Below are 55081 nucleotides of genomic sequence, written 5' to 3'. Positions count from 1 at the left end.
TCTAGCACCAAGACGAAAAACCTCTTTCATTGTTTGTGTGAGAACTCCAATGATACCTGATTTTTACGTCTTGGTGTTTTTATTTTGTCATTTTTCTAAAGTGGCTAACTTGATTATAAAATTCGCCAATATTTATGAATGTTTAAATGTATTGAGGTTTTGTTTTGGATATTATCGTTAAGTAGTTTAATTTATATTAGATGATTTCTGCTTGCTCTTTAAGTGGAAGAACAAGATAGTAGAAAGATTAAACAAAACAAATATTATTAGAAAAATAATGGTTTCCGATGAAATGTTATTTCCAATTGAAACAGTACTCCGAAATGCATTTACGGAAATTGTCATAGGTAAATAGGGATGAATTGTTTTAAAAAAGCTGTTAGATAATTCGATGGGATATGTACCAGCAGATCCACCGAGTTGAATAATCATGAATAGTAACATTAACCAAGCTCCGGTCATTCCAAACAACAAATTAAAGAATGTAACTATGCTTAAAAATGTTATACCGGTTAGTAATACGAATCCATATGTCTTAAGTAATTGTATTGGTTCGAGTCCACAGAAGTATACAAGTAGGCCATACATAATGGAAGCTGCAATTATGATAAAACCGTACAAGAATGGCATTTTAGCTGCCCACCAGATTAATCCGTTCTTTGGTTTATTACGAGGAGTATATGTGTCATAGATGATATTTAAAGTAATACAGCCAACAAACAATGCTACTGACATCAAGTAGGGTGCCATACCAGTACCGTTGTTCTTTACATGGGTTGAATCATGGTGAACTAATTTTATCGGATCAATCACATGCAAATTTGTAGATAATGGTTGAACTGATTGTCCAATGGCTTTTAATTGTTCTGGATTTGTTGCTGAAGCTAGTGCCTGCTTTAAAACTGCTCCAGAAGCATTAGTTTTCTTAACCAAACCATTCAAATATAGTTTAGAAATCCTATTATTTAATTGTGTTTGGATTTTTTCCATTGCAGTAGTGCTCATTTTCATGGCAACGAAACTATGCCCGGCACTAGTGTAATAATCTAATTTGATTTGTTTTGAATTAGGTTCGGATAATTTGGAAGCTTGAGTGGAAAAGGTTTTGGGTATTTGGATAATCATATAAACCTTTCCCATATTCAAATCACTGTGAGCTTTAGATTTAGAAAGAAATTCAAAGTGTAATGATTTATCCTTTTTCAGCGATTTAGTAATCTGTTTGCCAAGGTCATATTTGACACCATTACTAGTAACAGACTCGTCTTCGTTTACAACGGCCACTGGTAAATTCTTCGTTTCTTGATAGGGGTTCCAAAGTGATGATAAAAATATTACGGCATAGAAGGCTGGAATCAATAGAATTCCTAGTAAAATTCTAATTAGTGAACGGTCATGCTTAAAAATATATTTTAATTCTGATGTGAGCATATTAAACACCTCGGTTAATAATTATTATGAATGAACCGTTCGTTCATTTTTGGATCGAGGTAAGAATATATCCAGCTAAATAAATGTGCAAATAAAAAACACTCACTAAATTTTATATTCTTCAGTAAGTGCGTCAATAATGGTTTTTGCCATGATATCCATATCGTATTTATTCTTAGTATTTTCAAAAGAATCATATTTTTTATGTGTCGACCACCAAAAAGTTAAATCAACAATCATCATTGCATCATAGTTGGAATTTTTGGTTGCACGTAAATTTGTATTTTTTTCAATATAGACTGCAATATTTTTATACAAAGTTCTGCGGTATTTTTCATAAAGTTCTATTAGATGGAAATCAATTGTAGGATTCTTTTCGAGTATTAAAAAATAACGACCGTATATATTGAATATATCAAATAAATCCCAAATTAATGATTCTAAAGAGTAAGAACCATCAGTTATAAGCAGTTTTGAATCAAGTTGTTTTGTATATGTTTCGTAAGTAGACTTTGTTTGTTTAATTAGAGTGTTTGATGAAATTTCATGTAATGGGAAATTATGGGTAGAGGTTAAGTTGTACTTATCAAGATTGACCAAAAATATGAAATCGAGAAGTGCTTTTTTACTATCAAAAAGATCGTATAGAGACCCAACTGAAATACCAGTTAGTTTGGCAATATCTTTCATTTTAGTTTCGTTATAACCTAAGTTAATAAAAAGCGTACAGGAACTTTCAAATATACTATTTAATTTGTCATCAGTTTTCATTTAGATTACCTCGTTATTAATATTGCTTATGTTTAGAATAACATTTTAAAAATTTAAATTAATGATACGAGTTGTAACTGGTAATAATTATATTTCACGTGTTAGCATATGCGCAGATTTACATTATTTTCCGGAAGGTGATCTTTTGGGATATGAAGAGTTCGAAAAAAACAGTATCAATGAAATTAAGAGTGCACAATGGACGGCGTTCTCAAACGTTTGCTTTTATTTAACTATTTCAGCTACCAAATTAATAGTTGGCAACTTGACTCATTCTACAGCTTTAAAAGCTGATGGATACAATGGAGCAACTGATACGTTGGGATATCTAATTATTATTTTAGGACTAATGTTTGCCAGACGTCCAGTTGATCAATTTCATAAGTTTGGCTATGCGAAGTCTGAGACCTTGGCTACGTTGATGACCTCAGTGCTTATTTCGGAAACTGGAATGTGGGTCATATATAAAGGGATTAGCGCATTACTTAGTGGAAATGATACGAAACCTGATTTTATGGCTACTTTTGTTGGAATCGGTATAGGTATGTTAACTTTTGTTGTTTTTCTGATTAATCGTTATATTGCTAAGAAAATAAATAGTCAACCTTTATTGGCATCATCGCATGATCAAAGGCTGGATGCAATAACTAGTATTACGACTGGATGTGTGATTATAATATCCAGTTTTACTTTTGCTTGGGTAGATAAAATGAATGCAATTATTATTGGAATATTTATGATGCGGACGGCGTATAAAATATTTGATAATAGTGCATTTAGATTGATTGATGGTTTTGATAAAGATAAATTGAACGATTTTGCTACAGAGATATATAAATTTAAAAAAATTAAAAACATTCAGGAAATTCAAGGTCGTGAATACGAGAACGATATCTATCTTTCAGTTGTGGTACAGGTCAGTCGTAAAATGACAGTTGATGAGATTATGAATCTTAGGAACAGAATTGAAAATGACTTGCGTAAGAACTGGGGAATATTTGATCTTGATATGCAGTTTGTTACAAAGTGATGAGATTGTAAATATTAGTTCGAATAAACTTGAGTAAATGTGCAATTGTGATAATTATGTCTTTCATTAATAAAGAAATAACGTTATGACAAATAAAAATCATTGTACCTTATGGATAGATAATTATTTGATTTTCTACGTATAACCTGTTTTGGCTTGAAATAATATGATTAATATTTAATACAAAAAAGCTCGTAATTTTAAGCGATACAAATATGTTAAAGTTGTTTTTAAACGAATAAGGAGAGAATAATGAAACGGATTGCAGTGTATTGCGGAGCATCAATTGGAAATGATGATATTTACAAAGAGTCATCTGTTAAATTAGCCGATTGGCTTGTAGAAAACAATCTTGGCTTGGTATACGGCGGAGGTGGAGTCGGATTGATGGGTGCCCTAGCACAAGAGGTTATTTCTAAAAATGGTGAGGTATATGGAATCATGCCACAAGAATTAGTTGATCGTGGAGCAGCATTCGCAGGATTAACTGACTTGAAGATAGTAGAGAATATGTCGATTCGTAAGCAGCAAATGTTAGAACTTTCCGATGGATGTATTGCGTTACCTGGTGGTCCTGGTACTTTGGAAGAAATAATCGAAGCATTTTCTTGGGCACGGCTAGGTGACAATGATAATCCATGTGTTCTGTACAATGTCGATGGGTATTTTGATCCATTGAAGTTAATGTTCGACAGTATGACAGATAAAGGTTTCTTGACGAAAGCTGACAGAGAAAAGTTGTTCTTCTCTGATTCGTTGGATGATATTTATCAATTTATGGGCAGCTACGTTCCACCTATGATTCGTAAGTATTCTAAGTAGTTCAGGGATTTTTGTTTTTAGTATTTTTAGAATTATTTATTTCGGAGTTTCTTTTAAATTCAAGAAGTGAAAAATTAATAGGCCAACACCTTGTCGCTTAGCGATAAAAAGGTATTGGCCTATTTCTATGAATATATTGGGTGATTCTAAGTTATAGCTGATATTCATGAAGTTCTTATGACCTGAAAAGAAATTTTAACATTTGCTTATGTTTGTGCTGCTTTCCGTTGATTCGAATAATATAGCCACGACCCTAAAGACAATAATTCTAATAAAGAAGAGAATAGAAAAATACTTTTATATCCAAATCCAATTGCAATCCAAGCTGCCAACATTGGTCCTAAAAAATTTCCAAGTGCATGCGCTGATTGATTATAACTGAAAATCCGTCCAAAAATAGATTTCGGTACATTTCGTACTGTTAAAATTTGTATTGAGGGAATCAAAGCTGCATCAGATATTCACAAAATAAATCTGAAAATAATCAATTGCCAAATGTTTTGTACTAAACTAGTTAAAACTAAACAAATGATGGCTGAGGTTAAAAAAATAATCATGCTTTTTAGAGCGCCTAATCGATCAATCAGTGATCCAACGATTCCCGCAAACAAAATTGTCGCAAAGCCTGGAGTAGCTGCAATGAATCCAATCATAATTACCGTGTTCTGACTATTGGAATCAAGTTCTCTAACTAGCAAACTCAACATTGGTGTAATTGCATTGGTTGTTGCTTTAACAGCTAATATTGATCCAAATATTGCAACAAAGAATGGCCAGCCAATTTTTTTCATCAATGGTAAGGCTGGTTGTAATTCTTGTCTTGTAATCGGGGTGAATTCCTCTTTAACACCTAACCATGTTGTTAAAAATACAACTGCCATCAAAAAACTAGCCACAAAAAAAGCTCCACGGTAACCAAACCAAGTTGCTAGAAGTCCTCCAATCAATGGACCAATTAGAGATCCGGAAATACTACCAGTAACTAGCTTACTCATCACGTGTCCCTGAATCTTTTTTGGTGCTGAAACAGACATCAAAGCATTAGCATTATTGATATAACCTGAGAAGGCTCCTTGAAGAATACGAAAGAATAGTAAAAACCAAACGTTAGGTGACAATCCCACCATAAAAATAGTAATTGTCATTACTCCAGATGCACGCAAACACATCAATTTGCGTCCTTTAAGATCAGCCAAACGCCCCCATAGTGGAGAAACGATTGCTTTACTCAAATATGTCAGTGAAAAGGCTGCTGCGCCTAATAAATTTAACTCAACTTTATTAAAATTACCTAGCGTGTCAATAAATAGCACAATAAAAGGCAATGTCATTGCATTACCCATATCAGTTATAAAATTGCCAAACCATAAAATCCAAAAGTTTTTTTTCCAATTTTCCTGCATAATAATCCTCTGACATATTTAATTTATCCCTAGCTATTAATAATAGCCGAGCAATATAAATTTCTTGTAAATTTAATGTAAAAATACTTATAATTCAGGTAAATTTGAATTACATTCTTATTTTTGAAATAATTAATTATGTTTTTTTAATAATCATTTAGTTTTTAGTATCATGAGTTCTAAAAAAAGGGTAATGGACCACGGACGTTATGCTAATAAGCAGCCCCCTAACTAATGTGTTTTAAAAGATAAAGCCAATACACAATGTAAAGGATTCTTTACGCAAAATTAACGTAAAACTAGGGCTAATAGGCGACAATAAAAGAGCTTTTGTTTTAAAATATGAATAGCAACTAAGTATAGCTTTACGAAAAGCGAGGTAGTTACTATGTTAACTGTTATTGATCGTGCAACTGAGTTATTGAAAGATAAGTCCGTTACAACTGAAGAGATTCATCAGGCTACAGGAATCAGTGTAAAGTTACTGACCGAGGCTAGAACGGCTAAGGATGTAACTGGTTTTGTCAATAACTTGAAATATTCGGAAGTTATCGCTTTAACAGATTTGTTCAACGATATGCAGATTGATTATTTAAATAAAAATCAGGACAATGATTTTTATAAATTTGTGATTAGAATCGGTGAGTGGTTCGACGAATCAATTGGTATTCAGGAAGAGTATTTTGATTCGGAAGAAGGTTTGGATGACGATTTGATGGTTGCTACTGCGGTTCAAACTTTGAATGATATTTCGACAAAAGATAAGTCAATTATGTTGGATCTTTATTTTAGTTATACGCGGGATGAACAGAACATGTTGTGATTTAAGGCATAGATGGTCAAATCCTTTAGTAATTTGAATAAGAAATTAATAATCAAACAAATAGAGTCAGTAATCTTTTTTTAGATTGCTGGCTCTTTTGATGTTTATCGAAGAAAAACACTAATTGCTTTTAATATTCTTATGACGTTTAGGGCTGACCCAAGTCCCGGAACCATGTCCCATAATTGTTCTAACGGCAGGGATAAACGTTGTCACAACTGAAAAGGCATTAACCTGCCAATAGACTAGGGAGTAAAACGGCATAAATATGAGATATTTAAACTTTTTACCCTCTTCATCTACCAACAGAGCTGCCCCCAGTTGGATAATTCCGGCCAACATTTCAAACGTGATGAAGACAAATGACATGGCGAATAGGAAAATCACTTGCCTGAAATCGCCTGTAAATAAGAAACTAAGCACTGATCCGATAAATAAAATTAAACTGATAAAGTAGAAGAACGACCAAGTAATACTGAATGTTTGGTCAATTATAAAGGCAATTTGTCTAGTATATCTAAAGGGATGTAAGACGATTTTCCAAAAATTTGTTAACCAAACTTCAGTACCACCCTTTGCCCAGCGTTTTCTTTGATTATATAGACTCTTTAAGTTGTCCGGTACATTCATGTAGAAAAGAATATTTGGGGCAAATACAGTCGACCAACCGCTAGTTTGGTGATCCCAAGCGATACTGATATCTTCAGTTGCCCGGTCTTGCCTGAATAAGCCAACGTCAATCAAGGCATCACGACGATACATGGTATTAGCACCACTGTATGCATACATATTACCGAAAACTCCGACTTGACTACGTTTGATAATACCGACGATACTAGAAAACTCGACAGTTTGTGATTTGGAAATGATGGTATCACGGTTTTGCACGTCCATATTGGCAGTAACAGCAGCAATATTTTGTCCATCAGAAGTATTGAAGTAGTTCATGTATTTCCAAATTGCATCCGGTTCTGGTAATGAATCGGCATCGTTGCTCAAAATAAATTCACCTTTGGTAAAGGCGATACCAATGTTGAAGGCATGGGCTTTACCTTGATTCTTTTCGATTCGAATGACTTTCAAATTGGAATAATGTGTCATCAATTCATGAAGAATCGTTGGGGTATTGTCAGTTGAACCATCGTCAACTACGAGCACCTCGTAATTGGAGTAATTCAGTTCAGTCATTAAATAATTTATAGTGTCGGCAATCATGACTTCCTCGTTGTGCGCTGGAATCATAATTGTGACGAAAGGTTCCATATTCTTGTTGATATGTTTGTACTTGGTAATTCTGTGAGCGTATAGGAATTGATAACAAATCGTCCCAATTAACCAGCAGAATGATCCCAAAATTGGATACGCAATTAGCATCAAGAGAAAAAAGTTAACTACAGCATCGAAGGTGGAAATACCAGTTTTAATCATAGTTTGGCATCCTCGAATTTACTGTAGATTTTGTCGATTGTTTTAATTTCAAAGTTATTTTCAGGCGTAATGACGTAATATCTGATGTCATTTCGACGATAATAACGGTCTCCAAATTTTAATGTATAGAAATCCTTGATAGCTTCACGACGTGCGAATAACTTTTTCTCATTGTAAATAGCGTGTTTTTTGACGTGATACTTGGTGTAGTAATTATTGTAGATTGTAAATGAAACGGTGATAATTGCTAGGACGATAAAGGCGTTGGTCAAGAAATGACCGAAGAAATTGAATAAATCCTTTCCTTCTGGTGTGGACCAAGGTTGTCCTTTCAAATTATCACTGACGAAAACAGTCATGGATAGAGTCCAATAGATTGGAATAATCATGATTATCCATGATAAAACGGTAACTAATGTTTGTCTGATTTTTAATAGCCAATGACCTTGTTCAAAAAAAGCGTCATGGATGTAATTTTGCATAGAATCGATATTTCTTCTTGATCTCATTTTTATCACCCGTAACTTTATACTCTTATGGAGTATTAAGAGATATTAACTAAAGGTTGATGAGATGTGCCGTTTCCAGAGCTGAGAGTATTCATCTGCTGCCGCGGAACGGTCCGAGCCAGGACCTAGGTTGAAGCCTTTTCAAAGACCGAAAAGTCTCCAACACGCCCGGTGGTGTAATGGCCAAAGCCATAATGCCACTTTCGCTGCTGATGAATACTATCAGCTCTTTCAACTAATTTGACTTTTTATTTATTTATGGAACGTTATTTAAATAAATTACAATTTAGATTGTTATAGCAATGATTAAATTAAATTCTTATCTTTCAACCTTTAGATGTTAATTACGCATGGTGCTAGTTGAATAATTTTACATTCAATCACTAACGATCAACTAGTCGGAAGAGCTGGAAAATATTTGTGTGCCGAGGATCGAGACCGTACTTTGGCTCGAGCCGGTCCGCACAGCTAGTGAATATTTTCCAGCTCTGTAGACGGAATATATAGCTAAGCCCACACGTATTAATTTAATAATTTTTTCTAAAAATCTCGGGGCGATAAATTTATGTTTAAACTGAATGTCAAATGATTTTGTATGGATATGACAGCTTTTAAAATACACATATATTTATAATCAATATTTAACTATTTCTTTTTAAAAGTGTTAGAAACGTTGATATAGCGCCCTTTGATTGCCACTAATAGTAAACATTTAGTTACCGTTTGCAAGAAAAATGAATCGAAACAAAATGGGCTAGAATTAGTTTAAAACAAAAAAATACTTGCAATCCAAAATCGGATTACAAGTATTTTCTGGTTTAAATTTAAATATTAATTACTTTGTTTTTTAGCAGGTTTCCAAACACCGTAGATAACACCTGAAATTACGGCACCAATGACAACAGCTAATAAGTAAAGCAATGGTTTGTTAGCAAGTGGTGTAACGAAGATACCACCGTGAGGAGCAGGAACGTTAACACCCCAGAATTGTGTCAAACCACCACCGATTGCAGAACCGATAACACATGATACGATAACGTGTAATGGATCTCCGGCAGCGAAAGGAATAGCACCTTCAGTAATGAATGACAAACCTAAGATATAGTTTGAAAGACCAGCTTGTCTTTCTTGTTCAGTGAACTTATCTTTCCAGAAAGTTGTAGCAATGGCAATAGCTAGAGGAGGAATCATACCACCAACCATAACGGCAGCCATCAAAGCACCATCATGTGTAGCTGTAAATGTACCAATAGCGAATGTGTAAGCAGCCTTGTTGAAAGGACCACCCATATCGATTGACATCATACCACCGAGCAATGTGCCTAAGATAACAGCATTACCAGTACCCATTGATTCTAGGAAGTGAGTAATTGCAGCATTAACAACAGCGAAGATTGGATCAATACCGAAGTACATAATTGCACCAGTCAATAGTAAACCTAGGACTGGGTAAATCAAGATAGTCTTTAGACCATCCAAAGTGTGTGGCAAGTTTTTGAGCCATTTCTTAAGTAAGACGATAACCCATCCGGCAATGAAACCGGCAAGTAGACCACCGATAAATCCGGCAGGACTCTTAGAACTGACAACTGAAGCTGTAGCTTGAGATGCCATGTAACCACCAACGAAACCAGGTAATAGGGCAGGACGATCACCAATTGAAACGGCGATGTATGCGGCTAAAACAGGAATCAAGAAACTGAAAGCATAGTTACCAACGTTATTGAAGAATAAGAACCATTGTGAATGTGCACCAACAGAGTTTTCCAACAAGAAGGAGATAGCCATCAAGATACCACCACCAACAACGAATGGAAGCATGTTAGAAATACCATTCATTAAATCAGCGTAAATTCTTGACCAAAGTGACTTCTTTTCTTCTGTATCAGCTTCATCAGCGACAGCGCCACCTTCAGCATGGAAGACTGGAGCTTTTTGTTCAGCAGCTAAGTTGATCAATTCTTCGGCTTTGTTGATACCATCACTTACGGGACGGTTAACTAAATGTTTGCCATCGAATCTTGGCATATCAACTTTTTTATCAGCGGCAATGATAACACCATCAGCACGACTGATTTCACTAGCAGTAAGCTTGTGTTTAACACCTTCAGAACCGTTAGTTTCAACTTTGATGTCGATACCCATCTTTTCGGCTTGTTCCTTCAAAGCGGCTTCAGCCATGTATGTGTGGGCAATACCAGTAGGACAAGCAGTAACAGCAACAACGTAAGGTTTGTGTTCGCCACTTTGGTCAGCTTTTTCTGCTTCGGCTTCTTTAGCTTTTTGTTTAGCTTCGTCAGCCTTGTCTTTGGCTTCTTTAGCTTGCATGGCATCATCGAATAATGTTTGAACTTCGTCAACTGTCTTAGCAGCTTTCAAGTTCTTAACAAGTTCTGGATTAATTAATAATGATGATAATGCAGCTAATGCTTGCAAGTGAAGGTTATCGGCACCATCTGGAGCAGCAATCATAAAGAATAGGTAGGCTGGTTGGCCGTCTAATGATTGATAATCGATACCCTTGGCACTTTTAGCAAATAGTACGGTAGCACGCTTAACGGCTTTGTCACGAGCATGTGGCATGGCAATTCCATCACCAATACCAGTACTTGTTTGTGCTTCACGTTTTAAAATATCTGCTTTATATAAATCTTTGTCGTCGATTACACCAACTTGATAGTACTTGTCTACCATTTCTTCAATGGCATCCTCTTTAGTAGTAGCTTTCAAGTCCATGATCATGGCGTCTTTTAATAGCAATTGTTTCAAGTCCATTTTAAAAGTCCCCCTCAATTAGAGCTCTGTAATAGAAATATCTTGATAAACTTCGTCAATCTTTGACTTTACGGCAATATCTTGACTGAATGTTGTAGCTGATCCACAAGCAGCACCCATATGGAAGCTTTCGATAGGATCTTTTGTCTCCATAAATGTTCCGGCAAAACCGGCAATCATTGAATCTCCAGCACCAACGGAATTGATAACAGTTCCCTTAGGGGCATTGGCTTTGTAAGCTGTGTCCTTAGTAACAAGTAGGGCACCATCGCCAGCCATTGAGACAAGTACGTGTTTAGCACCTTTATCCAACAACTTGCGAGCGTAAGTAACAATTTCTGCTTCACTGTTAAATTTAACGTTGAATAAGTCAGCTAATTCGTGGTGATTAGGTTTAACAACTAGTGGATGCAATGGCAATGTATCTAGTAAAGCTTGACCAGTTGTATCAATTACGAACTCAGCACCTTGTTTTTGAATCGTTTCAGCAATATCTAAATAGAATTTTGCGTCAAGATTTTTGCAAAGGCTTCCAGCCATAATGACGATATCACCCTCGCCGATACCATTAAGGTTGTTCATGAAAGCTTGTCTTTCATCGTCACTGATCATTGGACCAGCACCGTTGATTTCTGTTTCCTCATTTTGTTCAACGGCATTGATCTTAACGTTGATGCGAGTGTCTTCTTTAACCTTAGTAAAAGAAGTTTTTAGTTCATGTTGTGAAAGCAATTCTTCAAACATTGAACCGGTAGCACCACCGACAAATCCTAAAGCTGTTGAATCAATGTTCAAAGCTTTTAGAATTCTCGAAACGTTGATACCTTTACCACCAGGAAGTTTAACATCGCTTGATGTACGGTTAACTTCGCCAGTATTTAATTGCTTCAATTGCAAAACATAATCAATTGAAGGGTTGACTGTAATTGTATAAATCAACTAAATAGCCTCCGTTATCTTTGTATACTTGTTTAAAATGCTTGTTTCTTTTTCCGACAACTTGTTAGTAATCAATGGTACTTCAGCTAAAGTCGCAAAACGGCTAAAACTGACTTGAGAAAACTTAGAACTATCAGATAAGACATAAGCCTGTTTTGAATGAGCGATTGCCAGTCTCTTTATGGCTGCTTCTTCAGGATCTGGTGTTGTGTAACCAGCATCAACTGAAAAGCCGTTAGTTCCTAGAAATGCCCGATCAAAATGGTAATTCTCTAAAGTTTGGATGATATTTGCGCCAACCAAAGCTTTAGTAGATGACTTTAATCTCCCCCCAGGAAGAAATGTGTTCACGTTGTAATCGGCTAACATTGAAGCATTGTCGACACTGTTGGTGATAACTAACAGATCGTTATGTTCTATTAAGTAGGGAATCATGAATTGAATCGTTGTCCCTGAATCAAGGAAGATAACTTCATGATTTCTAACTAGACCCGCTGCGGTCTGACCAATCATTTTCTTTTCATTAATATGAACGGCAGCTTTTTGAGAAAGTGCTGGTTCTTCATGTAAAGAAATAACGTTTTGAGCACCACCGTGAATTCTTAGAAGTTTATGACAATTCGCTAAATCTTGGAGATCACGGCGCAAGGTGGATTCTGAAGCACCAGTTAATGGAATTAAGTCATGGAGTTTGACAATATTATGTAATTTTAATTGATCTAAAATAATTTGTTGCCTTTCTTCGGTAAGCACTTACATCACCTCACAAGTGATATAATACAACCATATTCATTCAAAATCAATCATAAAAACTCAAAAACAGTCAAAAATGTTCAAAAAATATTGGAACTTTTATAAAAGACTGGACAACGAATACTAGTTCAAAGTATTATGAAGTCTGTTTTTGTGCTAAAATTTAGAAATGATAATTATAGTTTAGAAAGGGGGATTTTAATGTTTGTAGATAACGTTAAAATCACCGTTAGATCCGGAAAGGGTGGCGACGGGGCTGTAGCCTTCCGTCACGAAAAATATACTCCACTCGGTGGACCTTCCGGCGGTGATGGTGGTCGCGGTGGCGATATCATCTTAAAGGCTAATGAAGGTATGAATACTTTAATGGACTTTAGATACAAGAGAATTTTTAAGGCTGAACCTGGTCAAAATGGTCAAATCAAGGGGATGTACGGACATAAAGCAGATCCCGTTTATATTAAAGTTCCAACTGGAACTTCAGTGTATGATGAAGAAACTGGTCGTTTAATTGGCGACTTGACTGAAAACAACCAAGAATTAGTAGTTGCCAAAGGTGGTAACGGTGGACGTGGAAACATTCATTTTGCTAATTCGAGAAATCAGGCTCCAGAAGTTGCCGAAAATGGTGTACCTGGAGAAGAGAAGTTCATCAAGCTTGAGTTGAAGTTGATTGCTGATGTCGGTTTGGTTGGTTTTCCATCTGTTGGTAAATCTACCTTATTATCAGTTGCTACTTCTGCTCGTCCAAAGATTGCGGCTTATCACTTTACGACATTGTCACCTAACCTGGGAATGGTTAGATTGGATGATGGACGTGATTTCGTTATTGCCGATTTACCTGGTTTGATTGAAGGTGCATCCAACGGTGTTGGTTTAGGTATTCAATTCCTACGCCACGTTGAACGTACACGAGTTATTTTGCATTTGGTCGACATGGATCCTAACAATGGTCGTGATCCGTACGAAGATTATTTGGCAATTAGAAAAGAATTAGGAAATTATGATGAGAACGTCTTGTCACGTCCTGAAGTAATCGTACCAACTAAGTTGGATATTCCTGGTTCCGAAGAACGACTAGCTGAATTCAAAGAGAAGTTGCCAGAAGATGCTGATATCTTTGCAATTTCAAGTGTTCAACATACTGGTGTGAAGGCATTGATGAATCACACAAGTGAAGTATTGTCTAAGGCAGAGCCAATTCACTTTGACGTTCAAACTGATGAAGACAAAGAATACAACTTTGAACCAGAAGAGAAAGCATTTACGATCGAAAAAGAAGCTGACCATGACTTTGTTGTTAAGGGTGCTAAGGTTGAACGACTTCTTCAAAGAACCAACTTGGATCACCAAGATGGAATTATGCTTTTTGCTAGAAAACTCAAGTCTATGGGTATTGAAGATGCACTGATCGATGCAGGTGCTGAGTCAGGTGATTCAGTAACAATTCTCGATTTCACTTTTGAATTTATTTAGGGGCAATAGATAAAATGAATAAATCACCGAAAAGAAGATTTATTACTGGATTTGATGGACTACGTACTTTAGGGGTTATTGGTGTTATCATGTATCACTTAAATCCCAACGTTTTTTCCGGCGGATATCTGGGGGTTCCAATTTTCTTCCTCATATCGGGTTACTTAATCACAGATCATTTTTTTAATACTGTTGATTATGGTGGTTCATTCTCGTTAAGTAATTTTTACATTAGAAGAGTTAAGCGATTGTATCCCGGAATGCTATTCGTATTATTAGCATCTGGTGCGTATATCGTGATGTTTTTAAAGGGGCTGTTATATCATTTAGATCAGATTTTCGTAACGAACGTCTTGAATGTTTATAATTGGTGGCAAATTTTTAACGGTCAATCATATTTTGAAAGATTTGCTAATAATGAATCACCATTTACACATTTATGGACTTTGTCTATTGAAGGTCAGTTCTATATTGTTTGGCCAATTTTGTTAATTTTATTTGCCAAATATGGCGTTAAAAAGAGTCGTATTTTTGGCTTTTCAATGATTCTTTCAATTGCTTCAGCAATCTGGATGGCTATTTTGTTCAAGCCGGGTGTTGATCCAAGTAGAATTTATTATGGTACAGATACAAGATTATTCTCAATTTTACTTGGTTGTGGTCTAGCTCTGATTTGGCCGGCTGAGAAATTGAAGAGTGGTTTGAAGAAGAATGACAAGTTGAAACTTAACTTAGTTGGTTTATTGTCATTCGCTTTGATGCTACTGATGATCTTTACAATTAAGGATTCAGATCCATTCTTGTATCGTGGTGGGATGTTTATCTTCTCAATCACGACATGTATCTTTATCGGTGTTGTTGCACATCCGGATTCAATCTGGAATGCTGTTTTATCAAACCGAGTTTTCCATTATGTTGGTACTAGAAGTTATGGGCTTTATTTATATCAATTTCCTGTAATGATTTTCTTCGAATCAAGATTCAAAAATGTTGCTGATCATCCAATCCTTTATCCTGTGATTGAGGTTATCTTGATCGTATTAGTAACTGAATTTTCATTCAGATTCGTTGAACAACCATTGGCTCATGCTAAATGGAGCGATGTAAAGAAATTCTTCCGTTCATCAACTGCTATTCAACGCGTTTTAGCATTAGTAATTGCTGTGATCTGTTTAACTGGCTCATACGGTGTTGTTAAGGCTGTTAGTGCACCAAAGCCTAACGTTAACCACAGTCAACTAGCTAATAAAATTACTAAGAATGAAAAGGCTACAAAGGCTAAGAAAGCTAAAGCAATTGCGAACTTGAAGAAAGCTAAGGACAAGCAAAAGAATGTGACTGGCAAGATGTCAGACGCTGATTATGCTCGTTACAAGAAGGCTGCCAAGAGTCACCCAATCAATACTGAATTTGAAAAGTATGGTTTGAGCCAAATTGACTTGCAACGTTTAAAGGATGTTCCTTTAACAGCTGTCGGTGATTCAGTTATGGCTGATGGTTCCGATAACTTCTTGAAGTTGTTCGATGACAAGAAAGTTATTATTGATGCTGCTGTCAGTCGTCAAATGGGTGCCAGTCTTGATCTTTTGCAAAACTACAAGAGTCAAGGTGTCTTAGCACCTAATGTTTTGATTGGTCTAGGTACTAACGGACCATTCAATATGGATCAAGTTGGTCAAATTATGCAATTAGTTGGTCCAAAGCGTCATGTTTACTGGATTAACGTGCATGTACCAACAAGACCTTGGGAAAAGACTGTTAATGGGGTCTTATCTCAAGCAACAGCTAAGTATAAGAACTTGACTGTAATTGACTGGAATGGATACTCACAAGGTCATACAGACTGGTTCTATGATGATAACGTACATCCAAATCCAGACGGATCAATGTACTATACTTCGTTTGTCACAAAAGAAATTTTGAAATCATTAGACAAAAAATAGATAGGATTTTTTTATGGAATTAGAATTTTTAGGAACTGGTGCCGGAGTGCCATCAAAAAGCCGCAACGTTTCGAGTACTGCATTGAAAATGCTCGATGAACGTAATGAAGTTTGGCTTTTTGACGTCGGTGAAGCGACACAGCATCAAATATTAAGAACAGCAATCAAGCCTCGTAAAATAACAAAAATCTTTATCTCTCATTTGCATGGTGATCATATTTTTGGTTTGCCAGGTTTATTAGCTAGTCGTGCCAATCAAGGTGGCGATTCTCCATTGGAGATTTATGGCCCAGTGGGTATCAAAGAATACGTTGAAACATCCTTGAAGGTGACTGGCAGTAGATTAGGTTATCAAATCAAATATATCGAATTGAAAAATGAAGGCGAAATTTTCAACGATAAGACTTTTAGCGTTTATGCTGGCAAATTGAAGCATCGGATTACTTGTTTTGGCTATCGGGTAGTTGAAAAGCCACGTGTTGGTGAGTTGTTAGTTGATAAGTTAGAAGAGTACCACATTCCTAATGGACCTATCTTTGGTCAATTGAAGGCTGGTAAAGTTGTGACATTGGACGACGGAACTGTTTTGGATGGGAAAGATTTCATCGGACCTGACAAACCAAGTAAAATCGTTACAGTTATTTCTGACACACGCTATACGCCGGAAATCGATAAATTGTCGAAGGATGCCGATGTCATCGTACATGAGTCGACATTTTCTAACGATGAAAAGAAATTAGCTTATAATTACTACCATTCAACGGCCACTCAGGCAGCTGAACTCGCTAAGAGAAGTCATGCCAAAGGTTTGATTTTGACACATATTTCTGCCAGATATACTGGTAGAGGTGCTTTGATCTTACAAAAAGAAGCTCAAAAAATCTTTAAGAATACTCGTGTTGCTAGCGATTTTGACATCTACGAGGTACCCTTTAACTAGGAAAAGAGGATGAATATGACTAATTTATTGAATCAAACAGTTGTTGTAACTGGTGCATCTTCAGGTATCGGTAAAGACGTTGCCATTAACGCTGCTAAATGTGGTGCTAACGTGATTTTGATTGCCAGAAATGAAGATAAGCTGTTGCAAGTTAAGAATGAATGTATTCGTGTCGGTGCTGAGAGTGCTCAACATGAGTATTTGTCAGTTGATATGAGCGATGCGGCCCAAATCAGTGCTGCAGTTGATAAAATTGCTGATATTACTGATGATATTGACGTTTTAGTCAATGCTGCCGGTTTCGGTGATTTTTCAAATTACTTAGATACTGACTTTGACAAAGTTGAAAAAATGTTCCGTGTGAATGTTTTGGGTCTAATGTTGATGACACGATTAGTTGCATCAGGTATGATTGAAAATGGTCGTGGACATATTATTAACATTGGTTCGATGGCTGGAAAGATCACAACTCCTAAGTCTGCTGCCTATGCAGCAACTAAAGCAGCTGTAATCGCATTTTCAGACGGTCTAAGACTAGAATTAAAACCTTTGGGTGTTTATGTTACAACGGTTAATCCTGGCCCTGTAGACACGAATTTCTTCAATGTCGCCGATCATTCAGGCAACTATCTTGATTCAGTAAAATATTTCGTTCTTGATCCTGATAAACTAGCTTGGGAGATTGTTAATACGTTTGGTCGTTCAAAGCGTGAAATCAATCGTCCTCGTTACATGGAATTGGCAGCTGTACTTTATAAGTTTGCTCCAAGTCTTGGGGATTATTTTGCCGCAACACTAGGCAATCGCAAATAGGGGAGGATTCACATGAAGGGTAAACAATCAAGATTCGTAATTGGCTTAGTTATTACGTTAATCGTCGTAATTTTTGCCGTTTTGAATGTTAATCCAGTGACGGTCAGCTTTGGCTTTACCAGAATTAAGTTGCCATTGATTATTTTGATCATCGTTACTTTGTTGTTAGGTGCCGTTATTACGATGCTTCTAGCAACAACAGGCAAGAAGAAAGATGATGACTTAAATCGTCACGCTAAGAAACAAATTTCCAAAGTTAAAGTTTCAAATGACAACCAAATTGCTGATGCATTAAAAGAAAATAATGTAAAAAAGCAAACAAAATAGTAAATTTGCTTGCTCAAACGTTTTTATGATAGTATTATATTAAACGTTAGATTTGATTGAGTTAATAAATAAAAGGAGTTTTTAAATATGGCTGTTCCAAAGAGAAAAACATCAAAACAAAGAAAGCGTTCAAGACGCGCACATCTTAAGTTAAGTACACCAAACATGCAATTCGACGTTGCTTCAGGTGAATATCGTTTAAGTCACCATGTTTCACCATCAGGTATGTACAAGGGTGAAAAAGTTATCGACGATAGCAAAGAAGCTTAATGAGAAAGTCAAGTTAAACTTGGCTTTTTTTTAATATATTAAATAGATGGAGTAACGATGATAATGAAGAAATTAAAATACATGTTATTGATGGTTATTCCGCTATTCTTTTTGTTACTAACTGGCTGTTCCAAGATGAACCTTTCGACAACCAAAAAAGAGTACAGCGCTGATGGACTAGTTGCTGTAGTTAAAGGTCAAGCTAATCATTATGACAAGTTAACTTATAGAGTTAACGGCAAGACTAAAAAGGTTTCAGTCGATGATGGTCATTTTGCTATTTCTGTACCCGTTTCAACTAAGGACCAAAATGTTCGCATTAAGGCAACAAATGGCGACAAGGTTGAAACTAAATTAGTCAAAGTGAAGAAAGCCAAGGCACTAGAGAGTTACCTGACTTTTGCTCAGACATATAACTATACGTTATTGTCAATGGGACAACCCGCAGATCAACTACAATTGATCACTAAAAATGGGATAATCACGCACAAGAAGAGTGACGGAACTGAATGGTATTACAACGTTCAGGACAATCAATTGATGGGTATCGCAACGAAGTTCACTTACAAGGATTTGAAATCAAAGACTGGTCAAAAGAATATGGCAACTGATTTGATGATTACATCGAAATTGCTTGGTGCCGACGGTAAGCAAGTTTTGAAAGACTTCGGTAAGCAAACAAAGAATGCCAGCAAGAATTCTACTAAGACTTCGATGAAACAAATTACTTCTAATGGTGTTAACTTCAACATCAATTTATCGATGAAGGAATTTTATCTTTATGTTACTAAGTATTAGTAGTTGCCGTCTCCAGAGATGAGAGTATTTCACCTGCTGTGCGACCGGTGCGAGCCAAGGTCTCGCGCCTCGATTTTGAGCTTTGCAAAAACCGCAAATCTCAAAATACGTCGGTGGTGTAATGGCTAAAGCCATAACGCCACTGCCACTGCTGGTGAATACTCTCATCTCTTCCGACTAGTAATTAATATTTAGTTAGATTCATTCAACTTGAAATTTAAATGTTAAAACAAAAAGAGCTTCAGCAATTTTTTAATTTTGCTGAAGCTCTTTATTTGTAATTAGATATTTCGATTAAGTTTTGATCAGGGTCACGAATATAGACGGATTCAATATCAGCTACGGTTAAAACTAGATGATCTAAAGATTTTATTTGCATAAGTTAACACTTCCATAAAAAAAACGCTTAAACTTAATTAAGCGTTCTTTTCTTTTTTAGTATCTTTTACGGAACTATCAAGGATCAATGGAATGACACTGAAAATGACCGCAAATACTATACTTATAATGATTGAGTACGTAGAGTTAAATTTTTGTTGGTTCAAAGCACCACCGATAAAGCCGGCAACTTGTCCCAGCATGATAGACCAGAAAATAACAGCAATATATCTCATTTCTTCCATCTCACTTTCTCAAGTAGTTTAGCACAAAAGGGAATTTTACCCAATAAAATTTCACTTGATTTTGATATAATTTTAAACAAAGGGGGCGACAAATTGCAAGCACAACTACAAGTGATGAGTAGTTTTAGTTTACTGCATAGTCCCGCAAAATTGACCGAGTTGATCGATCAAGCCAAAGCTCGGGGTTACCAGGCGATAGCTCTCACAGATATTAATAATCTCTATGGTTCATTGGATTTTTATAAATATGCTAAAAAAATTGGTATTAAACCAATTATCGGTTTAACAATTGAAGCGGCCGGAATTATTGATACCGAGAATACTTATCCTTTATTATTACTAGCGAAAAATGATTCTGGTTATCAGCACCTTATAAAAATTTCTTCTAAAGTTATGTCAGCAAATGAACCTGTTAATTTGACTGACTTAAAAGAATACTTGGCAGGTATCTTTGTTATCACTCCAGCAAGTGATGCCGAGGTGCTTAATGTTGATGTTGAAGCCTATACTAGGCAATTAAAACTTTTAACTGAAGAAGGTTCGCTTTATTTGGGTGTCAGCCTTTATTCAGGTCAAATCGATAATGTTAAAAATATTCGTTCAGTTGCTCGTTCGCAGAATTTACCAATGGCGGCATTAGGTGATGTCCGTTATGTCAATCAAGATGACCATTTGGCTTATCAGGTAGTCAATAACTTACGAACGGGTGAACGTTTTGAAAATTTGAATCAAGTTGTTGAAGAAGGGGACCATTATTTACGGACGGCAACTGAGTTTACTAATGATTTTTCAGAAGTTGATATGTCAGAGGCAATTGCCAATACGAGTGCGATTGCTGAACAATGTAATGTTGATATTGAGTTCAAGGCGACTGAATTGCCAAAATTCAAAACTCCTGATGGAACTAGTTCGCAACAATTTCTTCATGGACTTTCAACCAAAGGCTTGAAGAAACGCCTAGATAACCAAATTCCTAATGAATATCAACAACGTTTGGATTATGAACTGAGCGTTATTGAAAAAATGGGCTTCTCAGACTACTTTTTGATAGTTTGGGATGTTATCAAGCATGCACATGAAATTGGCATTAAAACGGGTCCTGGGCGTGGTTCTGCGTCAGGTTCACTGGTGTCATATTGTTTGGGTATTACACAGGTCGATCCAATCAAATATGATTTGCTATTTGAACGATTTTTGAATCCACAGCGTGCCAATATGCCGGATATTGATTTGGATTTGCCAGATGATCGACGTGATGAAATGGTTATGTACATGCATGATCAGTACGGTTCAGACCACATGGCGCAAATCATTACCTTCGGAACGTTGGCTGCTAAGATGGCTTTACGTGATATTGCACGGACATTTAGTCAGACTCAATTTCAAATTTCTCAGTGGTCGAATGCTATTCCTAGAAAACTTAATATTTCTTTGAAAGATTCTTTTGACGAGTCGAGTACTTTACGTAATTTAGTTGAGAACTCGCGTGAGAATCAATTGATTTTTAAAGTGGCTCAACGAATTGAAGGGATTCCACGGCATTATTCAACCCACGCGGCCGGAATTGTTCTCAGTAAAAAGCCAATGACCGATATTGTCGCCGTGCAATTAGAAGATGACGGCATCAATCTGACACAACAGACAAAGTATAACGTTGAAAATGTTGGACTTTTGAAAATGGATTTTCTGGGGTTGAAAAACCTAACTATTTTGGACCGAGCAATTCAGGCCATCTCTAAACGTTATGGCAAAGAATTTATTCCGGAAAGAATTCCTTTGAATGATCAAAAAACGCTACAGTTGTTCCAAAGAGGAGCTACTGATGGGGTATTCCAATTTGAATCTGAGGGGATTCGGAGTGTTTTAAGGCGTTTAGTACCAACGAGTTTTGACGATATTGTCGCAACTAATGCCTTGTATCGTCCCGGTCCAATGGAAAACATTTCAACGTTTATTGACAGAAAACATGGTCGAGAGCCTGTAACGTACCCTGACAAGTCACTGGAACGGATCTTAAAGCCAACTTATGGGGTTCTAGTGTATCAGGAGCAAGTTATGCAGGCGTCGTCTGAAATGGCTAATTTCTCGCTTGCTGATGCCGATATTTTACGTCGTGCTATCAGTAAAAAGAATGAACAGTTGATTGAAGAGAATCGTCAGAAGTTTATCGATGGTGCTGTTGGACAAGGCCATGACCGTGGTTCAGCTGAAAAAGTTTACGAATATATTGAAAAATTTGGTAATTATGGATTTAATAAGTCTCACTCAGTTGCTTATTCGATGATTGCCTTTTGGCTGGCATATATGAAAGTTCATTTTCCTGATATTTTCTTTGCCTGTCTCTTGAATTCTAATTTGAATAATGAGAGTAAAGTAACGACTTATATTCAGGATGCCAAGGATTCGCATGTGAAGATACTCAATGTCGATATTAATCAAAGTCAGTACAAATATACCGATGATGACCAGGCAATTCGCTTTGGTTTGTTGAGTATCAAAGGGATGCGACGTGATTTGGCAAGTAATATTGTTGAAGAACGTGAGAAAAATGGTCCTTACACAAGTCCTTTAAACTTTTTACAACGGATTGACCGTCGATTTGTTAAAACTGATTACTTGGAACCAATGATTTTGTCAGGTACTTTTGACAGTTTTAATCGTAATCGCAAGGAATTATTGTATGATTTCCGTGATTTGATTGAGAGCATTCAGTTGGCCGGGAGTAATTTATCTCTATTTGATGTATTGGATCCTAAGAAACATCAAGTGGACGATTATACGTTGACTGAACGGCTTAATCAGGAAAAAGAATATCTAGGTGTTTATGTCTCTGGTCATCCAGTCGAAAAGTATCGCAGCCGCTTATTGGATATTCGAACAGTGAAATTGGCTGATTTAGGCAATCATCAGAACCCAACAGTCAATGTCCTCGGATTGGTCAAAAATTTACGAGTGATTCGGACTAAAAAAGGTCAACGAATGTGCTTTATGACGATTGAGGACGAATCAGGTAGCATGTCAGTGACAATTTTTCCTAAATTGTTCCAAAAAATTGAGGAAACGACACTCGATGGAAAAATATTTTTATTTGTTGGTCATCCAAATGTCGGTAAACGTGGCGATTTGGAATTGATTGCGGACCGTTTGTCTGATCCAAAACAGTATACGATCCAATTGCCAAGTGAAAAGTTGTATTTGAAAGTACCTAAAAATTTGGATACACCTGAAAATATGAAAGAGCTATATCGAATCATTGAAAGCTCTCGTGGAAAAATGCCGATAATTATTTATCGGGAACAAAAAAAACAAGCTGCAATTTTGCAGTCAAATCATTGGATCAATTTTACCGATCAAATTCAGCAAAAATTGGAAATACTTCTGGGTAAAAAGAACGTTTTGCTAAAAAAAAATGATTAATTTATTTTAAAACGTTTTCAGCTCTACAAAGTAGACAATAAAAATGTTATATTTGATTAGGTTTTGTTTTAGAAACAAATAATTTTGGAGTGTGAACAAATGAAGCGTATTGGTATTTTAACCAGTGGTGGAGACGCCCCTGGTATGAACGCTGCTATCAGAGCAGTCACACGTCGAGCTATTGACAAAGGGCTCGAAGTGTTTGGTATCAATTATGGATATGCTGGACTTGTTGCGGGAGATATTTTCCCATTAACTAGCGAAGACGTATCCGACCGTATTCAACGTGGTGGTACATTCTTGTATTCTGCAAGATACCCTGAATTTGCTAACGTAGAAGGTCAATTAAAGGGTATTGAGCAACTAAAGAAATTTGGAATTGATGCATTGGTTGTTATTGGTGGAGATGGTTCTTACCATGGTGCATTGCGTTTAACTGAACATGGTTACAACACAATCGGCCTACCAGGAACAATTGATAACGATATTCCATTTACAGACTTTACAATTGGTTTTGATACAGCCGTATCTACTGCTGTTGATGCCATTGATAAGCTGCATGATACTGCTAGCTCCCATGAAAGAACATTCGTTGTTGAAGTAATGGGTAGAGGCGCTGGTGACGTAGCTCTTTGGGCTGGTGTTGCTGGTGGTGCTCAAAAGATCATCGTTCCAGAACGTGACTTTGACATCAAAGAAATTGCTCAAGAAGTTAAAGAAGGCCGTGAGCAAGGCAATAAGAATATGATTATTGTTTTGGCCGAGGGTGTTATGCACGCTGAAGACTTCAAGAAAGAATTAGACAAGTATGGTGATTTCGATTCACGTGCTACTGTTTTAGGACATGTACAACGTGGTGGTTCACCAACTGTTAAAGACCGTGTCTTAGCAAGTAAGATGGGTGCCTATGCCGTTGATCTATTGCTTGATGGCAAAGGTGGTTTAGCTGTTGGTATCGAAAACAACAAGATTACTTCACATGATATTCTTGACCTATTCGATAGCAAGCACAAACCTGATTTATCATTATATGACTTAAATGAATCTTTAAGCAGATAATTTAAGCATATAAAGTTTTAATTTGTTACAATGAACAAGGAAATAAGACAAGAAAAGGGGATTCTCGATGAAAAGAACTAAAATTGTAAGTACACTTGGACCTGCCAGTAACGATGTTGACACTATCGTGAAATTAATTGAAGCCGGAGCTAACATCTTCCGTTTCAACTTCTCACATGGTGATCACCCAGAACACAAGGCTCGTATGGAAATGGTACACGAAGCCGAAAAAATTACTGGTAAGACTGTTGGTATCGTTCTAGATACTAAGGGTGCTGAAATTCGTACTACTGTTCAAGAAGGCGGCAAGTTCGAAGCTAAGATTGGCCAAACAATCCGTATCTCAATGGATGACTCATTAACAGGTACTCCAGAAAAGATTGCTTCAACATATCCTGGTCTTTACGATGATACACATGTTGGTGGTCACGTATTGATCGATGATGGTCTTGTTGACATGAAGATTACTGAAAAAGATGACAAGAACCGTGAACTTGTTACTGTTGTTCAAAATGATGGTATGATCGGCTCAAGAAAGAGTATCAATGCTCCTGGTGTTGAAGTTCGTCTACCAGGTATCACAGAAAAAGATTCTGATGATATTCGTTTCGGTCTTGATGAAGGTATCAACTTTATCTCAGCTTCATTCGTTCGTAAAGCTCAAGATGTCTTAGATATTCGTGCAATCCTTGAAGAAAAACACTGTGAATATGTACAAATCTTCCCTAAGATTGAATCACAAGAAGGTATCGACAATATCGATTCTATTCTTCAAGTATCAGATGGTTTGATGGTTGCTCGTGGTGACATGGGTGTTGAAATTCCATTTGAAAACGTACCATTTGTACAAAAGAGCTTGATCAAGAAGTGTAATGCACTTGGCAAGCCAGTTATCACAGCTACACAAATGCTTGATTCAATGCAAGAAAATCCACGTCCTACACGTGCCGAAGTTACTGATGTTGCTAACTCTGTTCTTGATGGTACAGATGCTACAATGCTTTCAGGTGAAAGTGCTAACGGTGACTACCCTGTAGAAGCTGTTGCTGCTATGTCACGTATCGACCAACGTACAGAACAAGAATTAGACAAGAACAACTCACTTGCAATCCAAAGATTTGAAGATTACAAGGGTTCAAACGTTACAGAATCAATCGGTGAATCAGTTGTTAGAGCTGCTGAAGAACTACACATTCACACAATTGTTACTGCAACTAAGAGTGGTTACACAGCACGTATGATTTCTAAGTATCGTCCAGCTGCTGATATTTTGGCACTTACATTTGACGAAACTACACAACGTGGTTTGACAGTTAACTGGGGTGTTGATCCAATTATCGTTGACAAGCCAGAAAACACTGATGAAATGTTCGACCTTGCTGCTAAGAAAGCTCAAGAACTTGGCTTTGCTAAGGAAGGCGATTTAATCCTTGTTGTTGCCGGTGTTCCTGTTGGTGAAAGTGGTACAACAAACGTTATGAAGGTTCAATTGATCGGTTCAACATTGGTTAAAGGCCAAGGTGTTGGTGAAGAATCAGTTGTTGGTAACGTTGTAGTTGCTCACTCTGCTGAAGAAGCAAACAAGAAGATCAACGAAGGTGACATCCTTGTTACAGAAATGACTGACAAAGATTACCTACCAGCTCTTGAAAAAGCTAGTGCCGTTGTTGTTGAAAACGGTGGTTTAACTTCACATGCTGCTGTTGTTGGTATCGCTATGGGTCTACCTGTAGTTGTTGGTGCTAAGAATGCTACAAGCCTTGTTAATGACGGTGACACAGTTACTGTTGATTCAAGACGTGGTGTTGTTTACAAAGGTGCTTCACGTTCACTTTAATTTTTAACAATAAATTTTAAAATGATTTAATATAATTAAGCTGAGAGAAATTGACGAATTTCTTTCAGCTTTTTTTGTGTTATTATTTTAATGCCGCTTCCGGTTGACAGTAATGCTTTAGCCTGCTGTGAGGACCGGTTCGAGCCAGAGTACGGTCTCGAACCTTGCTTTTGAGCCGAAAATCGCGTCTCAAAAGTCGTCCGTGGTGTAAGATCTAAAGCTCTAACGCCACCTTCACGGCTGGCTAAACATTACTGTCAACCTCCAGCTAGAGTGATTATCTAGTTCAAAAATCAAGAGATGTTGTATTGTTTATGAATTTTTGTAATGTTCCTGATTTAGAATTGTCTTTTAAATATTTTTAAAGATAATATTTATCAAATTATTTATAGTAGAAAGTTAATTATTCTTATCCCTGGAGACGGGCTACATAAAGTTTTTGAGGTGAAATAATATGTCTAATAAAGATGTGCTTGTTTTTGAAATTGAACAGGCTAAAGGTAAACCACGTGATATAAAGAAAAAGGCCAATTATTGTCCGTTCTGCGATACAGAACACTTAACTAATATCATTGACCAAAAGGGCGATATGATTTGGTTAGAGAACAAATTTAAGACGTTGAAGGATACTAACCAGACGATTGTAATTGAATCCCACGATCATGAAGGCGATATTTCTAATTATTCTGTTGCTAAGAATAGGGAAGTCTTCAATTACATCTATGAATGTTGGAATCGAATGATTCAAACGAAGAAGTATCAGAGCGTTTTGATGTATAAAAATTTTGGCCCTATGTCCGGTGGATCATTACGTCATCCACATTTTCAAATTATTGGCTTGGATAAGGTTGATGGCTATAAGCACGTTGAACCAGAGAACTTCACAGGTACGAATGTGTTTGAAAATAAACATATCAATGTCAATATTTCTGAGAAACCAGTGATGGGATTCGTTGAATTCAACATTGTGATCAATAATCCGAAATATATAGATGATTTAGCTGAATTTGCACGGGTAACGGTGAAGTATATTCTTGATGACTTTTACGGTGGTAAATTTGATTCATATAATATTTTCTTTTATCGTGATGGTCGTAAGATTATTTGTAAATTAACGGCTAGATATGTCGTATCGCCTTATTTTGTCGGTTATCGTTTGTCACAACGTGATGGCGATAAGCAGGTAGGCGAAATTTCAAAAGTGCTGTTAGAAAAATTGCAAAAAAATGTTCAATCGGATGAAATAAATCATCCAGAATAAATTAGGCATTCAATCGTTTTGATTGAGTGTTTTTTGTTTACTTCGAAGAAGAAAAGTTATGTAACCTTATAATAGTTAATAAATATGTTTTACGAAAGCATTCATTAAAAACAACAGACCAAAACAACCTCAGACCGTCAATTTTAAGGCAGTATTAAAAAAGTTTTGAATTAACCACGAAAAAGTTTTATGTAACGTCCAAAGTACGTTAAAATATATACTGATTAAATACAAAAGAGTATGGTGAAAAATGGATATAACAGAAATGTATGGTCAAGTACTACCTGGTACAGTTAGCGACCTCAACAAAGATGAAGCATTTGTTCAAATCGAAGGATACACGTTTGCTTTAGATCTAAACGAATTAACAGAGATTCCCGAATTGGGCGATATGATCTCTGGATTCGTTTATGAAAATCAAGCCCACAAGAATAAGATGACAACCGTTCTACCTTTTGTTACACAAGGTGTTTGGGACTTTGCCGAAGTAACTGATGTCAGAACTGACTTGGGTGTTTTCGTTAACGTTGGTTTGGAAGATAAGGATTTCGTTGTTTCATTAGATGACTTGCCTTTGGAACACAACGAGTGGCCTAAGAAGGGCGACAAAGTGATGATTAAGTTGGAAATTGATCACAAAGGTCGTCTTTGGGGTAAATTGGCTGACATTGAACTTTACACACAAATTGCTCGGAGCCCTGATCGTGAAATGAAAGAACTTTTGAATAAAGACGAAGAGGGAACTGTCATTGCCATCAGAGATTCTGGTGCCTTTGTCATGACTGAAAGTTACTACATGGCATTTATCTATGTAGATGAACAATCACAACCACTTCACGTTGGCCAACATATCAAAGCTCGTGTAATTGGTTCAAGTCACCGTCGTTTGAATCTTTCAATGAAGCCTCGTGCGTATGAAGAAATCACACCTGACGCTCAAATGATTGTCGCCGTTTTGGAACACTCACGTGATAAGAAGATGCCTTATACTGACAAGAGTTCCCCTGATGATATTCAAGAATACTTTGGTATCAGCAAGGGTAGTTTTAAACGTGCTCTTGGTAACTTGATGAAACAACGTAAGATTGAACAAAAAGATGGTTACACGTATCTCAAATAGAGGTGATAATTTATGAGTGATAAATTATCCATCAAGAATCAAGTTATGATCGACACAATTGCCGATTATGCGCGATATTTAAGATTGGACCGAGGTCTATCTAAGAATACAATTATCTCGTATCAAACTGATTTATTGGAATTTAGCAGCTTTTTAGAAAAGAAACAGATGAAATTTTATCCTGAGGATCACTTTGTGGTGACCCAATTCTTCGCGGAGCAGGATAAACAACAGAAGTCAAAAACATCCCAAATGCGGATGTTTTCTTCGCTACGGAAGTTTTATCAGTGGATGGAAATTGTCGATAAAATTCAAGTCAATCCTTTGAACGAACTGGATGCTCCTAAAAAGGGAACTCATTTGCCAGTAGTTTTGTCGATGGACGAAGTTGATTCATTGATTGAATCTCCTGATGTGTCAACACCTTTGGGAGTTAGAGATCGGACAATTTTTGAAGTGATGTATGCCACTGGATTACGTGTTAGCGAACTAGTGAACTTGAGTATGGACGATTTACATTTGGATTTAGGTTTGATTAAGACTCTTGGTAAGGGGAATAAAGAACGATTGTTACCAATAGGCGATACTGCGATTACTTGGTTAAAGAAGTATTTTACCGAGACCAGAGCCGAATTAGTTGCCAAATATGGTGCTCAAAAAGAAGTCTTCTTGAATTTCCGTGGTAAAAAGTTAACACGTCAGTCGATTTGGCGGATGATTAAAAAATACATTGCTCAAGTCGGGATAAAAAAAGATGTTACACCGCACACTTTACGCCATTCGTTTGCGACTAATTTGTTGGAAAATGGTGCCGATTTGCGTGTAGTTCAAGAGTTATTAGGGCATTCTGATATTTCGACAACCCAAATTTATACGCACATCAACAAGACACATATGAAACAAGTGTATAATGAGTCATTTCCACGTGCTTAGGAGGAGTTAAATGCTTAGTAAGTATAGTGACGAGAATAAGAAAATTGCGATGGGATTTCTGTCATATATTGGCGATCTCAAAGATTTAGGCAACTTGGAACAAGAATTGAAATTGTATTCAGAGGACGAAAACCGCCAACTTTATTTGTGGAAGAGTAATATTGATGACTATTCTGGGATTGTGGCCTTGTCTTTCTCCGATAAAACAGTTTTTATCGAATATATTTCCTTGAATCCTTCTTATCGTTCACAGAGCAATATTTTTAAAATTTTTGATGATGTTCAGCAGAAGTTTTCTAAGCAAGTAATTTTATCAAACTTTAGCCTGAATGATGAGTTAAAACAGTGGCGTCAAAACAAAGAGAAACTTGAAAAAGATATGAAAGAAACAGATTAATGCAAAAATTAAATTTAGTCCTAACCGATTTTGAAGGTCCAATCGACTTGTTGTTGCATTTGATCAAAGAATCAAAAGTTGATATTTATGATATTCCGATTGCTCAGATTACTCAGCAATACATTGATTACTTAAAAAGCATGAAAGTGTTGGAATTAGACGTTGCTGGTGACTATTTGGTGATGGCATCCACACTGATGTCAATCAAGAGTAAGATGTTATTGCCACAAGCACCGGATGAAATTGATGACGAGTTTGAAGCCGACGATCCGCGTGATGAGTTGGTTTCACAACTATTGACTTATCAAACTTATAAACGCGTTGCCGCCTACTTTGAAGAGAAAGAACAAGTTAGAAAGCAACAATTTGATAAGGAAGTCAGTATTCCGACTAAACAGTTGGAACAATTTTTGGAGCCTGGTTCAATTGTCTTGAACGATTTGGCATCAACTTATGCGGAATTGTTGCATGATCAGAAAAATCGTCAGCCAGAGATTGAGACGATTGAAAATGAAACTTTGTCAATTGAAGATGCTACAAACAACATTATGACCGAATTACAAACTGTTAAGAAGACGACTTTTAAAGCATTATTGAAGTTGCATAACAGTGTTGAAGAAATTGTCACTGACTTTATGGCTATTTTAGAATTAGCTAGCAAACAACTGGTTTCAATTGAACAGGCTGATTTTAAGAGTGAATTATTTATTGAATTGAGGAATTAGACGTGTATCAAGCAAAAATAATGGCACTGTTGTTCGTTGCCGGTGACCAGGGAATCAAAGAAAAAGATTTAGCTGGGCTGTTGGAAATCGACAGTGCAGCCTTACGACAAAATATTGAAGAATTAAAGATTAAATTGATGACTGATGTTGATTCAGGTATTCAATTAGTTGATTACAATAGTGTTTATAAATTAGTCACGAAAAATGAATTTTCTGACCTTTTGACAAGGTATTTCAAAGCAGGACTTGGAACAAAACTCAGTCAAGCAGCCTTGGAAATTTTGTCAATCATTGCCTATCGTCAACCGATCACACGTATTGAGATTGATGAAATCCGTGGTGTACAAAGTTCTGGAAGTTTAAATACTTTATTGATGAGAAAATTGATTAAGGAAAATGGGAAAAAGAACGTTCCCGGACACCCTAATTTATACGTTGTGACCGATGAATTCTTTGATTATTTTGGCATTAAAAGTATTGATGAATTACCAAAAATAGAAAATTTTGAAGATAATACAAACACAGGAGATATTAATGGAGAAAATTAGATTACAAAAGTTTATGGCTGAAGCCGGAGTTGCCTCACGTCGTAAATCAGAAGAAATGATTGCTTCGGGTCACGTTAAAGTTAACAACAAAGTCGTGACTGAGATGGGTGTTAAAGTTGATGATCACGATAAGATCGAAGTTGACGGGATGCCTTTGCAAGAAGAAAAGAAACGTTACATCTTGATGTACAAACCCCGTGGCGTTATTACAGCTGTTGCAGATGACAAAGACCGTAAAGTAGTAACTGACTTACTAGATGCAGACGTTCAAGAACGAGTTTACCCAATCGGTCGTTTGGATTACGATACCTCTGGCTTGTTATTACTAACAAATGACGGTGAATTTGCCAACCACTTGATGCACCCTCGTTACCACGTTGAAAAGACTTATATTGCTAAAATTGAAGGATTCTTGGCAACAGAAGATCTTAAAAAGTTGGAAAAAGGTATCAAGTTAAAGGGTTATACAACATCAAAATCAAGAGTCAAAGTAATGTCTAAAGATAGTAAGAGAAACTCTTCAATCGTTAGAATTACAATTCACGAAGGTCACAACCACCAAGTTAAGAACATGTTTGATGCAGTTGGCCATAAAGTTGAAAAACTATCACGTGAAAGCTATTCATTCTTGACACTAGACGGATTAGTATCAGGTAAGTACCGTGATTTGACACGTCAAGAAGTTGCTGAATTGAAGAAGGAAGAAAGATAATTCTTTAAAGTCGGCCGTTTCCAGAGCTGAGAGTATTCATCTGCTGCGCGGCACGGTCCGAGCCAAAGTTCGGTCTCGAGCCTCGGTTGAAGCCTTTCCAAAAACCGGAAAGTCTCCAACACGTCCGGTGGTGTAATGGCTAAAGCCATAACGCCACTTTCGCTGCGGATGAATACTCTCAGCTCTTCCAACTAATTTAATTTATAACTATAGTATTGTGGCATGAACTGTATGTATTGGATTCGTTTAATTGAATCTTCAATTATATATAATATATTGAAGAGGGTGAGTAGTTTGAAAGTTAAGATGTTTGATCAGGAATTGTTGCTACATGTTAAGGCAACAGTAGGGATAATATTTGGTACATCAGCAAGTTTAATAGGATTCTTGGATATTGATGCAAAAACTAAATATTTAATTTTGATAAGTGTTGTCATAGCATCCTTGATTACGTATATCATATATTTTTTCAATGCCAATTCTATAAAGCACTTACAATTAAACTATGGTGAATCATCTATAGAAATCAAAAAGGGAGATATATTCTCCGATATATACAAGAATGATGAGACCATTAGAGTATTTGCTTTTAATGAATACTTTGATACACAAGTTGATAATAAAATAATATCCAAGAAATCATTAAACGGTCAGATATTAGGAAAAGAAATTAATGATGTTAATAATCTAAATAATAGGATGAAAAATGATACACACTTGAATAATAGTATACTGGGGGTTAATTCTGGTAGAGCTGAAGGAAAAAAGACGAAGTATAAACTAGGAACTGTTTTCAAATATTCGGAAAACATTTTTTTTACGGCAATGACACATTTTGACAATGAAAATAGAGCTAATTTATCTGTACAAGAATATATTCGCTTTTTGATTAACTTTTGGGATGAAATAAATACCATGTATGCGGGTAATACCGTTGTAATACCATTACTTGGTAGTGGAATAACCAGATTAGATCAAAATATTTATAATTCTAATCAAATTTTAGAGATGATATTATGGACGTTCTATTTAAGAAGAATTAAGTTTAAAAAGCCTTCTAAATTAATTATTCTCATGGATAATAATACTAATAAGGCGATTAATTATTATAAAATAAGGGGAATGTTCAATGGCTTACAGAAATAAAATATATGTTGCTTTTGATGGGGACAATGATATTAGTTATTATCGGATGATGCTTGCTTGGAAAGCCAATCCAAATGATGACTTTAGCTTTAATAATGCGCATGATTTACATACTGCTAGGGATTCTAGCAACGAAGCCTCTATCAAAGCATCATTAAGAGATAGATTTGCAAATTCCAAAATGTTTATATTACTTATTGGAGAACACACTAAATATTTAACAAAATTTGTCAAATGGGAAATCGAAACTGCATTAAGATTAAATTTACCAATTGTTGCTGTTAATTTGAATGGCCATCGGAATGTGGATGAATTCTGTCCCCCCGTTTTACGGGACGAACTCTCTATATTCATTCCGTTCAAAGAAAATATTATTAAATATGCTATTGGTAATTGGCCAGAAAGTGATAAAAATCATCGTTCAAAAGGTGAAATTAGTAATTATCATTACATTGATAGTGTTTATACTAGTTTATAAAAATAACAAAAAGATCACATTTACTATGTGACTTTTTTTAGTTTCAAAAAAAGAGGATATTTTATGCCAAAGATTATAAAAACAGATAGAAGTAATTTTGAATCCCATTTTAATGAGTTTATTAATGATAAGAATATTAAAATCTTGTTGGTTAGAAGCTATGAACATAAAGATAGCATAAAAGAGACCTTCTCTTCGTTGATAAATAATTCCAATATGAATACTGGAATTATAAAGGTTAGAGCCATGAAAAATAATCATGTTATTTTCAACGGAATAATGTCAGAAAAAGAATTAAAAAAAATGCATCAGGATGATATTGTGGGTAATGATAATTTAAAAGTTAAATTTGAATCAAAATCATACTTTGAAGACGTAAAAAATCGATATGATTTCGAATTATTTTGTCCAATTGAATCTATTCTATTTGATGTAAAAGAAACTAATAAGTTAAAAGATGTATTGAAAAAGGCTTCTGCAAAAACAATTTTAATTACAACAAATGATTATGGTCGAAAACCAGAACAATTATTGGATGTTGTTGATGAGGTTCTTATACTTGACACTACGGAAGAAAGAAAGAATGTTGAAGGATTTTCCATTTTAAAACAACGAATTATTGATCGTGATGGCAAATTACCTTACTAAGTTATTGGTCTCTGAATTTTGATGACTTATACTAATTGATTTAAAATGTTAATATTTCAAAAGAAAACTCGTATCGGTGTTTGTCGAAGATGTGGTGAAGGTGAAAAGTTCAGCATATAAGTCCATATTATTTTTAATAGTTACAAGTTACATGTTGACACCACTAAGTAATTAAATGCACAAAAAATAGTTGATGATAACAGATGCAATTACATTTTAATTAAAGAGTAAAGATTACCTGTCTTTATTTTCTTCACTCGTTTAGTTTCATGCGACTTATCATGAATGTTCCACGCTTTGAATTATTTTTTTGAAGATATGAACTAAAAAAATGGATACTATGTATGTCGTAAGACAGAATAAGATAGTTAAATAAAAAAATTTTGGATTTATAAAATACGTAATAGAACATAGAAAAGCATAGAATATAAGAATGAATATTAAAAAGTGCTTTACTAGCTTTTTTACTTTCTTTGTATTCAAGAATTGTATGTAACCATAGTTAATATTTTGCAAGTTTATATTTAAAAAAGTGACAAATATCCCAGTAAATGCTGAGAGTATAGTTGATTGTTTACTCTGAAGTATTAACATGACGAAGAATATTATCATTGCTAACCAATTTATATAATTGATTTTATATTTATATTCTCCAATTATTTTAGACACTTTTCCCTCGTTTTTTAATTTGATAATCTCTTTGTTCACTTCTAGAATGTTATTTCCTAGATTATCTACTTTTCGCACTTTTTTATTAGCGATTAATGTTCTCCGCATTGATTTTCGCATATACAATCACCTCAATTCTGATTATACAGGATTGAGGTGATTGTAAATTTGTCAGTTGCAATGGTTCTAGACATAACTTTGAAAATAATATTTGTTATACCACAAATATAGAATAGTATTTTATGTCAGAAATATCTGATTCATATTCCCAGAATTAAACTGATTTATTGGAAGCAGATACATAAGAGTATTTTAAGACTTAATCAAATAAGTAATCTTCATTAAAGATAGGATTTAATTGGTATTATATATATGAACTTAAGATTTAAGTGCAAGTGTATATGAATTAGTTATATGTTTCATAAGCAAAGTTTAGTTGTATTTTAGTCGAAATCTGCTATATTAAGAGTATAAAATTTAATAAATTGGTTTTCAGGGCAGGGTGTGATTCCCGACCGGCGGTATAGTCCGCGACCCAACGTAAGTTGGCCGAATTGGTTAGATTCCAATACCGATAGTTAAAGTCTAGATGGAAGAAAACAGATGATTAAGGTCTGTTTTGGTGTGCCCAAAACAGGCCTTTTTTCTTTGGAAATCAATTGAGGAAGGTTGATTTTAATGGGAAAGAGTACGTACAAATTTCAAGCAGTTATTGGGGTATCAGTCTTTGCTGCATTGGGGACTATCTTGATGTTTTTCGAATTTCCAATTTTGATCTGGATGCCGTTTTTGAAGGTCGATTTGAGTGATGTTGTCACTTTGATTGGAACCTTCGCATTTGGACCTGTCGGCGGAATTATGATTGCTTTAATTAAGTCAATGGTTCACGTTATCGTCACTGGTAGTGGAGTTGCAGGGTTAATTGGTAATGGGGCTGCCTTCGTTGGTTCAGTCGCAATGTTGATTCCATTCAATTATTTTTGGAAAAAGGATCACCGCACTTCAGCAATCATTGCCGGAACTGTTTCAATGACAGTTATCATGTCGATTTTAAATTACTTGGTAATCATGCCATTGTATATGAACGTTGTCGGAATGAAATTGAATATGAGTTTGGCTCAATATGTAGCAACAGGAGTAATTCCTTTCAATATTGTTAAAGCTTTGATCATTTCAGCGGCCGTTATGATCGTTTATCCACGAATTAAAGGACATTTTGCTATTAAATAGAGAAATTTTATAAATCTTTAAAGAAAAATTTTAAACTTTTATGATATGCTTTAAGGGATAGAAATTAGGAGGTTGGTTTTTAATGGCGGATAATGATAAAAACAATATGTCTGGCGATTCACGTGTTCCTAAATCCACTGAAGGACTAGAAGGATCTGTCAGTCTTGAGGATTTGAAAAAATATCATCTAATTAAAGGTGACGGCGACACACCAACAAGTGATACTGTTTCCGATGCTCAAACTTCTAATGATGAGTCTTCTGAACAACAACCAAGTGCAGCTGAAAATGCTCACGAGGAAAGTCAAGCAACTCAAACTACAGAAGATCATCTTCAATCTGAAGAAAGCAATGATCATTTAAGTGAAGCAAAACAGGACATTGGGCCTGATAATGCAAAAGATACTAATTTTGTACCTGTGCCACCAGTCATGCCAACGTCATCAGACAAAACTGAAGAGGCTAAAGATACAGCTGAAGCTCAACCAGAGCAACCAGTTGATTCAGATGCTGAACCTAAAGCTGACGAAAAAGATGTCAAGCCTTGGGAAAAGAGTTTTGACTCTGATACCGACGATGATGGACATGTTTCTCGTGCTGTTTCTAAAGAGAAGCAACGTGGTAATCATACATTAGTTGTTACTTTGGTGATTGCTTTAATCGTAATCATGTTCACACCAGTTGTGATCAATGCGGTTAAAGGCAGTGGTAGCAGTGATCTAGATAGTACTCAATCGACTAAGTCAGTTGAGAACAAGGACAAAGCTACAAGAGAAAAAGCTGCCGCTAAAAAGAAGTCTGCAGCTAAGAAAGCCGCTGCTAAGAAGAAGAAAGCTGCTGAAGATGCTAAAAAAGCCGCAGCTGCCAAAAAGGCTGCTGAAGCTAAGAAATCTACTACAACTGCTTCATCATCATCTAACAGCAACAAGGATACTAACAACAGTTCTTCAAATGCTGACAGTAATAGTAATGCTTCAAATAGCACTGCTTCTGACAGTACTAATAACAGTCAGACATCAACGACTGATAATTCACAACAATCACAAAATAACCAACAAGCTTCAGATAATACAACAACAAACAACAATTCTTCAACTACATCAACTGACAATAGCAGTTCAGCATCGTATTACACTGTTAAAGCCGGTGATAACTGGTTTAGAATTGCATACAACAACAACCTAACAACTGCTCAATTGAAGAGTATGAACGGTAATGTTGGTACATTAACACCTGGTACATCACTAAGAGTTAAATAATTTTAGTTTAAAGTGGAGGGTCTCTGACAATTTTGTCTGGGCCCTTTTATTAAGGAGAGAAATTAATGCAAATTGCTATAGATGGTCCAGCTTCTGCTGGCAAAAGTACGATTGCCAAATTGATTGCTAAGAATTTAAATTTTGTTTATTGTGACACTGGCGCAATGTATCGCACAGTTACATTGCTTGCAAAAAAGCATAATGTGGGTTATGGTGATACTCTCAATATTTTAAAATTAATGTCAGAGCATAAAATTCATTTTCTTAATAAAGCCGATGGTCAACACGTCCTTTTAGATGATGAAGATGTTTCTGATGCAATTAGAACTGAGGAGATCACAAACAACGTCTCCCAAGTTTCTGCAATCAAAGAAGTTAGAACTGAATTAGTTGAAATGCAAAGAGATTTGGCAAATGATATTGATATTGTCATGGATGGTCGTGACATTGGAACAACAGTTTTGCCACACGCCGAGGTTAAAATCTTTTTAATTGCTAGTGTCGAGGTTCGCGCACAAAGACGTTTTAAAGAAAATATTGAACGTGGTATCGATACGCCTTTAAAAGAATTGCAAGATGAGATTGCTGCAAGAGATTATAAGGATTCACATCGTGAGATTTCACCATTGAAGAAAGCTAGCGATGCCATTGAGGTTGATACTTCAGATATGACCATCGAACAAGTTGTTGAACGAGTAACTGAGATAGTTAATGAACATAAGTAAGTAGGGAGGCAAAATATGTCTGTTCCAGTAGTTGCGTTAGTAGGACGCCCCAATGTTGGGAAATCTACAATTTTCAATCGAATTATTAATGAAAGATTATCGATTGTTGAAGATACACCAGGTGTAACTCGTGACCGAATTTATTCACGTGCCAGTTGGTTAGGCAAAGAATTCCGATTGATCGATACTGGTGGTATTGAGATGAGCGGCGAAAAGATGTCAGTTCAAATCAAGACTCAAGCAGAGATTGCGATTGATGAGGCCGATGTTATCGTCTTTATCACAAATGGTCAAAATGGTGTTACTAAGGAAGATGAAGATGTTGCAAAAATTCTTTATCGGACAAATAAACCAGTTATTTTAGCTGTCAACAAAGCTGATAACCCTGAACAACGTCAAAATATCTATGACTTCTATGCCTTAGGTTTTGGCGATCCAAACCCAATTTCTGGTGCCCAAGGTACTGGTTTAGGTGATCTTTTGGATTCTATCGTTAAAGCATTTCCAAATGATGATAAGAACGAAGAAGATGATACTGTTAAATTCAGTTTCATTGGTCGCCCTAATGTTGGTAAATCTTCATTAGTTAACGCAATCTTAGGCGATGAACGTGTTATCGTTTCAGATATGCAAGGTACGACTCGTGATGCGATTGATACTAAGTATCATGATGAAAAGCTTGATAAAGACTTTACTATGATCGATACTGCCGGTATCAGAAAACGTGGTAAGGTTTACGAAAATACTGAGAAATACTCTGTCTTGCGTGCTTTAAGTGCGATTGACAAGTCAGATGTTGTCTGTGTTGTTCTAAATGCTGAAGAAGGTATTCGTGAACAAGACAAGCGTGTTGCTGGTTATGCTCATAATGCTGGTAAAGGTGTTATCATCGTCGTTAACAAATGGGATACTTTGAAAAAAGATACCAATACGATGAAGGACTTTGAAAACCAAATAAGAGTTGAGTTCCAATACTTGGCTTATGCTCCAATTCTCTTCACTTCCGCAACTAAGGGTCAACGTCTTGATAAGATTCCTGAACTTGTTTCAAGAGTTTACGATAACCGTGAACGTAGAATTCAATCAGCTATCTTGAACGACTTGTTGTTACGTGCAACTTCAATTGCACCAACACCATTAGTTAATGGTAAAAGATTGAGAATTTATTACATGACTCAAGTAGCAGTCCAACCACCTACTTTTGTTGTTTTCGTTAATGAAACTGAATTGTTGCATTTCTCATACGAAAGATTCTTGAAGAACCAATTGAGAGATACTTTTGACTTTGAGGGAACACCAATTAAGATTTTGCCACGTAAACGAAAATAGGCTAGAATGACGGTATTTTATCCGTTTTTATAAATATATTTATATTTAAGAAGATTTCTACTAAAAAAAACGGTAAATGCTTGTCACGACGGCGTTGCTATGGTATTTTTGTAAATAGAATAATGAACGCATTAATAAAAGTTCATGTGTTCTAAAATTTTTACAATTTTTCGGAGGTATTCACATATGGCAAATAAAGCTGAACTTATTGATAGTGTAGCAAGTAAAACAGGTTTGACAAAGAAGGATGCAACTTCTGCTGTTGACGCTGTTTTCGAAACAATCCAAGAAAACTTATCAGAGGGTAACAAAGTTCAATTAATCGGCTTTGGTAACTTCGAAGTTCGTCAACGTGCTGCTCGTAAGGGTCGCAACCCACAAACTGGCGAAGAAATTAAGATTCCTGCAAGCAAGGTTCCAGCATTCAAACCTGGTAAAGCTTTGAAGGATTCAGTTAAATAGTTAAATATAACTATCGAGAAGGGGCGGTCGGATGACCGTCTTTTTTTACGCAAAAAAATGGAGGTATTAATTTGAGTAAAGCAGATGAAGTTATTCAAACAATTGACGATGGTGACTTTTCCCAAGTTGACAGTTTAATTCAAGATTCACTTTTAGAGGACGATGATCAAACACAATTCTCTTTAGCTGAAACATTGATGAGCCGTGGCCTATCTGTACAAGCTAAGACAATTTATACGCATCTTCTAACCATTTACCCTGATGAAGGTCAAATCCTCTCCAGATTGGCTGAAATTGCCGTTTCTGACGGTGATAGTGACCAAGCCTTGGATTATATTTCTCAAATCATGCCAGATTCGCCTGCTTATGCCGAAAATCTCTTGGTGTCCGCGGATATTTATCAATCACAAGGTCTATATGAGGTAAGTGAACAAAAACTTCTTACTGGTATCCGTGAATACCCCGACGAAGACGTCTTTAAATTTGCTTTGGCCGAAGTTTATTTCGATGAGAATAAATTTGGCAAAGCTTTAACGTATTACGATATGTTGCTTGATATGGGTGTCAAGAATTACTCCGGTATTTCAATCGTCTTTAGAAAGGCTAGTTCACTGGCTGGGGATGGCCAGTATGAAGAGGCCATCAGCGAGTATGAAAAGCTAAATGCCTTGGAATTGAACGAAGATGCTCAGTTCCAATTAGGATTCTTGTATAACCAAGTTAAAAATTATAATAAATCAATCAATATTTTGGAAGAACTATTGGATACTAACCGTGATTATCCAACAGCTTATCCAATTTTGGCTGAGGATTATTTGAATATTAAGAAGACTTCTGACGCATTCAATTATGCACAACTTGGTTTGAACTTGAATGAGCTAGATGATCGTTTGTATTCAATTGCATTTGATGCTGGAACAGCCGAAGATTCAGATGCTGCCATTAAGATTTTGGAAACTGGTATCGAAAAGGTTGAGAATCCATTGCCATTGATTGTTAAACTTAGTGATTATTACGTTACTAAGGGTCAATTCAAGGCTAATTTGGATCTTTTAGCTGACCGCGATGTCAGCAACAATCCTAAGTTGACTTGGAACTTTGCTAAGTCACAATTTGAAACTGATGATGTTAAAGATGCTCAAGAGAACATTCTTGTGGTCTTAGACGACTTTAAAGATAATCTGGACTACTTGTCTGACTTGATTGAAATCTTGCGCAGCACAGGTAATGATGATGTTTTGAAGCCTGCTTTGGCACTTTATCTCAAGCAAGATCCTGATAATGAAGAAATGCAGAATCTATTGGATCAGATTCAATAGGGGCGTCTCCAGAGTTGAGAGTATTCACCTGCTATGCGGACCGGTCCGAGCCAAAATACGGTCTCGAACCTCGGTTTGAAGCCTTGCACAAAACGCAAGTCTCCAAACACGCCCAGTGGTGTAAGAACGGCAAGACTGCCGTCCTAACGCCACACCCACAGCTGGTAAATACTCTCAACTCTTCCGACTAATAAACTTTCTAGGTATATTAAATATGCTGCCATGACATTAAGCGATTGGTCAGTAATAGCTTAAGATACGTTATGCATAATTGTTGATTAAAAAAATTAAATAATTTAAGAAACGTCACCAAGTCTGGAATAAAAGGCATGGTGACGTTTTCTTTTATTGGAAAAATTAAAATAAGATTAATTAATTTTAATTTAACTATTGTATTCTAAAAAAATTCTGCTAGTATTACATACATAAATTGATTTCGCTTTTAACGCAAGTAATAAAACATCTGGGTGTTCAGAGAATTGGCGGTCGGTGCGAGCCATGCAGGATGTTTTTATGAAATACAAAATCGAGATCACGTATCCCACGTTTCGGGAGTAAAGAGCAAATGGACTAGTCTATCCATTTGAATTTTGGGTGGTACCGCGCAAATAAGCGTCCCTGCATATTAACTGCAGGGGCGCTTTTTTTATACTCTTGGGATACGAAGAAGGAGGAAACTTATTATGAAATTTATCGAAAAGCTTAGAATGCAAGCAACTTTTAGTCAAATATTAAATGAAAACGAAGTAAACAGCGCAAAACGAAACTATCTTTATAGACCCTATTGGAGCAAATAATAATGATCAGAAAAAACAAAAATCGGGGAAGTTTATCTCCCCACTAAAGAATAATTAGGGTGAGAAATTATGGAAAAGAAAAATCGTTTAACGTTTTGGGAAAGTTTAATTATTATGTTAGTCATGTTCGGCATGTTGGGAACAATGATGATTGCCTGGAAGATGACTCCGCAGATTCCGATTTTATTAACATTTACATTATTGCTATTTTACGGCCGTTTAAGAGGCTTCTCGTGGAATGAATTGCAAGATGGTATCTCTGAAGGTATTAAACCTGGTATCATTCCAATGATTATTTTTATCATGATTGGTGTTTTGGTTTCAGCCTGGTCAATGTCAGGTGTCATCCCCACAATCATGGTTTACGGTCTAGAGTTATTGAACGTTAGATTCTTTCTTTTCACAGTTTTTGTTAGCTGTTGTTTAGTTGGAGTAATCGTTGGTAGTTCATTTACAACTATCAGTACTTTAGGTATCGTCTTCATGGGAATCGGTCATGTTATGGGTATCAATGTTGCTCTAACAGCTGGTTCAATCGTTTCTGGAGCATTATTTGGAAATAACATGTCACCACTTTCAGGGACAACTAATCTTTCTACTGGTATTGCCGGTGTTGATAATGTCTTTGATCATATCAAAACTATTTCACACACAGCCGTTCCTTCAGCAACTATTACAGCTATTATTTTCTTAGTGTTGGGACACAGCACAGCTAATCCTGATATGAGTTCAGTACACCATATTATCAATGCGTTAAATGCTAATTTCTTCATTTCACCATTGATGTTAATTCCTATTGCAGTTTTAATCTTTTGTGCAATCATGCAAATTCCTGCAATTCCAACTTTGTTAGCTGGCTCAATGACTGCAATCGTCATGCATGTTTTTATCGACCATCCCACAGTTAAAACAATTAGTAATCAAATTATGAATGGCTTCCAATTGAATTCACCTGACAAGAAAATCAATGCAATTGTCAGTGGCGGTGGTATCACAAGTATGTTAAGCAGTATTTCTTTGATTCTAGTTGCTCTAACACTTGGTGGTGTTTTGTTAAAGCTTGGTGTCGTTGACAACTTGATTGGTAAATTGAACAGTCAAGTTAATACACCAGGAAAATTGATTTTAACTTCAATGATCAGTGCTATCAGTGTTAACTTCCTAGTCGGTGAACAATACATTTCAATTATTCTTCCTGGAGCAACATTTAAGGAAAACTTTGAGAAACAAAATATTCGTCCTGAATACCTTTCACGTGTACTTGCTAGTGGTGGTGCCGACATCAATGCCCTAGTTCCATGGGGTGTTACTGGAATCTTTATTTCTGGAGTCCTCGGAGTTAGTCCAGTAGTTTTCATCTCTTGTGCATTCTACGTTTGGATGAACCCATTATTGACTGTGATTTTCGCCTTTGTCTTTGGTAAAAATTACAATAAGGATAAAACAACCAAGTCAGCCGTTGTTGGCGAAGTTACAGAACAATTAAATTAGTGTTGAGGGTCTGAGTGAAACTATCAAAACAGTTCATTCAGATCTTTTTTTGTATCAGACACAATTATTTGTAAAGAATTTATACAAAAACTTTTCATTATCTAAACATTAAATATACTTTTTATACACAGTTTCTCTATATGCTTATTTCTATGAATAGGAGGAATTACTGTGAAAAATAGTAAGCTTAAAAAAGTTTTATTAATGTTGGGGATAATGGCGATGGCAGTTGTTTTTGCCGGTTGTGGTAAGAAAACTTCTGCATCGACCGTTAAACACATTACATATTGGCACGTTAACGCTCAAACTCAAGGGGGAGCTGCGGTTGACGACTTAGTTAAGAAATTTAATGATACACATAAGAATATTAAGGTAACAGCTAAATATAATCCTGATATGTATAAAGGTTTGATGCAAAATTTACAATCAGCTCAAGCCTCAGGTAAGGTTCCTGATATTACTCAAGTAGGTTGGGCTTATGATAATTACTTTGCAAGTAATTTTAAATACATGACACCAACTGATGCTGCCAAGAAATTTGATGGCAATAACAAGTTTATTGACACTAACTTTACTAAGAGAACTCTTTCATTTGCTAAAGATAGTAAGGGTAAATTAGTTGGACTACCTTACTCATTGAGTACTCCAGTATTGTTTATTAATAAAGATATTTTGAGTAAATATGGTATTAAAGAAGAATCATTAGCAACATGGGAAGGTATTAAAGAAGCTTCTAAGAAAATCCATGATCAATCAGGTAAGTATGGACTTTATATCCAAGAACCTGGCGATACATGGGCTCAACAAGGAATTATGTTAAGTCACGGTGCTGACATCCAAAAGGGTGGTAAAGCTGCTTTTGCAAGTGATAACGGTGTTGGAGCTTATAAGTACTATCAAGAAATGGTAACTTCAAAATTAGCTTTACACACTCCTTGGGCTCAAGGGATGGATTCATTCGTTAAGGGTGATGTAGCAATGGCATTTACTACAATCGCTCAAGCATCACATATCAAGAAGAGTGCTAGTTTCAACGCGGCTGCAATCGAAGCACCACATTTCGAAGGTCACAAAACAGTTGTACCAGTTGGTGGTTCAATGCTAGCTATTACTGCACAAGATTCAGAACAACAAAAAGCTGCATGGGAATTTGAAAAGTGGATGTATAAAGCTGACGCTGCCGTTACTTGGAGCAAGGGAACAGGTTACTTACCTCCAACTAAGGTTGCCCTAGAATCATCAGCATTCAAAGATTACGTTAAAGAAAACCCAATGTTAGACCCAGCGGTTAAAACACTAGATAACGCTGTTCCATGGACTTCATTCCCTAAAAAAGGTTTACAAGCTGAACAAGCAATGATCGATGCACGAGATAAAATTTTATCTGGAAGCGATGTCAAGTCTACCTTGGGAACAGCACAGGATAAAATCAATGCGGAACAAAAATAATAAATTTTTACCTTTTTTGTATCTCTTACCAACAGCAATTTTGTTAATCGTTTTTCTAGTCGTGCCAATCTTATATACGTTTTACCTAAGTTTCTTTGATTGGAACCTGATTGCGCCAACAAAAGAATTTGTTGGGATGAGAAACTATCTGGAAGTATTTACTGATCCAGTTAATCAAAAAGTTATCTTGAATACACTAATATATATCGTTTTCTTGGTAGTTTTGAATTTTGTGTTTCCATATTTCATTTCACTAATCGTGAAGTTCTTTATTAATAAGATGCAGGGTGTATACAAAGTCTTGTTCTTCATACCGAGTTTATTCTCATTAGTGGTTGGAGCCATGGTTTTTACCTGGATTTTGAATCCGGTATCAGGACCAGTTGCTTATATATTGAAAAATTTTGGTATTGGAATGCCTAATTGGTCAAATTCAGGTATCTTAGCGATTACAGTGATTTGCTTTATTACTAATTGGAAAGTATTTGGATATAATTTCATTCTCTTATTAACCGGTCTAGGATCAATTCCTAAAAATATCATTGATGCAGCCAAAGTGGATGGAATTCCGAAATGGCGTTTGATTTGGAATGTGATTCTACCAATGAATCGTGGAATCGGAATTTACGTTTTGATTCTAACGATTGTTCAAGGTCTGCAGTATGTGTTCACACCAATCAACGTTATTACTACAGGTGGTCCTTACTATGGTTCGTCAAATATGATTTATCAGACATATTTAAATGCTTTTGTCTTGTATAAAACGGGAACTTCATCAGCTTTAGCAATCGTAACGTTTGTGATTTTCTTGATATTGCTGTTCATTGAGATCCGTTTTGTAGAGAGGAAGGCTAAAAATTATGCTTAAAAAGAAACTTAATTTGTGGCATTTGCTCTTACTTGTGATAATTTTGGGAGCAATCTTCCCAATTCTCTTTATGGTTTCTAATTCATTTAAGACTTTACGTGATTCATACGGAACTATGTTGAATCTGATACCATTACGTCCAACATTTGAAAATTATTTATTGTTGAACAAACAAGTTAATTTATTAGGGCTAACTTGGAATACCTTTATGATGGCAACAATGGTGACAGTCGGAAAGTTATTGACCGGTTTACTGACGGCATATGCTTTCAGAAGCTATCAATTCAAAGGAAAAATGTTAATTTATTTAATCTTTGTCTCGACAATCTTTGTTCCTTTTACCATTGTTATGATTCCTAACTATTTAGTTATTTCTAAGTTGAATCTTCTAAACAATATCGTTGGGGTAGCACTGCCACAGTTATGTGATGCCACCGGAATTATGATTTTCTTAAAGACCATGGAAAAAATTCCGAATAGTTTGATTGATGCAGCTAAAATTGACAATATTCCGAATCGCAAGATCTTCTTCAATATTGTTGTACCTATTTTGAAACCAAGTATTGTCAGTGTTGGTGCAATATTCTTTATCAATTCTTGGAATGAGTACGTCTGGCCAACTTTGATTCTAAAGGATAAGTCTAGTTTCACTCTGCCACTAGCTTTACAGAATTATATTTCGAGTGAAGGTGGAACTAATTTTCCATTAGCAATGGCCCTATCGACGATTATGGTGATTTTGCCATTGATCATCTATTTAATTTTCCAAAAATATATTCTCAATAGCATTAGTAATAGTGGTTTGAAGTAGGAGAAATTTTATGAGCGAGAGCAATGCAACAATTGAATTAAAAGGTATTTCTAAAAGGTTTAAAAAGAATATCATCATTGATGGTTTGGATTTGTTCGTCAATGCCGGTGAATTCTTAGTTTTACTGGGTCCATCAGGCTGTGGTAAATCGACAACTTTACGGATGATTGCTGGTTTAGAAGAACAGAGTTCAGGCGAAGTCTTGATTGATAATTTGAATCGTAATCAGATGAAAGACGATGGCCATATGATTGCTATGGTTTTTCAGGATTATGCGTTGTATCCAAATATGACGGTTTATCAAAACTTGGAATATGCCTTAAAAGTCCATAAAATTCCAGTACAAAAACGTACTGAATTGATTAAAAATGTTTTAGAGACACTCAATTTAGTGAAGTACAAAGACCGTCTACCATCCCAATTGTCCGGTGGTCAGAAGCAACGTGTTGCTGTTGGTCGTGGCATGGTCAAAAAAAGTAAGATTTTTCTTTTGGATGAGCCACTTTCAAATATTGATGTACAGTTACGCGAAAAAGCTCGCGATGAAATTCAAAAGCTGCACGAAACTAATCAACAGACAATCGTTTATGTAACGCATGATCAATTGGAAGCAATGGCTTTGGGTGACCGAATTGCTGTTATGAATCAAGGTATTATTCAGATGATTGATGTACCGGAGAATATCTATAATCAACCCACAAACCTTTTCGTTGCTAAGTTTATTGGTACCCCACAGATCAATATTATTGATGTCGAATTAGAGGATAATCAGTTAACATTAAATGGCACGCCGATTATGCAGACTCAAAAACTTAACTTAGAAGCAAAAGACTACTATCTAGGTGTGAGACCAGAGAACCTACGCTGTTCAAAGACTAGACAAACAAGTTTGAGTCTCGAAGTTAAGATAGAAAATATTATTGATTACGGTCGTTTTGTCCAAATGTTACTTGTGATGGAAAATGGGCAACACTTAAAGGCGGTGGTTAATAATTGTGAGTTTAAAGTTGATGAAAAGATTTTTATTACTTTAGAACAGACGACAAGTCTGCTGTTTGATCCAACAACTGAGAAAAATTTATATTGGGGGAATCATGAGTAAATATAAGATAATTCAAATTACAGATACCCATTTGACTCCAATTGGAGCAGATGTTGCCAATAATCAAAAGATTGATCCATGCGAAAAATTAGATAATATTTTTGTCGATGTTGTTAAGATGCCAGAAAAGCCGGATTTAATTGCTATCACAGGTGATTTGATTCATGAGGGTACGGCAGAGGATTATGATAAACTAGCTCAACTGCTTAATTACTATCGGGGATTACTAAATATTCCGATTCAAGTTATTTTAGGAAATCATGATCGAACTGCTGAATTTTTTGAAGGCTATCTCAAAGAGATACCACGCGAAAAGTACTATTATTTGCTAGAAACACCGGAGATTAATATTTATTTTCTTGATAGCAAATTTTATAATTACGAGCAAGGTTATCTTGGCCAAGAACAATTGGATTGGTTAGGGAATCATCTGAACGAAGATCCAAAGAATTCAATGATCTTCTTACACCATCCGATTGATGGTCCGGCAATTCATCATATGCGATACAGTATTTTGCAAGAGAGTGATCAGTTGATGCAAACAATCAAAGACAGTCCAGTGAAGGCAGTCTTTTCAGGCCACATTCATTTTGAAACTTCATTTGTCAGGGATGGCATCATGATGCATTCAACGGATTCGAGTGCTTATCACATTGATTGTGATGATGAACATAAACACTTGATTTATGATGCAACGTACTATGACATTATTACTATCGATGACGATGGTGAGATTGGTATTGAAACCAGATGTCTCTACGAAGGTCGTGATGTTATCAATTATGTCGATGTTGATGATACTGATTTTGTTGACGAAAGTATTTTTGATTAATTGATATTGGAAACAAAAAAAGTCTGGGCAAATTAATTTGTCCAGACTTTTTTGTTACATTTATTTTTTATCCTTACCAGCAACCATGCTGATTAAAAAGACGATTGAATTGAGTAGAAGCGCAGAGAAAGTTAACCAATCAAGGTTACAAATGGCACCAATCCAAATACCGATAAGTGAGATCAAAAGAATTATATCTACCATATCTAACGAATATCAGAACCCCGATTTTTTTTAAAACGCTTTCTTATCTGATATTCTTTCACATCCTTACTGCCTTTATTATATCTGTCTTTACAAAACCATGCACCGTTCTAAAACAAATAATTGTTAGTTTTCAACGTTTTGGTCATTTTGTCTTATCAATGTCGATAATTATTGGGAATAATTTAGCATGGTTCTAAGATACCTAATAATTGGTATATAATATACAAAGACTTTTATTTTTAAATTGTGAGGTAAACATATGCAAATCAAACAACTTCCTGCGGATTTTATTGAAGCACTACCAGTTTTAGAAGAAATTGAACAAGCCGGTTACGAGGCTTATTTTGTTGGAGGAAGTGTGCGCGATCACATTTTAGGATTACCGATTCACGATGTCGATATTGCCACAAGTGCTTACCCAGAAGAAATTAAAGAAATTTTTAAACGTACTGTCGATACTGGAATCCAACATGGAACGGTCACAGTTTTGATGGGGGATGACTCCTATGAAATTACGACCTTTAGAACAGAATCTGGTTATCAAGATTATCGCCGTCCTGATAAGGTAACATTCGTTAGATCATTGTCAGATGATTTGAAACGACGTGACTTTACTATTAATGCCTTGGCCGTTGACCGTAACGGAAATGTTATTGATCAATTTGACGGTCTGAAAGATCTCGACCAACACATTATTCGTGCTGTCGGTAAAGCTGAAGAACGTTTTCATGAAGATGCATTGAGAATGATGCGTGCGGTGCGTTTTCAAGCTCAATTGAACTTTAAAGTTGAAAAAAATACGGCGCAAGCAATTTCTGATAATGCGCCGCTGTTAGAAAAAATTGCTGTGGAACGTATTCGTGAGGAGTTTGTTAAATTAATGCTTAGCCAATCTTGGCAAAATGGCTTTTCAGATTTCTTAGATCTGGGATTGAGCGAGTATTGTCCAGATTTCAAAGGGAAAAAGATGGAACTGGAAGAATTGTTGGATTCACATGACCAAACTTTTGAAGATGAAGATGCTGCTTGGAGTGCCATTGGTTATGTTTTGAGTTTGAACCATCAAGAATTCAATAAATTGTTGCGTGATTGGAAGGTTTCTAACAAAACTCGTGAAGCCAGTCTCAATACTTTGAATCTCTTACATCTATTTGAAAATCAAGATTATGATTTGTGGAATATATATAAATTAGGTGTTAATAATTTGCCGAGAACCATTCAACTATGCCAGATGTTTTTGATTGAATTTGATTATACAGACTTGCAAAAGCAGGTTGATAATATCTCGATAAAAAACAGTCATGATTTAGCACTTACTGGTAAGGATATCTGTGAAATTTTGGGTGTCAAACCTGGTCCAATTATCGGTAAGTCAATGTCCCAAATTGAGCGTGCTGTCGTGGAAGGAAACGTTTCCAACAATTTCGATGATTTAAGGCATTATTTGTTAAGTAATCAATAATGCTGTGGTATCATGAAAATAGTAAGTATTTTAGGACTTGAAAGGGTGATAATATGACTAAACATGTTTTTAAAGAACTTAAATTTTACTTTAGAAATGATGATACTTGGACAGTTAGCCACAGTGAAATGAGAGATATTTGGATTGCTCGTGTTACAACCAGTTATGGACGTATCCATGGTGGACGTATGCAAGAGATTCACCCATGCAAACGTTTCAGAATTGAAATTTTACCTGATGCTGACTATATCAAGGACACAGATGTTTCAACAGCAGCTATGGCCGATGGTATGTTCAATCGTGTTATTAAATATCAAGATATCGAAAAATGCGACATTGTCTTCGAAGATGATCAAGACAAGGAACCAATGGAAATTTACTTCCCATTCAAACAAAAGGATGTTGAAGGATTGGATAATGCTTATCAATCTTCAGCAATTTCAAGCAAGAATGGTGAACTTTATATTTCAATCGATCCAGAAAATACTGTTTATGACATTTACAAAGAAGATCTTTAATTATTAAAATACGGGATATTAGTTAATTAATCTTAACTAAGTCCCGTATTTTCTTGAATGAGGAGAAAATATGGGAAACCTAAAAATTGGAACGATGGTTACTGTCGTGGATGAAGCCGATGTCATGAAAAAACAAATTGGCGTTGTCGTTTACTTTGATAAAAAGCGCGACAAAATCTTAGTTAGATTTGGTGGTCAACAGCAGTTGTATTACGCACTCAACCAGTTGAAAGAATACCAATAGAATGTGATAATAAGTAAGAGAGAGAAGACATACCTCTATCTACATGGGTAGAGGAATTTTTTATTTATACGTGGTGAAATAATTGAAAACCTTAAACATTTCAAATGCATCAAAATCATTCGGTGACAGAACGCTTTTCACCGACGTAACTTTTACAATTAATGAAGGCGACCGTATCGGTTTACTTGGTCTGAACGGAACTGGGAAGACAACTTTACTTGATGGAATTGTCAATAACAGCGACCTCAATACGATCGATATCGAAAAGCCCAAAGATTTTAAAATTTCATATCTAAAGCAGCAACCAGAATTAGATGAAGATTCAACTGTTATTGATGCTGTCTTTAACGGTAGCGGTGAAAAATTTCAATTGATTCGTCAATATGAAAATTCACTAGCTCAATTCAATATGAATTCAACTGATGAGAAGATTCAAAAAGAATTCTTCAAATTACAGGAAAGAATGAATGCTGCTGAAGCTTGGCAAATGGAATCTGATGTTAAGTCAATTTTGAACAAGCTAGGTATCACTGAATTAGAGAAAAAAATCGGTGAATTATCTGGTGGTCAACAACGTCGTGTCGCTTTAGCCGAAACTTTGATTTCTGAAGCTGACCTATTAATTTTGGACGAACCAACAAACCACTTGGATTACGAGGCAATCGATTGGTTGCAAAGTTATCTAAGCAAGTATAAAGGTTCAGTCTTATTCGTTACTCATGATCGTTATTTCTTAAATGAAGTTGCGACAAGAATTTTTGAATTGGAAAATCGTAACGTTACTGAATATGACGGTAACTATGAGAAATACCTACAACAAAAAGCTGATAATGAAGAAATTTATACATCCGTTCAACATCACAAGACTCAATTGTATAAGCAAGAGTTGAATTGGATGCGTGCTGGTGTTAAAGCCCGTGGAACTAAGCAACAAGCTAGAAAAGACCGCTTTACTGACTTGAAAGAAGACCTCCAAGATAAACCTGACGTTCAAAAAGAAATGTCTATTGACATCGCTCAACAACGTCTGGGTAATGATGTCTTCGATATTAAGAATGCTAGTCTTAAATTTGATAAGCATGTTATTCTAAATAACTTTAGCTATTTAGTTTCTCGTGGAGATCGTATCGGTATTACTGGTGCCAATGGTTCTGGTAAAACAACCTTTTTGAATACGATCGTGCAACAAATTCCGCTTGATTCAGGTGAAATCAAGACTGGTCAAACAGTTAAAATTGGTTATTACACACAACATACGCGTGATATGGATCCGGAAAAACGTGTTATTCGTTATTTGGAATCAATTGGTCAAGGTGTGCAGAATAATGATGGCTCCCATATGTCAGCTTCACAAATGCTAGATACATTTAAGTTTGATCATCAAATGCAGGGTGCCTTTATCAGAGAGCTTTCTGGTGGTGAGAAACGTCGTTTGTACCTATTGGCTATTTTGATGGATCAACCAAATGTTTTGTTACTCGATGAGCCAACTAACAACTTGGATATTGAAACATTGACGATTTTGGAAAATTACCTCGAAAGTTTCAAAGGAACTGTTTTAGCTGTATCCCATGACCGTTATTTCTTGGATAAAGTTGCTGGTAAATTGTTGATTTTTGAAGGACAAGGTGAGATTCAAGAGAGTTATGATTCTTACTCAGGTTACTTACAAAAGGAAACTGAAGCGAAACAAGCTAAACATCATGAAGATAAAGCTCAAAAGCATGAAGAAGTAAAACAACGTGCTGAAGATACTCAAAAGTCTGAACCAAAGAAGAAATTAACTTATGCAGAACAGATAGAATTTGACAAACTTGAGCCAAAAATTGAGAAACTTGACGATGAAATGGCCGAGTTAAAGCAACAATTGAATGATTCATCGAATGATTATGAAAAACTGATGGACTTCCAAAGAGAACTTGACGAAAAGACTGCTGAGTCTGATAAGTTGATGGACCGTTGGGAATACCTAGGTCAATTTATTTAGGAGAATGATCATGCATAACGAACAACAATATTTAGATTTACTGAAGTATGTTTTGGAACACGGTCACAAAAAGAGTGACAGAACTGGAACGGGTACTATCAGTACCTTTGGTTATCAAATGCGCTTTGACTTGCAAGAGTCATTCCCACTGTTGACGACTAAGAAGATTCCTTTTGGTCTAATTAAGAGTGAGTTGTTATGGTTTTTGCATGGCGATACTAATATCAAATATTTGTTGGAACACAACAATCATATTTGGGATGAGTGGGCTTTTAAAAATTACATCGAAAGTACTGACTACCAAGGTCCTGATATGACTGATTTTGGTCGCCGTAGTTTGATTGATGATGAATTTGCTCAAGCATATAAAATTGAGAAAAAGAAATTTGATGACAGTATTTTAAATGATCCTGAATTTGCTGAAAAATTCGGTAATTTGGGGGATGTTTATGGTGCACAGTGGCGTCATTGGCAAAAGCGTGATGGTGGCGTTATTGACCAGATTGAGAATGTGATTGAACAAATCAAAAAAACTCCAGATTCAAGACGTTTAATTGTGAGTGCTTGGAATCCGGAAGATGTGCCAACCATGGCTTTGCCACCATGTCACACGTTGTTTCAATTCTATGTTAACGATGGCAAATTATCTTGTCAGTTGTATCAAAGAAGTGGCGACTTGTTTTTAGGTGTTCCATTTAACATTGCTAGTTATGCCTTGCTGACACATTTGATTGCACGTGAGACTGGCCTTGAAGTGGGTGAATTCGTTCATACATTGGGCGATGCTCATATTTATTCCAACCATATTGAGCAAGTTAAGACACAATTGAGCCGGACACCTGTAACTGGTCCCCAACTTGAGATCGACAGTGACAAGAGTATTTTTGACATTGATGCTAAAGATATTCGTGTAACTGACTACAATCCGCAACCTGCTATCAAAGCACCTGTTGCCGTTTAGGAGAATGAAATGATAAGTTTTGTTTGGGCTGAAGATAAAAATCACATTATCGGTAGCAACGGGCATTTGCCTTGGAAACTACCTAACGATATGAAACGTTTTAAAGACGTTACCACTGGACATCCTATTGTTATGGGGCGGAAGACTTTTGAAAGTTTTCCCAATGGCCCATTGCCAAATCGATTGAACATTGTTATTTCACGCAATCCTGACTATCAAGTGCCTGAATCAGTTGTCTTGTTGACTGATAAGAGCCAATTGTCTCAGTATGTCAAAGCTGATGAAGAGGTAATGGTCATTGGTGGCGAAGGTATTTTCAAATTGTTTGCGGACGACGTAGACCGATTGTATCTAACTAAGATTGATTATGAGTTTTCTGGTGATACCAAAATGGTGGAACTTGATTACAATAAGTTTAAATTAACCGAAAAAAAAGAAGGTATCATGGACGATAAAAATATCTATCCATATACCTTCGAGACTTATCAAAGAATTTAAACAACGTAGAAATAAACTGAGAAGTACATTAAAGCTGTACCAATCATAACGAAAATATGCCAGATAACGTGAATATATCTGAGATTTTTCATTAAGTATAGACAAGCACCTAATGTGAAAGCTATGCCTCCAGCAACCAATAGCCAAATACCAGTGGCGCCGATTGCTTGATATAGAGGTTTCATAGCGATGATAATGGCCCAACCCATCAAAACATACAAAAGGGTTTCAAAGTACTTGAAACGTCCAACATTGAATATCTTGTAAAGGATACCGCCAATTGCTAGTAACCAGATAAAGGCGAGAATACTGTAGCCAAAAGCTGAATGTAGGGCAATCAGACAGTATGGTGTGTACGTTCCAGCAATCATTAAAAAGATTGAGCTGTGATCAAAAATTTGAAAGACACCTTTGGCACGCGTGAAATACAGACTGTGAAAGAGTGTTGAACTCAAATATAAGAAAAACAGAGTGAATGCATATATGAAGTAAGCCGTAATATTGAGCGGATTACCTTGATGAAAACCTTTGATCAGTAAAAACACTGATCCGATTATCGCTAAAATGATGCCGATTCCATGAGTTACTGCACTGAACACTTGGTCAGTGATCAAATAGGCTCTTGAGAAATTACGTTTTTTTGACATTTTCAAAGCTCCAATTGTTTTAACTAGTTTCATTGATTATTATATACTTTTCAGGGAATG

At 35.9% G+C, this 55081-nt stretch carries 53 protein-coding genes and 1 riboswitch; of the genes, 41 read left to right on the top strand and 12 right to left on the bottom strand.

The genetic code is table 11. The annotated features are described in order from the left end of the window. Nucleotides 1-186: 186 nt before the first annotated feature. Both AAA923_RS02825 and AAA923_RS02820 read right to left on the bottom strand, forming a co-directional pair. A complete protein-coding gene (locus tag AAA923_RS02825) occupies nt 187-1431 on the bottom strand; it encodes a YhgE/Pip domain-containing protein (protein WP_338214440.1) in 1245 nt (414 codons plus the stop codon). Nucleotides 1432-1536: 105 nt separating this feature from the next. After that, nucleotides 1537-2202 (bottom strand): helix-turn-helix domain-containing protein, encoded by a 666-nt coding sequence (locus AAA923_RS02820; protein ID WP_338214439.1) that lies wholly within the window; start codon nt 2200-2202, stop codon nt 1537-1539. A 145-nt stretch (nt 2203-2347) separates the two neighbouring features. Between AAA923_RS02820 and AAA923_RS02815 the strand changes: the two genes are divergently transcribed. Together AAA923_RS02815 and AAA923_RS02810 are read left to right on the top strand one after the other, a co-directional pair. Further along, nucleotides 2348-3232 (top strand): cation diffusion facilitator family transporter, encoded by an 885-nt coding sequence (locus tag AAA923_RS02815; RefSeq protein ID WP_338214438.1) that lies wholly within the window; start codon nt 2348-2350, stop codon nt 3230-3232. Between the two features lie 252 nt (nt 3233-3484). Continuing rightward, nucleotides 3485-4054 (top strand): LOG family protein, encoded by a 570-nt coding sequence (locus AAA923_RS02810; RefSeq protein WP_338214437.1) that lies wholly within the window; start codon nt 3485-3487, stop codon nt 4052-4054. Nucleotides 4055-4260: 206 nt separating this feature from the next. Here AAA923_RS02810 and AAA923_RS02805 read toward each other — a convergent pair whose 3' ends face one another. Further along, nucleotides 4261-4500, bottom strand: coding sequence for an MFS transporter (locus AAA923_RS02805; RefSeq protein ID WP_338214436.1), 240 nt, complete (start codon nt 4498-4500; stop codon nt 4261-4263). Nucleotides 4501-4515: 15 nt separating this feature from the next. Continuing rightward, nucleotides 4516-5457, bottom strand: coding sequence for an MFS transporter (locus AAA923_RS02800; RefSeq protein WP_338214435.1), 942 nt, complete (start codon nt 5455-5457; stop codon nt 4516-4518). A gap of 388 nt (nt 5458-5845) precedes the next feature. Between AAA923_RS02800 and AAA923_RS02795 the strand changes: the two genes are divergently transcribed. Continuing rightward, nucleotides 5846-6280 carry a hypothetical protein gene (locus AAA923_RS02795; RefSeq protein WP_338214434.1) on the top strand — a complete coding sequence of 145 codons (435 nt, stop codon included), beginning with the start codon at nt 5846-5848 and terminating at the stop codon, nt 6278-6280. Between the two features lie 120 nt (nt 6281-6400). On the opposite strand, the gene AAA923_RS02790 is transcribed toward AAA923_RS02795, so the two are convergent. The 5 genes from AAA923_RS02790 to AAA923_RS02770 form a co-directional block, all read right to left on the bottom strand. Then, nucleotides 6401-7708, bottom strand: coding sequence for a glycosyltransferase family 2 protein (locus AAA923_RS02790; RefSeq protein ID WP_338214433.1), 1308 nt, complete (start codon nt 7706-7708; stop codon nt 6401-6403). Beyond that, nucleotides 7705-8217, bottom strand: a complete 513-nt coding sequence (locus AAA923_RS02785) for a hypothetical protein (protein ID WP_338214432.1) — start codon at nt 8215-8217, stop codon at nt 7705-7707. Before AAA923_RS02785 ends, AAA923_RS02790 begins: the two co-directional genes overlap by 4 nt. A gap of 831 nt (nt 8218-9048) precedes the next feature. Then, the gene (locus AAA923_RS02780; RefSeq protein ID WP_338214431.1) at nt 9049-10992 is read right to left on the bottom strand and encodes a PTS fructose transporter subunit IIABC; all 1944 of its coding nucleotides are present in this window, start codon (nt 10990-10992) and stop codon (nt 9049-9051) included. 18 nt (nt 10993-11010) lie between these two features. Continuing rightward, the gene (gene pfkB / locus AAA923_RS02775; protein WP_338214430.1) at nt 11011-11931 is read right to left on the bottom strand and encodes a 1-phosphofructokinase; all 921 of its coding nucleotides are present in this window, start codon (nt 11929-11931) and stop codon (nt 11011-11013) included. Next, nucleotides 11932-12684, bottom strand: a complete 753-nt coding sequence (locus AAA923_RS02770; protein WP_338214429.1) for a DeoR/GlpR family DNA-binding transcription regulator — start codon at nt 12682-12684, stop codon at nt 11932-11934. A 201-nt stretch (nt 12685-12885) separates the two neighbouring features. Between AAA923_RS02770 and obgE the strand changes: the two genes are divergently transcribed. The 7 genes from obgE (at nt 12886) to AAA923_RS02735 (ending at nt 19251) form a co-directional block, all read left to right on the top strand. Further along, nucleotides 12886-14160: a GTPase ObgE gene (gene obgE, locus AAA923_RS02765; RefSeq protein ID WP_338214428.1), complete on the top strand. Its 1275-nt coding sequence runs from the start codon at nt 12886-12888 to the stop codon at nt 14158-14160. Between the two features lie 14 nt (nt 14161-14174). Continuing rightward, entirely contained in the window at nt 14175-16103 is a 1929-nt protein-coding gene (locus AAA923_RS02760) for an acyltransferase family protein (protein ID WP_338214427.1), read from the top strand. 13 nt (nt 16104-16116) lie between these two features. Then, nucleotides 16117-17043: a ribonuclease Z gene (gene rnz, locus AAA923_RS02755; RefSeq protein ID WP_338214426.1), complete on the top strand. Its 927-nt coding sequence runs from the start codon at nt 16117-16119 to the stop codon at nt 17041-17043. Between the two features lie 15 nt (nt 17044-17058). After that, complete coding sequence (locus AAA923_RS02750; protein WP_338214425.1) at nt 17059-17856, top strand: SDR family NAD(P)-dependent oxidoreductase; 798 nt, start codon at nt 17059-17061, stop codon at nt 17854-17856. A gap of 12 nt (nt 17857-17868) precedes the next feature. After that, nucleotides 17869-18183, top strand: coding sequence for a lipopolysaccharide assembly protein LapA domain-containing protein (locus AAA923_RS02745; protein WP_338214424.1), 315 nt, complete (start codon nt 17869-17871; stop codon nt 18181-18183). An 87-nt stretch (nt 18184-18270) separates the two neighbouring features. Beyond that, entirely contained in the window at nt 18271-18453 is a 183-nt protein-coding gene (gene rpmF, locus AAA923_RS02740) for a 50S ribosomal protein L32 (RefSeq protein WP_041499893.1), read from the top strand. 63 nt (nt 18454-18516) lie between these two features. Beyond that, nucleotides 18517-19251 (top strand): hypothetical protein, encoded by a 735-nt coding sequence (locus AAA923_RS02735; RefSeq protein WP_338214423.1) that lies wholly within the window; start codon nt 18517-18519, stop codon nt 19249-19251. Between the two features lie 416 nt (nt 19252-19667). Here AAA923_RS02735 and AAA923_RS02730 read toward each other — a convergent pair whose 3' ends face one another. Continuing rightward, nucleotides 19668-19874, bottom strand: coding sequence for a YjzD family protein (locus AAA923_RS02730; RefSeq protein ID WP_137619780.1), 207 nt, complete (start codon nt 19872-19874; stop codon nt 19668-19670). A gap of 93 nt (nt 19875-19967) precedes the next feature. Between AAA923_RS02730 and dnaE the strand changes: the two genes are divergently transcribed. The 25 genes from dnaE to AAA923_RS02605 all read left to right on the top strand — a co-directional run bounded on the left by dnaE (nt 19968) and on the right by AAA923_RS02605 (nt 48497). Continuing rightward, nucleotides 19968-23291 carry a DNA polymerase III subunit alpha gene (gene dnaE / locus AAA923_RS02725; RefSeq protein WP_338214422.1) on the top strand — a complete coding sequence of 1108 codons (3324 nt, stop codon included), beginning with the start codon at nt 19968-19970 and terminating at the stop codon, nt 23289-23291. 99 nt (nt 23292-23390) lie between these two features. After that, nucleotides 23391-24350 carry a 6-phosphofructokinase gene (gene pfkA, locus AAA923_RS02720; protein ID WP_338214421.1) on the top strand — a complete coding sequence of 320 codons (960 nt, stop codon included), beginning with the start codon at nt 23391-23393 and terminating at the stop codon, nt 24348-24350. Between the two features lie 67 nt (nt 24351-24417). Further along, nucleotides 24418-26187 carry a pyruvate kinase gene (gene pyk / locus AAA923_RS02715; protein ID WP_338214420.1) on the top strand — a complete coding sequence of 590 codons (1770 nt, stop codon included), beginning with the start codon at nt 24418-24420 and terminating at the stop codon, nt 26185-26187. 454 nt (nt 26188-26641) lie between these two features. Continuing rightward, on the top strand, nt 26642-27448 hold the full coding sequence (locus AAA923_RS02710) for a DUF4931 domain-containing protein (protein WP_338214419.1): 807 nt from the start codon (nt 26642-26644) through the stop codon (nt 27446-27448). Nucleotides 27449-27698: 250 nt separating this feature from the next. Further along, on the top strand, nt 27699-28568 hold the full coding sequence (locus tag AAA923_RS02705) for a CvfB family protein (RefSeq protein ID WP_338214418.1): 870 nt from the start codon (nt 27699-27701) through the stop codon (nt 28566-28568). Between the two features lie 12 nt (nt 28569-28580). Further along, nucleotides 28581-29501 carry a site-specific tyrosine recombinase XerD gene (xerD, locus tag AAA923_RS02700; protein WP_338214417.1) on the top strand — a complete coding sequence of 307 codons (921 nt, stop codon included), beginning with the start codon at nt 28581-28583 and terminating at the stop codon, nt 29499-29501. Nucleotides 29502-29511: 10 nt separating this feature from the next. Beyond that, nucleotides 29512-29898, top strand: coding sequence for a RibT protein (locus tag AAA923_RS02695; protein ID WP_338214416.1), 387 nt, complete (start codon nt 29512-29514; stop codon nt 29896-29898). Next, entirely contained in the window at nt 29898-30623 is a 726-nt protein-coding gene (locus AAA923_RS02690) for a segregation and condensation protein A (protein ID WP_338214415.1), read from the top strand. Before AAA923_RS02695 ends, AAA923_RS02690 begins: the two co-directional genes overlap by 1 nt. A gap of 2 nt (nt 30624-30625) precedes the next feature. Next, a complete protein-coding gene (gene scpB, locus AAA923_RS02685; RefSeq protein WP_338214414.1) occupies nt 30626-31171 on the top strand; it encodes an SMC-Scp complex subunit ScpB in 546 nt (181 codons plus the stop codon). Then, nucleotides 31158-31883 (top strand): pseudouridine synthase, encoded by a 726-nt coding sequence (locus AAA923_RS02680; protein WP_338214413.1) that lies wholly within the window; start codon nt 31158-31160, stop codon nt 31881-31883. The genes scpB and AAA923_RS02680 overlap by 14 nt, the downstream gene beginning before the upstream one ends. A gap of 285 nt (nt 31884-32168) precedes the next feature. After that, nucleotides 32169-33029, top strand: coding sequence for a macro domain-containing protein (locus tag AAA923_RS02675; RefSeq protein ID WP_338214450.1), 861 nt, complete (start codon nt 32169-32171; stop codon nt 33027-33029). Further along, nucleotides 33013-33507: a TIR domain-containing protein gene (locus tag AAA923_RS02670; RefSeq protein WP_338214412.1), complete on the top strand. Its 495-nt coding sequence runs from the start codon at nt 33013-33015 to the stop codon at nt 33505-33507. Before AAA923_RS02675 ends, AAA923_RS02670 begins: the two co-directional genes overlap by 17 nt. A gap of 63 nt (nt 33508-33570) precedes the next feature. Beyond that, nucleotides 33571-34155 carry a hypothetical protein gene (locus tag AAA923_RS02665; RefSeq protein WP_338214411.1) on the top strand — a complete coding sequence of 195 codons (585 nt, stop codon included), beginning with the start codon at nt 33571-33573 and terminating at the stop codon, nt 34153-34155. A 1153-nt stretch (nt 34156-35308) separates the two neighbouring features. After that, nucleotides 35309-35429: riboswitch (FMN riboswitch) on the top strand. Nucleotides 35430-35502: 73 nt separating this feature from the next. Beyond that, a complete protein-coding gene (locus tag AAA923_RS02660; protein WP_338214410.1) occupies nt 35503-36054 on the top strand; it encodes an ECF transporter S component in 552 nt (183 codons plus the stop codon). 82 nt (nt 36055-36136) lie between these two features. Beyond that, a complete protein-coding gene (locus AAA923_RS02655; RefSeq protein ID WP_338214409.1) occupies nt 36137-37312 on the top strand; it encodes a LysM peptidoglycan-binding domain-containing protein in 1176 nt (391 codons plus the stop codon). A gap of 65 nt (nt 37313-37377) precedes the next feature. After that, nucleotides 37378-38037, top strand: coding sequence for a (d)CMP kinase (gene cmk, locus AAA923_RS02650; RefSeq protein ID WP_041499875.1), 660 nt, complete (start codon nt 37378-37380; stop codon nt 38035-38037). Between the two features lie 15 nt (nt 38038-38052). Next, nucleotides 38053-39366 (top strand): ribosome biogenesis GTPase Der, encoded by a 1314-nt coding sequence (der, locus tag AAA923_RS02645; protein ID WP_338214408.1) that lies wholly within the window; start codon nt 38053-38055, stop codon nt 39364-39366. A gap of 186 nt (nt 39367-39552) precedes the next feature. Continuing rightward, nucleotides 39553-39828, top strand: a complete 276-nt coding sequence (locus AAA923_RS02640; RefSeq protein WP_010019909.1) for an HU family DNA-binding protein — start codon at nt 39553-39555, stop codon at nt 39826-39828. Between the two features lie 71 nt (nt 39829-39899). After that, complete coding sequence (locus tag AAA923_RS02635) at nt 39900-41147, top strand: tetratricopeptide repeat protein (RefSeq protein WP_338214407.1); 1248 nt, start codon at nt 39900-39902, stop codon at nt 41145-41147. Nucleotides 41148-42013: 866 nt separating this feature from the next. Beyond that, nucleotides 42014-43435, top strand: a complete 1422-nt coding sequence (gene nhaC / locus AAA923_RS02630) for a Na+/H+ antiporter NhaC (protein WP_338214406.1) — start codon at nt 42014-42016, stop codon at nt 43433-43435. A gap of 171 nt (nt 43436-43606) precedes the next feature. Further along, a complete protein-coding gene (locus tag AAA923_RS02625; RefSeq protein ID WP_338214405.1) occupies nt 43607-44884 on the top strand; it encodes an ABC transporter substrate-binding protein in 1278 nt (425 codons plus the stop codon). Continuing rightward, on the top strand, nt 44868-45752 hold the full coding sequence (locus tag AAA923_RS02620) for a carbohydrate ABC transporter permease (protein ID WP_338214404.1): 885 nt from the start codon (nt 44868-44870) through the stop codon (nt 45750-45752). The genes AAA923_RS02625 and AAA923_RS02620 overlap by 17 nt, the downstream gene beginning before the upstream one ends. Next, the gene (locus AAA923_RS02615; protein WP_338214403.1) at nt 45745-46563 is read left to right on the top strand and encodes a carbohydrate ABC transporter permease; all 819 of its coding nucleotides are present in this window, start codon (nt 45745-45747) and stop codon (nt 46561-46563) included. Before AAA923_RS02620 ends, AAA923_RS02615 begins: the two co-directional genes overlap by 8 nt. A gap of 10 nt (nt 46564-46573) precedes the next feature. Beyond that, a complete protein-coding gene (locus AAA923_RS02610; RefSeq protein ID WP_338214402.1) occupies nt 46574-47665 on the top strand; it encodes an ABC transporter ATP-binding protein in 1092 nt (363 codons plus the stop codon). Next, nucleotides 47658-48497 (top strand): metallophosphoesterase family protein, encoded by an 840-nt coding sequence (locus tag AAA923_RS02605; RefSeq protein ID WP_338214401.1) that lies wholly within the window; start codon nt 47658-47660, stop codon nt 48495-48497. The genes AAA923_RS02610 and AAA923_RS02605 overlap by 8 nt, the downstream gene beginning before the upstream one ends. Nucleotides 48498-48557: 60 nt before the next feature. Here the strand turns inward: AAA923_RS02605 and AAA923_RS02600 are convergent, their stop codons facing one another. Then, the gene (locus AAA923_RS02600; protein WP_157492456.1) at nt 48558-48701 is read right to left on the bottom strand and encodes a hypothetical protein; all 144 of its coding nucleotides are present in this window, start codon (nt 48699-48701) and stop codon (nt 48558-48560) included. 262 nt (nt 48702-48963) lie between these two features. Here AAA923_RS02600 and AAA923_RS02595 point away from each other — a divergent pair, with 262 nt between their 5' ends. The 6 genes from AAA923_RS02595 (at nt 48964) to AAA923_RS02570 (ending at nt 54374) form a co-directional block, all read left to right on the top strand. After that, nucleotides 48964-50166 carry a CCA tRNA nucleotidyltransferase gene (locus tag AAA923_RS02595; RefSeq protein WP_338214400.1) on the top strand — a complete coding sequence of 401 codons (1203 nt, stop codon included), beginning with the start codon at nt 48964-48966 and terminating at the stop codon, nt 50164-50166. A 53-nt stretch (nt 50167-50219) separates the two neighbouring features. Further along, entirely contained in the window at nt 50220-50684 is a 465-nt protein-coding gene (locus AAA923_RS02590; RefSeq protein ID WP_041501592.1) for a hypothetical protein, read from the top strand. A gap of 70 nt (nt 50685-50754) precedes the next feature. Beyond that, complete coding sequence (locus tag AAA923_RS02585; RefSeq protein WP_338214399.1) at nt 50755-50928, top strand: hypothetical protein; 174 nt, start codon at nt 50755-50757, stop codon at nt 50926-50928. An 82-nt stretch (nt 50929-51010) separates the two neighbouring features. Further along, on the top strand, nt 51011-52915 hold the full coding sequence (locus AAA923_RS02580) for an ABC-F family ATP-binding cassette domain-containing protein (protein WP_338214398.1): 1905 nt from the start codon (nt 51011-51013) through the stop codon (nt 52913-52915). A 10-nt stretch (nt 52916-52925) separates the two neighbouring features. Then, nucleotides 52926-53876 (top strand): thymidylate synthase, encoded by a 951-nt coding sequence (locus AAA923_RS02575; protein ID WP_338214397.1) that lies wholly within the window; start codon nt 52926-52928, stop codon nt 53874-53876. 9 nt (nt 53877-53885) lie between these two features. Next, nucleotides 53886-54374 (top strand): dihydrofolate reductase, encoded by a 489-nt coding sequence (locus AAA923_RS02570; protein WP_338214396.1) that lies wholly within the window; start codon nt 53886-53888, stop codon nt 54372-54374. On the opposite strand, the gene trhA is transcribed toward AAA923_RS02570, so the two are convergent. Beyond that, nucleotides 54371-55021, bottom strand: a complete 651-nt coding sequence (gene trhA, locus AAA923_RS02565) for a PAQR family membrane homeostasis protein TrhA (RefSeq protein WP_338214395.1) — start codon at nt 55019-55021, stop codon at nt 54371-54373. The two genes, AAA923_RS02570 and trhA, sit on opposite strands and share 4 nt — an antisense overlap. Nucleotides 55022-55081: the final 60 nt, after the last annotated feature.

It is taken from the genome of Companilactobacillus muriivasis (assembly GCF_036246245.1).
In the GTDB taxonomy this organism is placed as follows: Bacteria; Bacillota; Bacilli; order Lactobacillales; family Lactobacillaceae; genus Companilactobacillus; species Companilactobacillus muriivasis.
Note: the sequence above shows the minus strand (reverse complement) of the source record. Positions and strands in the feature narration are given on the sequence as shown.

Bases quoted from the DNA above. Each gene is read 5' to 3' on its own strand.
- AAA923_RS02825 (WP_338214440.1), bottom strand. From the start codon at position 1,431: ATGCTCACATCAGAATTAAAATATATTTTTAAGCATGACCGTTCACTA.
- AAA923_RS02820 (WP_338214439.1), bottom strand. From the start codon at position 2,202: ATGAAAACTGATGACAAATTAAATAGTATATTTGAAAGTTCCTGTACG.
- AAA923_RS02810 (WP_338214437.1), top strand. From the start codon at position 3,485: ATGAAACGGATTGCAGTGTATTGCGGAGCATCAATTGGAAATGATGAT.
- AAA923_RS02800 (WP_338214435.1), bottom strand. From the start codon at position 5,457: ATGCAGGAAAATTGGAAAAAAAACTTTTGGATTTTATGGTTTGGCAAT.
- AAA923_RS02795 (WP_338214434.1), top strand. From the start codon at position 5,846: ATGTTAACTGTTATTGATCGTGCAACTGAGTTATTGAAAGATAAGTCC.
- AAA923_RS02790 (WP_338214433.1), bottom strand. From the start codon at position 7,708: ATGATTAAAACTGGTATTTCCACCTTCGATGCTGTAGTTAACTTTTTT.
- AAA923_RS02785 (WP_338214432.1), bottom strand. From the start codon at position 8,217: ATGAGATCAAGAAGAAATATCGATTCTATGCAAAATTACATCCATGAC.
- AAA923_RS02780 (WP_338214431.1), bottom strand. From the start codon at position 10,992: ATGGACTTGAAACAATTGCTATTAAAAGACGCCATGATCATGGACTTG.
- obgE (WP_338214428.1), top strand. From the start codon at position 12,886: ATGTTTGTAGATAACGTTAAAATCACCGTTAGATCCGGAAAGGGTGGC.
- AAA923_RS02760 (WP_338214427.1), top strand. From the start codon at position 14,175: ATGAATAAATCACCGAAAAGAAGATTTATTACTGGATTTGATGGACTA.
- rnz (WP_338214426.1), top strand. From the start codon at position 16,117: ATGGAATTAGAATTTTTAGGAACTGGTGCCGGAGTGCCATCAAAAAGC.
- AAA923_RS02750 (WP_338214425.1), top strand. From the start codon at position 17,059: ATGACTAATTTATTGAATCAAACAGTTGTTGTAACTGGTGCATCTTCA.
- AAA923_RS02745 (WP_338214424.1), top strand. From the start codon at position 17,869: ATGAAGGGTAAACAATCAAGATTCGTAATTGGCTTAGTTATTACGTTA.
- rpmF (WP_041499893.1), top strand. From the start codon at position 18,271: ATGGCTGTTCCAAAGAGAAAAACATCAAAACAAAGAAAGCGTTCAAGA.
- AAA923_RS02735 (WP_338214423.1), top strand. From the start codon at position 18,517: ATGAAGAAATTAAAATACATGTTATTGATGGTTATTCCGCTATTCTTT.
- AAA923_RS02730 (WP_137619780.1), bottom strand. From the start codon at position 19,874: ATGGAAGAAATGAGATATATTGCTGTTATTTTCTGGTCTATCATGCTG.
- pfkA (WP_338214421.1), top strand. From the start codon at position 23,391: ATGAAGCGTATTGGTATTTTAACCAGTGGTGGAGACGCCCCTGGTATG.
- pyk (WP_338214420.1), top strand. From the start codon at position 24,418: ATGAAAAGAACTAAAATTGTAAGTACACTTGGACCTGCCAGTAACGAT.
- AAA923_RS02710 (WP_338214419.1), top strand. From the start codon at position 26,642: ATGTCTAATAAAGATGTGCTTGTTTTTGAAATTGAACAGGCTAAAGGT.
- AAA923_RS02705 (WP_338214418.1), top strand. From the start codon at position 27,699: ATGGATATAACAGAAATGTATGGTCAAGTACTACCTGGTACAGTTAGC.
- xerD (WP_338214417.1), top strand. From the start codon at position 28,581: ATGAGTGATAAATTATCCATCAAGAATCAAGTTATGATCGACACAATT.
- AAA923_RS02695 (WP_338214416.1), top strand. From the start codon at position 29,512: ATGCTTAGTAAGTATAGTGACGAGAATAAGAAAATTGCGATGGGATTT.
- AAA923_RS02690 (WP_338214415.1), top strand. From the start codon at position 29,898: ATGCAAAAATTAAATTTAGTCCTAACCGATTTTGAAGGTCCAATCGAC.
- AAA923_RS02680 (WP_338214413.1), top strand. From the start codon at position 31,158: ATGGAGAAAATTAGATTACAAAAGTTTATGGCTGAAGCCGGAGTTGCC.
- AAA923_RS02670 (WP_338214412.1), top strand. From the start codon at position 33,013: ATGGCTTACAGAAATAAAATATATGTTGCTTTTGATGGGGACAATGAT.
- AAA923_RS02665 (WP_338214411.1), top strand. From the start codon at position 33,571: ATGCCAAAGATTATAAAAACAGATAGAAGTAATTTTGAATCCCATTTT.
- AAA923_RS02660 (WP_338214410.1), top strand. From the start codon at position 35,503: ATGGGAAAGAGTACGTACAAATTTCAAGCAGTTATTGGGGTATCAGTC.
- AAA923_RS02655 (WP_338214409.1), top strand. From the start codon at position 36,137: ATGGCGGATAATGATAAAAACAATATGTCTGGCGATTCACGTGTTCCT.
- cmk (WP_041499875.1), top strand. From the start codon at position 37,378: ATGCAAATTGCTATAGATGGTCCAGCTTCTGCTGGCAAAAGTACGATT.
- der (WP_338214408.1), top strand. From the start codon at position 38,053: ATGTCTGTTCCAGTAGTTGCGTTAGTAGGACGCCCCAATGTTGGGAAA.
- AAA923_RS02640 (WP_010019909.1), top strand. From the start codon at position 39,553: ATGGCAAATAAAGCTGAACTTATTGATAGTGTAGCAAGTAAAACAGGT.
- nhaC (WP_338214406.1), top strand. From the start codon at position 42,014: ATGGAAAAGAAAAATCGTTTAACGTTTTGGGAAAGTTTAATTATTATG.
- AAA923_RS02620 (WP_338214404.1), top strand. From the start codon at position 44,868: ATGCGGAACAAAAATAATAAATTTTTACCTTTTTTGTATCTCTTACCA.
- AAA923_RS02615 (WP_338214403.1), top strand. From the start codon at position 45,745: ATGCTTAAAAAGAAACTTAATTTGTGGCATTTGCTCTTACTTGTGATA.
- AAA923_RS02610 (WP_338214402.1), top strand. From the start codon at position 46,574: ATGAGCGAGAGCAATGCAACAATTGAATTAAAAGGTATTTCTAAAAGG.
- AAA923_RS02605 (WP_338214401.1), top strand. From the start codon at position 47,658: ATGAGTAAATATAAGATAATTCAAATTACAGATACCCATTTGACTCCA.
- AAA923_RS02600 (WP_157492456.1), bottom strand. From the start codon at position 48,701: ATGGTAGATATAATTCTTTTGATCTCACTTATCGGTATTTGGATTGGT.
- AAA923_RS02595 (WP_338214400.1), top strand. From the start codon at position 48,964: ATGCAAATCAAACAACTTCCTGCGGATTTTATTGAAGCACTACCAGTT.
- AAA923_RS02590 (WP_041501592.1), top strand. From the start codon at position 50,220: ATGACTAAACATGTTTTTAAAGAACTTAAATTTTACTTTAGAAATGAT.
- AAA923_RS02585 (WP_338214399.1), top strand. From the start codon at position 50,755: ATGGGAAACCTAAAAATTGGAACGATGGTTACTGTCGTGGATGAAGCC.
- AAA923_RS02575 (WP_338214397.1), top strand. From the start codon at position 52,926: ATGCATAACGAACAACAATATTTAGATTTACTGAAGTATGTTTTGGAA.
- AAA923_RS02570 (WP_338214396.1), top strand. From the start codon at position 53,886: ATGATAAGTTTTGTTTGGGCTGAAGATAAAAATCACATTATCGGTAGC.
- trhA (WP_338214395.1), bottom strand. From the start codon at position 55,021: ATGTCAAAAAAACGTAATTTCTCAAGAGCCTATTTGATCACTGACCAA.